Source organism: Cellulomonas citrea (assembly GCF_009829685.1).
Taxonomy (GTDB): Bacteria; Actinomycetota; Actinomycetes; order Actinomycetales; family Cellulomonadaceae; genus Cellulomonas; species Cellulomonas citrea.
In genome coordinates this window covers 1-46,392 of record NZ_VWSD01000008.1, presented here as the reverse complement: position 1 = coordinate 46,392, position 46,392 = coordinate 1, and the positions used below count along the sequence as shown (strand labels likewise).

The 46,392-nt window shown below is 70.5% G+C and carries 42 protein-coding genes and 1 tRNA gene; 25 read left to right on the top strand and 18 right to left on the bottom strand.

The features are described from left to right. From F2B26_RS02315 to F2B26_RS02305, 3 genes are all read right to left on the bottom strand, one after another. Positions 1 to 513, bottom strand: a 513-nt coding sequence (locus tag F2B26_RS02315) for a TetR/AcrR family transcriptional regulator (RefSeq protein ID WP_159805993.1), incomplete at its 3' end; no start/stop codon positions are given. Between the two features lie 58 nt (positions 514 to 571). Continuing rightward, positions 572 to 1,501: an ATP-grasp domain-containing protein gene (locus F2B26_RS02310; protein WP_159805991.1), complete on the bottom strand. Its 930-nt coding sequence runs from the start codon at positions 1,499 to 1,501 to the stop codon at positions 572 to 574. A gap of 48 nt (positions 1,502 to 1,549) precedes the next feature. Then, the gene (locus F2B26_RS02305; RefSeq protein WP_159805989.1) at positions 1,550 to 1,984 is read right to left on the bottom strand and encodes a MarR family winged helix-turn-helix transcriptional regulator; all 435 of its coding nucleotides are present in this window, start codon (positions 1,982 to 1,984) and stop codon (positions 1,550 to 1,552) included. A gap of 126 nt (positions 1,985 to 2,110) precedes the next feature. Here F2B26_RS02305 and F2B26_RS02300 point away from each other — a divergent pair, with 126 nt between their 5' ends. Next, a complete protein-coding gene (locus F2B26_RS02300; protein WP_201292572.1) occupies positions 2,111 to 3,973 on the top strand; it encodes an ABC transporter ATP-binding protein in 1,863 nt (620 codons plus the stop codon). A gap of 1,929 nt (positions 3,974 to 5,902) precedes the next feature. Here F2B26_RS02300 and F2B26_RS02295 read toward each other — a convergent pair. The 7 genes from F2B26_RS02295 to F2B26_RS02265 all read right to left on the bottom strand — a co-directional run bounded on the left by F2B26_RS02295 (position 5,903) and on the right by F2B26_RS02265 (position 12,316). Next, positions 5,903 to 6,340, bottom strand: coding sequence for an HNH endonuclease signature motif containing protein (locus F2B26_RS02295; RefSeq protein ID WP_201292569.1), 438 nt, complete (start codon positions 6,338 to 6,340; stop codon positions 5,903 to 5,905). Between the two features lie 538 nt (positions 6,341 to 6,878). Continuing rightward, positions 6,879 to 7,292 carry a hypothetical protein gene (locus F2B26_RS02290; protein WP_159805983.1) on the bottom strand — a complete coding sequence of 138 codons (414 nt, stop codon included), beginning with the start codon at positions 7,290 to 7,292 and terminating at the stop codon, positions 6,879 to 6,881. 310 nt (positions 7,293 to 7,602) lie between these two features. Next, positions 7,603 to 8,754, bottom strand: a complete 1,152-nt coding sequence (locus F2B26_RS02285; protein WP_159805981.1) for a hypothetical protein — start codon at positions 8,752 to 8,754, stop codon at positions 7,603 to 7,605. Beyond that, positions 8,754 to 9,329: a dCTP deaminase gene (dcd, locus tag F2B26_RS02280; RefSeq protein ID WP_159805979.1), complete on the bottom strand. Its 576-nt coding sequence runs from the start codon at positions 9,327 to 9,329 to the stop codon at positions 8,754 to 8,756. The genes F2B26_RS02285 and dcd overlap by 1 nt, the downstream gene beginning before the upstream one ends. Before the next feature lie 103 nt (positions 9,330 to 9,432). Continuing rightward, a complete protein-coding gene (locus F2B26_RS02275; protein WP_235929453.1) occupies positions 9,433 to 10,188 on the bottom strand; it encodes a glucosamine-6-phosphate deaminase in 756 nt (251 codons plus the stop codon). After that, positions 10,185 to 11,555, bottom strand: a complete 1,371-nt coding sequence (locus F2B26_RS02270; RefSeq protein ID WP_159805977.1) for a 6-phospho-beta-glucosidase — start codon at positions 11,553 to 11,555, stop codon at positions 10,185 to 10,187. The genes F2B26_RS02275 and F2B26_RS02270 overlap by 4 nt, the downstream gene beginning before the upstream one ends. Further along, positions 11,552 to 12,316, bottom strand: a complete 765-nt coding sequence (locus tag F2B26_RS02265) for a DeoR/GlpR family DNA-binding transcription regulator (RefSeq protein WP_159805975.1) — start codon at positions 12,314 to 12,316, stop codon at positions 11,552 to 11,554. The genes F2B26_RS02270 and F2B26_RS02265 overlap by 4 nt, the downstream gene beginning before the upstream one ends. A 138-nt stretch (positions 12,317 to 12,454) precedes the next feature. Between F2B26_RS02265 and F2B26_RS02260 the strand changes: the two genes are divergently transcribed. The 9 genes from F2B26_RS02260 (at position 12,455) to F2B26_RS02220 (ending at position 24,260) form a co-directional block, all read left to right on the top strand. Then, the gene (locus F2B26_RS02260) at positions 12,455 to 13,459 is read left to right on the top strand and encodes a carbohydrate kinase family protein (RefSeq protein ID WP_159805973.1); all 1,005 of its coding nucleotides are present in this window, start codon (positions 12,455 to 12,457) and stop codon (positions 13,457 to 13,459) included. Next, the gene (locus F2B26_RS02255; protein WP_159805971.1) at positions 13,456 to 14,808 is read left to right on the top strand and encodes an ABC transporter substrate-binding protein; all 1,353 of its coding nucleotides are present in this window, start codon (positions 13,456 to 13,458) and stop codon (positions 14,806 to 14,808) included. Before F2B26_RS02260 ends, F2B26_RS02255 begins: the two co-directional genes overlap by 4 nt. 11 nt (positions 14,809 to 14,819) lie before the next feature. Beyond that, positions 14,820 to 15,725, top strand: coding sequence for a carbohydrate ABC transporter permease (locus F2B26_RS02250; protein WP_159805969.1), 906 nt, complete (start codon positions 14,820 to 14,822; stop codon positions 15,723 to 15,725). Beyond that, on the top strand, positions 15,722 to 16,543 hold the full coding sequence (locus F2B26_RS02245) for a carbohydrate ABC transporter permease (RefSeq protein ID WP_159805967.1): 822 nt from the start codon (positions 15,722 to 15,724) through the stop codon (positions 16,541 to 16,543). The genes F2B26_RS02250 and F2B26_RS02245 overlap by 4 nt, the downstream gene beginning before the upstream one ends. A gap of 137 nt (positions 16,544 to 16,680) precedes the next feature. Then, positions 16,681 to 16,754, top strand: a tRNA-Gly gene (locus F2B26_RS02240). Positions 16,755 to 17,001: 247 nt separating this feature from the next. Then, positions 17,002 to 18,975, top strand: a complete 1,974-nt coding sequence (locus F2B26_RS02235; protein WP_159805965.1) for a type I restriction-modification system subunit M — start codon at positions 17,002 to 17,004, stop codon at positions 18,973 to 18,975. Continuing rightward, complete coding sequence (locus F2B26_RS02230) at positions 18,975 to 20,282, top strand: restriction endonuclease subunit S (protein WP_159805963.1); 1,308 nt, start codon at positions 18,975 to 18,977, stop codon at positions 20,280 to 20,282. The genes F2B26_RS02235 and F2B26_RS02230 overlap by 1 nt, the downstream gene beginning before the upstream one ends. Continuing rightward, positions 20,279 to 21,322, top strand: coding sequence for a RhuM family protein (rhuM, locus tag F2B26_RS02225; RefSeq protein ID WP_159805961.1), 1,044 nt, complete (start codon positions 20,279 to 20,281; stop codon positions 21,320 to 21,322). Before F2B26_RS02230 ends, rhuM begins: the two co-directional genes overlap by 4 nt. Before the next feature lie 31 nt (positions 21,323 to 21,353). Next, positions 21,354 to 24,260: a type I restriction endonuclease subunit R gene (locus tag F2B26_RS02220; protein WP_235929452.1), complete on the top strand. Its 2,907-nt coding sequence runs from the start codon at positions 21,354 to 21,356 to the stop codon at positions 24,258 to 24,260. A gap of 61 nt (positions 24,261 to 24,321) precedes the next feature. On the opposite strand, the gene F2B26_RS02215 is transcribed toward F2B26_RS02220, so the two are convergent. Then, positions 24,322 to 25,065, bottom strand: a complete 744-nt coding sequence (locus F2B26_RS02215) for a hypothetical protein (RefSeq protein ID WP_159805957.1) — start codon at positions 25,063 to 25,065, stop codon at positions 24,322 to 24,324. 55 nt (positions 25,066 to 25,120) lie between these two features. On the opposite strand from F2B26_RS02215, the gene F2B26_RS02210 reads away from it, so the two are divergent. The 5 genes from F2B26_RS02210 to F2B26_RS02190 all read left to right on the top strand — a co-directional run bounded on the left by F2B26_RS02210 (position 25,121) and on the right by F2B26_RS02190 (position 30,273). Next, a complete protein-coding gene (locus tag F2B26_RS02210; RefSeq protein ID WP_159805955.1) occupies positions 25,121 to 25,624 on the top strand; it encodes a hypothetical protein in 504 nt (167 codons plus the stop codon). Between the two features lie 235 nt (positions 25,625 to 25,859). Next, positions 25,860 to 26,870, top strand: coding sequence for an Abi family protein (locus F2B26_RS02205; RefSeq protein ID WP_159805953.1), 1,011 nt, complete (start codon positions 25,860 to 25,862; stop codon positions 26,868 to 26,870). A gap of 349 nt (positions 26,871 to 27,219) precedes the next feature. Then, positions 27,220 to 28,485, top strand: a complete 1,266-nt coding sequence (locus F2B26_RS02200) for an ATP-binding protein (RefSeq protein WP_159805951.1) — start codon at positions 27,220 to 27,222, stop codon at positions 28,483 to 28,485. A 351-nt stretch (positions 28,486 to 28,836) separates the two neighbouring features. Further along, a complete protein-coding gene (locus F2B26_RS02195) occupies positions 28,837 to 29,118 on the top strand; it encodes a DUF3892 domain-containing protein (protein WP_159805949.1) in 282 nt (93 codons plus the stop codon). A gap of 156 nt (positions 29,119 to 29,274) precedes the next feature. After that, positions 29,275 to 30,273, top strand: a complete 999-nt coding sequence (locus F2B26_RS02190; protein WP_159805947.1) for an HNH endonuclease — start codon at positions 29,275 to 29,277, stop codon at positions 30,271 to 30,273. 194 nt (positions 30,274 to 30,467) lie between these two features. Here F2B26_RS02190 and F2B26_RS02185 read toward each other — a convergent pair whose 3' ends face one another. Beyond that, on the bottom strand, positions 30,468 to 30,653 hold the full coding sequence (locus F2B26_RS02185; RefSeq protein WP_235929451.1) for a hypothetical protein: 186 nt from the start codon (positions 30,651 to 30,653) through the stop codon (positions 30,468 to 30,470). Positions 30,654 to 31,149: 496 nt separating this feature from the next. On the opposite strand from F2B26_RS02185, the gene F2B26_RS02180 reads away from it, so the two are divergent. Next, positions 31,150 to 31,791 carry a hypothetical protein gene (locus tag F2B26_RS02180; protein ID WP_159805945.1) on the top strand — a complete coding sequence of 214 codons (642 nt, stop codon included), beginning with the start codon at positions 31,150 to 31,152 and terminating at the stop codon, positions 31,789 to 31,791. Positions 31,792 to 32,232: 441 nt separating this feature from the next. Here the strand turns inward: F2B26_RS02180 and F2B26_RS02175 are convergent, their stop codons facing one another. Continuing rightward, on the bottom strand, positions 32,233 to 33,192 hold the full coding sequence (locus F2B26_RS02175) for a hypothetical protein (RefSeq protein ID WP_159805943.1): 960 nt from the start codon (positions 33,190 to 33,192) through the stop codon (positions 32,233 to 32,235). Positions 33,193 to 33,420: 228 nt separating this feature from the next. Here F2B26_RS02175 and F2B26_RS02170 point away from each other — a divergent pair, with 228 nt between their 5' ends. Continuing rightward, positions 33,421 to 34,008: a TetR/AcrR family transcriptional regulator gene (locus F2B26_RS02170; RefSeq protein ID WP_159805941.1), complete on the top strand. Its 588-nt coding sequence runs from the start codon at positions 33,421 to 33,423 to the stop codon at positions 34,006 to 34,008. Between the two features lie 266 nt (positions 34,009 to 34,274). Here the strand turns inward: F2B26_RS02170 and F2B26_RS02165 are convergent, their stop codons facing one another. The 3 genes from F2B26_RS02165 to F2B26_RS02155 form a co-directional block, all read right to left on the bottom strand. Beyond that, positions 34,275 to 34,625, bottom strand: coding sequence for a HepT-like ribonuclease domain-containing protein (locus F2B26_RS02165; protein ID WP_159805939.1), 351 nt, complete (start codon positions 34,623 to 34,625; stop codon positions 34,275 to 34,277). Continuing rightward, on the bottom strand, positions 34,622 to 35,131 hold the full coding sequence (locus tag F2B26_RS02160; protein ID WP_201292568.1) for a helix-turn-helix domain-containing protein: 510 nt from the start codon (positions 35,129 to 35,131) through the stop codon (positions 34,622 to 34,624). Before F2B26_RS02160 ends, F2B26_RS02165 begins: the two co-directional genes overlap by 4 nt. A gap of 194 nt (positions 35,132 to 35,325) precedes the next feature. Then, positions 35,326 to 36,438, bottom strand: a complete 1,113-nt coding sequence (locus F2B26_RS02155; protein ID WP_159805937.1) for a YeiH family protein — start codon at positions 36,436 to 36,438, stop codon at positions 35,326 to 35,328. A 146-nt stretch (positions 36,439 to 36,584) separates the two neighbouring features. Here F2B26_RS02155 and F2B26_RS02150 point away from each other — a divergent pair, with 146 nt between their 5' ends. The 3 genes from F2B26_RS02150 to F2B26_RS02140 all read left to right on the top strand — a co-directional run bounded on the left by F2B26_RS02150 (position 36,585) and on the right by F2B26_RS02140 (position 39,759). Next, positions 36,585 to 37,496: a LysR family transcriptional regulator gene (locus F2B26_RS02150; RefSeq protein ID WP_159805999.1), complete on the top strand. Its 912-nt coding sequence runs from the start codon at positions 36,585 to 36,587 to the stop codon at positions 37,494 to 37,496. 139 nt (positions 37,497 to 37,635) lie between these two features. After that, complete coding sequence (locus tag F2B26_RS02145; protein WP_159805935.1) at positions 37,636 to 39,003, top strand: sensor histidine kinase; 1,368 nt, start codon at positions 37,636 to 37,638, stop codon at positions 39,001 to 39,003. 54 nt (positions 39,004 to 39,057) lie between these two features. Further along, a complete protein-coding gene (locus F2B26_RS02140; protein WP_159805933.1) occupies positions 39,058 to 39,759 on the top strand; it encodes a LuxR C-terminal-related transcriptional regulator in 702 nt (233 codons plus the stop codon). 33 nt (positions 39,760 to 39,792) lie between these two features. On the opposite strand, the gene F2B26_RS02135 is transcribed toward F2B26_RS02140, so the two are convergent. Together F2B26_RS02135 and F2B26_RS02130 are read right to left on the bottom strand one after the other, a co-directional pair. Then, entirely contained in the window at positions 39,793 to 40,362 is a 570-nt protein-coding gene (locus tag F2B26_RS02135) for a YdeI/OmpD-associated family protein (RefSeq protein ID WP_159805931.1), read from the bottom strand. A gap of 53 nt (positions 40,363 to 40,415) precedes the next feature. Continuing rightward, a complete protein-coding gene (locus F2B26_RS02130; RefSeq protein WP_159805929.1) occupies positions 40,416 to 40,976 on the bottom strand; it encodes a TetR/AcrR family transcriptional regulator in 561 nt (186 codons plus the stop codon). A gap of 157 nt (positions 40,977 to 41,133) precedes the next feature. On the opposite strand from F2B26_RS02130, the gene F2B26_RS02125 reads away from it, so the two are divergent. The 5 genes from F2B26_RS02125 to F2B26_RS02105 all read left to right on the top strand — a co-directional run bounded on the left by F2B26_RS02125 (position 41,134) and on the right by F2B26_RS02105 (position 46,142). Then, positions 41,134 to 41,979: a patatin-like phospholipase family protein gene (locus F2B26_RS02125; RefSeq protein ID WP_159805927.1), complete on the top strand. Its 846-nt coding sequence runs from the start codon at positions 41,134 to 41,136 to the stop codon at positions 41,977 to 41,979. Further along, on the top strand, positions 41,951 to 42,685 hold the full coding sequence (locus F2B26_RS02120; protein ID WP_159805925.1) for a 1-acyl-sn-glycerol-3-phosphate acyltransferase: 735 nt from the start codon (positions 41,951 to 41,953) through the stop codon (positions 42,683 to 42,685). Before F2B26_RS02125 ends, F2B26_RS02120 begins: the two co-directional genes overlap by 29 nt. Positions 42,686 to 42,855: 170 nt before the next feature. Continuing rightward, entirely contained in the window at positions 42,856 to 44,532 is a 1,677-nt protein-coding gene (locus F2B26_RS02115) for a glycosyltransferase family 2 protein (protein WP_159805923.1), read from the top strand. Then, positions 44,529 to 44,780 carry a hypothetical protein gene (locus F2B26_RS02110; protein ID WP_235929450.1) on the top strand — a complete coding sequence of 84 codons (252 nt, stop codon included), beginning with the start codon at positions 44,529 to 44,531 and terminating at the stop codon, positions 44,778 to 44,780. Before F2B26_RS02115 ends, F2B26_RS02110 begins: the two co-directional genes overlap by 4 nt. A gap of 36 nt (positions 44,781 to 44,816) precedes the next feature. After that, positions 44,817 to 46,142, top strand: a complete 1,326-nt coding sequence (locus tag F2B26_RS02105) for an MATE family efflux transporter (RefSeq protein ID WP_235929449.1) — start codon at positions 44,817 to 44,819, stop codon at positions 46,140 to 46,142. Positions 46,143 to 46,392 lie beyond the last annotated feature (250 nt).

Genomic DNA, 46,392 nt, shown 5'->3' with positions numbered 1-46,392 from the left:
CGCGGTCTCGGCCACGAGCCAGGCCACGGCGACGACCTGCCCGAGGCTGGTCGGCGGCGCCGGCGGCCGCAGCAGCCCGGCCGCGACGAGGCGTTCGAGCTGGGCGGCGAACGCGGCGGTGCGTTGCTGCACGTGCTGGAGGTACCGCTCGGCGAGCTCGGTGTCGACGTGCAGCAGCGGGAACAGCTCGCGCGCGAAGAATGCGTACTCGTCGGTGACCTGGGCCTGGTGCGGTCCCTGGCGCCACAGCGCCTGCAGCACCTGCGCGGGGTCGGCGACCGCATCCAGGTCGACGGCCGAGCGCGCGGCCCACTCCTCGAACAGGGCCTGCACGATCTCGCCCTTGTTGGCGAACCAGTAGTAGAGGTTCCCGGGGCTGATGCCGGCGACCTCGGCGATCCGCCCGGTGGTGACCTGCGCGATCCCCTCGTCGGCGAACAGGGTGCGCGCCGTGCGCAGGATCTGCTCGCGACGGCGGGCGGTGCGCTGCGGGGTACGGCTCGGGGTGGGCATTGCTAGATCATATGCTCTATTAGAGCAATAGATCTATCTAGGGCGCGACGCCCCGGCCTCAGACCGTGTGCAACCCGCGCAGCCGCGCCAGCACCGCGTCGGCGACGACGTCCGTCACCTCGGGCGCGACGTGCAGGTTGAGCGCCGGCTCGAACAGCTCCGCCTCGAGCAGCACCAGCCCGAAGGCCGCGGAGTCGACGAGGTCGACCCGGGCGTACAGCGGCGCGGCGAGCCCGGTGGCCCGCCCGACGGCCGCGAGCACCTCGGCGGCGAACCTCTCCTCGGCGTCGCTCACCGGCACCCGCACCGGGTTCTCCACGTACACCCCGCCGCGCAGCCCGCCGCCGTCGGCCAGCAGCGCACCCTTGGCGATGGCGTGCGTGACCCGTCCGTCGATCACGTAGACCGCCTTCTCGCGCCCGTCCGACAGCTCGGGCACCTCGGGCTGCACCATCACCTCGCCACCCGCAGCGAGGATGGTCGCGGCCAGGGTGAGCGCGGCCGGGTCGTCGGCCCGGAACAGGCCGGTGTCGCGGGCGCCGGCCGAGACGGTCGGCTTGAGCACCACGCGGGCGTCGGGCCCGGCCGCGGCCAGGGCGTCGCGCACCTGCGCCACGGTGCCGCAGTAGGTGGTCGGCACGACGGCGACGCCGAGCCCGGCGAGCTGGTCGAGGTACCGCTTGTCGAGGTTCCAGCGCACCAGGGCCGGGTCGTTGAGCACGGTGGTCGCCGCCCCCGCGGTGGTCAACCAGGCGTCGAGCTCGGCGAGCCGCTCCGGGTAGTCCCACGGGCTGCGCAGCAGCAGCAGCGCGTACGACGCCCAGTCGACGCTGCCGTCGTGCCAGACCACGGCCTGCGCGCGCACCCCGCGCGCGTGCAGCGCGGCCAGCAGCGGACCGGTGTCCTGGTCCGGGTCCTGCTCGGGATAGCTGTCGGTGACGACGATACCGACGGTGAGCTCGTCGAGGGCGGGCGCAGGGGTGGTCACGAGCCAGCGACCTTAGCAACGGCCCGGCTCGCGACCGACGGGCGCGGCCTACCCGTCGGTGGGCTCGTCGACCACGCGGTGCAGCAGCGCGAGCAGCTGGGTCTGCTCCGCCGGGGACAGCCGGGCGAGGCGGGCCGCGGCACCGGCGGCACGGTCCTGCGCGACCCGGTCGAGCAGCTGGCGCCCGGCCGGGGTGAGCTCGACGAGGGTGGCGCGCCGGTCGGTCGGGTCGGGCCGCCGCTCGACGAACCCCTCGGCCGCGGCCAGGTCGACCTTGCTGGTGACCGACCGCGGCGCCATGTCGAGCCGGGTAGCCAGCTCACCGGGGCGCTGCGGGCCGCCGCAGCGCTGCAGCATCCGCAGGAAGCGCAGCTGACCAGGGGTGACGCCGTCGGGCGCACCGGCGGCCAACGTCTCGCGGCGCACCGAGTGCAGCAGCGTGTGGACGAGGTCGAGCAGCTCGGCGGAAGCGTCGTCGGCCATGCAGGGACCCTATCAGTTGTGAGCCTGGCACATGATGAGTTAACCTCAGTACATCGGGACCCCCTCCCACCGGTGGTGCGGAGCCCGGCGGTCCGCCCTCACACTCCGGAAGGCCCCATGTCCCACATGCGTCCGCAGCTCTCCGGGTACACCCGGGACCGCTCGGTCACCGAGCACAAGCTCTCCCGCGCCACGTTGCGCCGGATCCTCGGCTTCGCCCGGCCGTACCGCGGTCAGCTCGCCCTCTTCCTGCTCGTCATCGCGCTCGAGGCCGCGGCCGGTGCGCTCACCCCGCTGCTGTTCCGCGAGCTCATCGACCGCGGCATCACCCCGGGCGACAAGCGCGTCGTCGTGCTGGCCGCGACGGGTGCCGCCGTCCTCGCCCTGGTCGGCGCCGGCCTGTCCGTCGTCGACCGCTGGCTGTCCGCACGGGTCGGCGAAGGCCTCATCCGCGACCTGCGCACCGAGGTGTTCGACCATGTGCAGCGGATGCCGCTCGCCTTCTTCTCCCGCGCCAAGACCGGTGCGCTCGTGCAGCGCCTCAACGGTGACGTGCTCGGTGCGCAGGAGGCGTTCACCTCGACCCTGCAGAACGTCGTCTCGAACGTGCTCACAGTCACCTTCGTGCTCGCCGCGATGGTGTCGATGTCGTGGCGGCTCACGCTGCTCTCGCTCGTCCTGGTCCCGGTGTTCATCGCCCCGGCACGCTGGTTCGGCAGCCGGATGTCGGCGATCACCCGCGAGTCGTACGAGCTCAACGCGACCGCCGCGCAGACCATGACCGAGCGGTTCAACGTCGCCGGTGCGCACCTGGTCAAGGTGTTCGGCACCCCGGCGCGCGAGTCCGCCGCCTACGGCGCCCAGGTCGAGCGGGTCCGGCTCATCGGTGTGCGCCGCGCGCTGTACGCCACCTGGTTCCGGGTCGGGCTCACCACCGTGGCCGCCGTCGCCGTCGCGATCGTCTACGGCGTCGGCGGGCTGTCCGCGATCTCCGGCGCCCTCACGGTCGGCGTCGTCGTGGCGCTCACGGCCTACCTGCAGCGGCTCTACGGACCGCTCACCGCCCTGTCCAACGTGCAGGTCGACGTGATGACGGCCCTCGTCTCGTTCGAGCGCGTCATCGAGGTGCTCGACCTGCGCCCGTCGGTCGCCGACGCCCCGCACGCCCGTGACCTGCGGGGCGAGGTCGCCGCGCACGGGGCGAGCGTCGAGCTGGACCACGTCGGCTTCCGCTACCCCGCGGCCGACGAGGTGTCGCTCGCCTCCCTGGAGTCGGTCGCCACGCTGCCGCACGACGCGAGCGCCGACACCCTCACCGACATCAGCTTCACCGTGCCGGCCGGTGCGATGGTCGCCCTCGTCGGCCCGTCCGGCGCCGGCAAGACGACCATCTCCCAGCTCGTCACCCGGATGTACGACCCCACCCGCGGCGCCGTCCGGATCGCCGGCGCCGACCTGCGCGACGTCACCCAGGCCTCGTTGCACGACGTCATCGGCGTCGTCAGCCAGGAGGCGCACCTGTTCCACGACACCGTCGCCGGCAACCTGCGCTACGCCCGCCCGGAGGCGACCGACGCCGAGCTGGAGACCGTGCTGCGCGCCGCCCGCATCTGGGACCTCGTCGCCGCCATGCCCGACGGGATGGACACCGTGGTGGGCGACCGCGGCTACCGCCTGTCCGGGGGCGAGCGTCAGCGCCTGGCCATCGCCCGGCTGCTGCTCAAGGCCCCCGACGTCGTCGTGCTCGACGAGGCCACCGCGCACCTGGACTCCGAGTCCGAGGCCGCCGTCCAGGCCGCGCTCGACGAGGCGCTCGTCGGCCGCACCAGCCTGGTCATCGCGCACCGGCTGTCGACCGTGCGCCAGGCCGACCTCATCGTCGTGATCGACGGCGGGCAGGTCGTCGAGCAGGGCACCCACGCCCAGCTGCTCGCCACCGGTGGGCTCTACGCCGACCTCTACCGCACCCAGTTCGCCCCGGCGGCCTGAGCGGGGGAGGACGCGGGTCAGTACACCGCCCTCGAAGGGTTCTCGTCCTGACGCGATCAAGAACCTTCCGCACTGAACCTCGGCGGATGGCAGTCATCTTGATCCGCCAAGAACGGGAACTTCGCCACGAGTGGAGGGAACGACGGCGCAACGCACCACGACAGGGCTAGTTGCGCCTTCGACAATCCGCTCTCATCTCTGGGACCAGGGCGACCGATAGCCGGGCCCGCGACATCGATGCAGATGCGCACGCCCGAGACCCCACCAAAGTCGTGCTCCAAGCAACTCCCGGATCGACGACCTCCTCGCTCCCGACAACATTGGCTTCGAAGAAGCGCTCGGGCCGCCGAAACAGCAGACGACGTCACTCGCCAGAAGAACAGCCACAGCACCGGCGCCAGGTGGACGGGACCTTGCACACGTAGATTCCCGAAAACGTACGCATTGCGTCGACCGCGAGAATCGCCGTCGAACGCACCCACGGTCGCCCCATCCCGATGCCACATTTCCTCGGGAATGAGTCGCGGATCGCAGGTGGAACCCTGGAGGAAGTGGAAGACCAAAGACGAAACACACGAAGCCGAGCAGCTCCGGGATGCCGAGAAGCGGCGCGGTCGGCGAACAAGAACCTCTAGTTCGGCGGCGCACTGCAGAATGCTCGGACGAAGGCAACGAGGTGGGATCACCGCGCCCCAATAGAAACTTCCAAAACCAGACTCGAGCGCAGCGCATCGTGCGTCAGTCTCTCCTGGAAAACCAGAGGGCACCAGCCAAAGATCCTAGCGACGAGCACAGTGATTCACATTCCCGGGGTTCCTACAATCAGCCTCCAAGCGATCGTCGAACTGACCTGGTACGTCGCACACGTCCCGCCAGAGTTGCCGCCCCAACAAGACTGATCGCGAGGAGACAGCTTCGCCGATTCCCTGAGCGGACGGCGGGTGCAAATCGCGCAGTTGGAGCAGTTGAAGCAGCCTTGATCGAAGCGGCGCCTTCGAGCGCTCCGCGGATCTCTTCGTGACGTTCACTCTGTGTCAGAGTCTGATCCAGAGCAGCGGCAAAGGTGAGCAGCAGGACCGCCGCCGAAAAGCTCCGCAGACTCGTCGAGGTCAATCCCTCGTCAAGGTCTGACGAAACTGCGAAGTTCCCCGACAGCCCAGCGATTCCCGCCGCCAAAACCGCCAGCGGTCCAATGTGAAGGACGCCTCGGAACCACTTTGAGAGAATTCCCACGAACATGAGGATAGCGAGCACCACAAGGACACTCGCCACAATCTCGAGGGTCCTCCAACTACTAAGCACTGCTCTCGCCTCGGCGAGATGAGACTCGGCATTCTCGCGCAGACTCAGACCTCGAACGTCGCCAGGTCCAGCGACCGGAACTCGAGCGAGGACACGCGCCGAACCATCTACAGACGACTGAGCCAAACTCAGGAGGGTCGGAGCCAGCGCGAGCACGGACCCAACAAGGGAGAGGCAGAGCAAAACCGCAAACGCAGACACCGGGCGACGCCGAAGGCCGTTCAACCAACTCAACCAAGACCGGTCACGCCGCATGTACGACAGCGGTTCCTGTTGCTCCAGTAGATCGCTCTTCCCCATTCCAGCACTCCCAAGGAAACTTGAGTCAAACCGCCGCACCGGACGCATTCATTACACCGGAGTCGAGCTCTGCGGCGGGGCGAAAACTCGCCGGGTGAGACAACGGTCAGACGATTGCGATGGTCCTCTTCACCGATCGGACCCGCGCCTTGCCATCTGGAACACACGACGCGCGGCGCCAGAGTTCACGACAAGCAAGACTTGCGCCCGTCGCCGCGACGCTCAACAGCCAGGCGGGGAGATCCACGCGCCCGACCCTGATCGAGCTCGGAGTGCTCAGCAGCGATCCCCCGACTGGCCAGCCCGCTTGGAAGGGAACTTCGACATTTACGACGCCGAGTCCGCGTTGCGCAACCGATCTACGAGTTCACGCCCTTCCGCAGTCAGCCGCCAAACCGCCGGACCCATGTAGACCTCGGGTTCACCGCCATCCGGCTTGGAAATGGCAACTGCACCCTCGGCCGGCCCGCTCAAGACCAGCATCCCGTCTGCTACCAGATATGTGAGTAGGACTTCGTGACTCCTATCGACAACTATATGTTCCAAGGCCGAGTCTTTGACGAAGCGCTCGAGCACGCGGCGCTCGAGGTCCCCGTAACGCGCCCCTATTATTCCTAGGTTGGCCTTGTACGCCCTAACAGACTTCGAATCGATCTCACCGCGGGTCACCCGCGAATGACAGTTTGCGCACAGCAAGATCAAATTCTCGAAGAGGTGCTCGCCGCCTCGCGCCCAAGGCACGATGTGGTGGATCTCAAGACCCACCGCCTGACGGCACGTCGGAATCGCACATCTGTGACCAGCCTCGACCCGAACCGCTCGTTCAATGGCTGTCGGGATCGCGGGCCTCCTGGACGGCATGTCCAGGAGAGTACGCGAACCCGGCCCCCGCGAGCGGTGAACCCACGCTGATTTCGGCAACGTGCCTGCTCTCCGGGCATCCGCCATGCCGCACCTGCGCCATGGAGCCACCCGCGACACGGAACTCGGAACTTCTCTGCACGGCCTTGCGGTCGCCCGAAGTCAGCGCGAACTATGGCAGATCCCCTCGGGCCCGAGTTGAGTCGAACTCGTTCGACGCCAACGCCCGACAGGACTGGCATCACTTCCGGTCGACTCTTCGCACCACATGGAAAGACTCCACGCCTGTTGCAATTGGAGGCGAACTCTCCCGCACCGGCCGGAACATGACCCCGTTCGGCCATTGCTAGCACGACCGCCGGCGGACTGCCGGGGGCCAGGGGCGGGTGGCGCCGAGGTCAGACCGACCGCGCCCTGGGACTACCCCGTGGTCAGCCGACGATCACTTGTACACCCAGACCATGTAGGCGAGCTTGTATCCATTGCACCCGAGGGGCGAGGGCGCGTCGGTGTTCACGTACATCTTCACTGTGTCACCTACCGCGATGTTGCCATATCCCCCCCACGACTGAGTCCCACCGCTCACGATGAAGATCTTGCTGAAATTGGCGGCGTCAGTCGGGTTGTTCTGCGAATTGGAGGATGAGCGCACGCAGACCTTCGCGCTGCCATTGACCGAATACGAGTACGACTTGTAGACGCCACTCGTCCCTGTTGACCCCAGGTAGCTACGGGCCGTCACGCTCCCATTCAGAGAATAGTCGGCCAACGCCGTGCTCGCCAGGCCCGTGACAGCCGCAGTCGCCAGCGCAACAACTGCCGCGAGTCGTCCGAATCGGCGGAATCCCGTATGCATCGCCCGCACCTCCATTCCCGGCTCGCCCCCTGTGAGCGGACCACAAGGTGGACGCTACAGCCGTAGCGACTGGCGAACTAGGAGCAAATGGGTGGTCTTGTCGAGTTCCACGCCGAGCAGGGCCGCATTGGTTACGCACGCCCAGTCACTCTGCAGGGCCGAGGTCGGTCGGGGTCCGACTCGAAGTGCGATGCCCCAGTTCGCAGATCGGCCCCGCGTCGGAGCTGCTTGCCAGCTTCTGCGCAAGCACCTGCGAGGTGGCACCGAGGCGGCGTCGCCTCGGGTGCAGGGCCGCCCGCGTCAACGCGCCCTACAGCCCCGGCCGCAGGTCGTCGGGGTGGATGAGGAACTCGGACTCGTCGGCGATCTCGCCGCCCAGGTCCTCCCACAGCCGCACCGCGACCGCGTTGACCAGGGGGGTCGCGCGGCCGCGGGCGACCCGGTGCAGGGCCGAGGGCCGTTCGAGCTGCTGCTGCTCGGGGTCCACCGCATGCCAGCGCACCCGCACCGCGACCAGGCCGGCGGTGGCCCACACCGCCTCGCGCAGCACGGTGGGCGGCTCCTCGAGGTACTCGGCGACCACCTCGACGAACCCGTCCAGGTCGAGGTCGGCGAGCACCCCGAACACCGTGGGCCGGCGCCGGCCGGCCATCATCTCGTCGTAGGCGGCGGCCTCGGCGGCGAGGTGCTCACGCAGCTGCTCGTCGGCCACGCCGTGCCGGTCGAGCGCCTCGCGCAGCGCCGCCACCTCGCCCGTGAGCGGCTGCGGGCGCACCCGTGCGTGCCGGCCGGCCGGCGCGCGGTCGATGAGGGGCCCGGACCAGCCACCACCGCCCGGGGGCTTGGCACGCGGCAGCACGCGGCGCACCAGGGCGAGCAGCTCGTCGGGCGTCGGGCGGGCCGTGGTGAACAGGGTGAGGTCGACGGCGGCCTCCGGGTCCGGCACCAGCACGACGCCGTCCCCGGCCGTGCGCAGCGCCCCGCCGACCCGTCGGGCCGACGCGATGAGCCAGCGCACCACGCGCTCCTCCTCGCGCACCGGCAGCCCGTCGCCGAACGCCCGCCGCAACCCGTCCCGGTCGCCGCCCCAGGGCGGGGGCACCTCGCCCCGTTCGTGCGGCGTCTCGACCAGCCAGGCGCGGTCGCAGGCCGCCGGCAGCCCGAGCGTGACACCACCGACCAGCTCGTACGGCCCGATGAGCCCGGACTGGCGGGCCACCCGCAACCGGCTCACCGGTGCCGGGCGGGCGCCGACGGCGCGCACGCCGAACGCCGAGGTCACGGCCGGCAGGATGCCGGTGCGGGGTGCGACCGTCTCGACCTGCTCCCAGGCCACCGCACCGAACCGGGAGACGGCGAGCGCCTCCAGCTCTGCCGGCTCGACGTCGGGCGGCAGCGCCAGGAGGTGGTGGGTCCGGGTGCGCGGGTCCTCGGGCTCGAGCACGGGCAGGGCTGAGGCCATCAGACCGCCGTGCGGTGGAAGCTCTGCCAGGACCGGGAGGCCGTCGGGCCGCGCTGCCCCTGGTAGCGCGAGCCGTACTCGGACGAGCCGTACGGGTGCTCGGCGGGCGAGGACAGCTGGAAGAAGCACAGCTGGCCGACCTTCATCCCGGGCCACAGCAGGATGGGCAAGGTCGCGACGTTGGACAGCTCGAGCGTGACGTGCCCGCTGAAGCCCGGGTCGACGAACCCCGCGGTGGAGTGGGTGAGCAGGCCCAGCCGCCCGAGCGAGCTCTTGCCCTCGAGCCGCGCCGCCACGTCGTCGGGCAGGGTGACCTGCTCGTACGTCGAGCCGAGCACGAACTCCCCGGGGTGCAGCACGAACGGCTCGCCCGCGGGCACCTCGACGAGGTGGGTGAGCTCGGGCTGCTCGACGGCCGGGTCGATCACCTGGTAGCGGTGGTTGTCGAACAGCCGGAAGAACTTGTCGAGCCGCACGTCGATGCTCGACGGCTGGACCATCGCCAGGTCGAGCGGGTCGAGCACGACGCGCCCGGCCGCGAGCTGGGCGCGGATGTCACGGTCGGAGAGCAGCACGGGTGCACGCTAGCGCGCCGACCTGATGACACGCCGGGCGTCCCAGGCTCGCGATCGGCCGGGGGCGAGGGCCGCAGCCGCGCTCCATCGCAGTGTGCAGGGGTTACACCACGAGGAGCGCGACTGCGGCGTCATCGGCGGTCACCTTCGCGCACGGGTGCCGCTGGATCAGGGAGGCGGGGCACGAGGGGTCAACGGGCCCCTCGATCGCACGGTACAACGCCTCGGCCTTCGCCACGCCGAACGCGACGAGCTCGAGTTCCCGAGCCGCCGCGATCGTCCCCAGCCCCTGGGTGAGGGCGTGGGTGGGGGTGCGTTCGCCGCCGACGAAGAACCGGTCGTTGGCGGCCCGGGTGCTCGCGGTCAGCTCGGTGACGTGGGTGCGCTGCTCGAACGGCGTACCGGGCTCGTTGAACGCCAGGTGCCCGTTCGCCCCGATCCCGAGCAGCTGCAGGTCGACCCCGCCGGCCTCCTCGATCGCCCGCTCGTAGGCGAGCGCCGCTACGGCCGGGTCACCGCTCGGGTCGGGCACGTGCAGCGCCGCCGGGTCGAGGCCCAGCGGTTCGACGAGCTGGCGGGTGAGCACCTGCCGGTAGCCCTCGCGGTGCCCGGCGGGCAGCCCCAGGTACTCGTCGAGCGCGAACCAGCGCACGGCCCGCAGGTCGAGGCCGTCGCGCCGGACCAGGGCGGCCAGCGCGGTGTAGACCGGTTCGGCCGACGACCCGGTGGCCACCCCGATGACAGCGTCGGGGCGCGCGGCCACCAGCTCGCCGATCCGCCCGGCGACCGCACGTCCTGCGGCCGCCGGGTCGGTGACGACGTCGAGCGTGAGGCGCCGACGCAGGGCCAGGGTGCTCACCGGCGGCCGAGCACCGCGTCGACCTGCGGGATCGCGGCGCGGTAGCCGTCGACGAGCCCACCGGCGACCCGGATGGACCCGACGAGCGGGTGCTGGCCGAAGGCCTGGAACGCCCGCTGCGGGTCACCCTTCGTGGCGGCCTCGATGACGAGGCGCTCGACCGACTTCACACTGGCCATGAGACCCAGCTGGTGCAGCGTCGGCTGGGTCTCCAGGGCGAGCGGGTGCACGCCGTTGGCGTCCACCATCGTGGGGACCTCGACGACGGCGTCGTCGGGCAGGGCGTGCACGGTGCCGCGGTTGCGCACGTTGAGGATCATGGTGGCGCGCTCGTTGCGGCTGATCGCCTTCATCACCTTGAGCGCGACGCCCGCGTAGCCCTCGTCGGCCGGGTCGGAGTCGTGCACCTCGTCCTGCTGGTGCGGGTTCGGGTCACCCTGCTGGCGGCCCTTGGCCTCGGCCATGTAGCTCGCACCGCGCTCGTCGACCGCGGCCCGCCAGTAGGCACCGGCGTCGGGCTGGTCGAGCACGGTGTCGTAGAAGCGGGTCTGGGTGACCTTGAGGAAGTCGCCGCGGGTCTGCTTGGCGGCCCGGATCGCAGCGACCGCGTCCTTGTTGTCGTAGTAGTAGTAGAGGTACTCGTTCGGGATGACGCCGAGGGTGCGCAGCCACGGCAGACCGAAGACCTCGGCCTCCTCCATGGTGGACAGCGCGGCGTCGTCGGCCAGCAGCTGGGGCAGCAGGTCGGCGCCGTCGACGAGCACGCGCCGCATCCAGCCCAGGTGGTTGAGGCCCACGTAGTCCATCTGGACGCGCGAGGCGTCCTTGCCGAGCGCGAGCGCGACGCGCCGGCCCAGGCCCGAGGGCGTGTCGCAGATGCCGAGCACGCGGTCGCCGAGGACCTCCTGCACGGCCTCGGTGATGATGCCGGCCGGGTTGGTGAAGTTGAGCAGGTAGGCGCGCGGGGACGAGACCTCCTGCATGACCTCGGCGACGTGCCGCATCACCGGGATGGTGCGCAGCGCATAGGCGAGACCGCCGGGGCCGGTGGTCTCCTGGCCGAGCACGCCGAGGTCGAGCGCGACGTGCTCGTCGCAGCAGCGGCCGTCGAGCCCGCCGACGCGGATCGCCGCGAACACGAAGTCGGCACCGGTGAGCGCCTCGCGCAGATCGGTGGTGCTGGTGAGCGCGGGGGCGTCGAAGCCCACCGCCAACGAGTCGAGCACGGCCTTCATCGCCGCGAGCCGGTGCGCGTCGGTGTCCATGAGGACGACGTCGGTGACGCGGGGGGTGGCGGTGTCCCGGATCAGGGCCTCCCACACGTGGGGGGTGCGGAAACCGCCTCCGCCGAGGATTGCGAGCTTCATGCGACGATCACCTCTCCGCCGGCGTTCCGGCACAGGTCCAGGGTCTCGGCCGGGGCTCCTGCGGTGGTGACCACCACGTCGACGTCTGCGAGCGTGGTGAGCCGCTGGGCGCCGGTCCCGGGGAACTTCATCTCGGGGGCGAGGAGCGCCACCCGGTCCGCGGCCTCGATGAGGCCGAGCTTGATGGGTGCCTCCACCTGCATGTCGTCGACGACGACACCGCCGGGGCGCACCCCGGTGCAGGACAGCAGCAGCAGGTCGGCGCTCACCTGGCGCATGGCGGCCTCGGTGAGCGAGCCGACGAGCGTGCGGTAGTTGCGCCGCAGGATGCCGCCGAGCAGCACGAGCCGCACCTGCGGGTCGTCGCGCAGCTCGTCGAGCACGGCCAGGCTGCTGGTGATGACCGTGACCGGGCGCCCACGCAGCAGGTGGGCGACCTGGGCGGTGATGGAGCCGATGTCGAGCAGGACGACGGAGTTGTCCTCGACCAGCTGTGCGGCCGCGGCGGCCACGGCCTGCCGCTGGTCGGCGAACGGCCCCATGCCGAAGGGGGGCTCGGTGTCGCCGTTGTCGGTGCGCGGCCCGGAGGCGAGCACCGCCCCGCCGTAGGTGCGCACGAGGTCGCCGTTGCGGTCGAGGCGTTCGAGGTCGCGCCGGATGGTGGCTTCGCTCACCTGCAGCGAACCCGCGAGGTCGCGCACGGTACGGCCCCCGCCACGCAGGGCCTCCACGATCTGGCGATGGCGCTCGTCCGGAAGCATGTGCTCACCCTAGCGCGACTCTGCTCATCTTTGATCATCTCTGATTGATAACGATGCTAGACGCTGATCATCTGTGCGCGTAGGGTCACCCCCCACGAGGCCGCCGGTGAGCGGCCGCCGACACGAACGGAGCGGTCCGTGGGCACAGAGCACGCCGTGGTCGACTTCATGGTCACCGGCGAGGTGTTCTGCGACCTCGTGTTCACCGGGGTGCACATCCCGGACCCCGGCACCGAGACCTTCGCCGACCGGTACGCGTTCTCCCCCGGCGGCGCGGTCAACCGCGCGGTCGCCAGCGCCCGGCTCGGCCGGCACGCCGGTCTGCTGTCCGCCGTCGGCGACGACCCGCTCGGCCGCGCCGTGCTCGACGTCATGGCCGACGAACCGAACCTCGACCTCACCTGGCTCGCGCACCGGCCCGGGTGGCAGACCCCGGTGAGCGTCGCGATCAGCGGGGCCGACGACCGCAGCTTCATCACCTACTACGAGCCGACCACCCCGGTCGGCATCGACGGCGACCTGCCGACGGTCGGTGTGCTCGACATCGGCATCGACGCCCCGCTGCCCGCCTGGGCCGACGCGCTGCGCTCGGCCGGCACCCTGCTCTACGCCGGCGCCGGCTGGGACGCCACCGGCGAGTGGCGCACCGACAAGCTCGACCGGCTCGTCGACCTCGACGCCTTCGTCCTCAACAGCGTCGAGGCCTGCAGCTTCGCCCGGGTCGACGACCCCGCGCAGGCCGCGCGCCTCCTCGGCCGGTACGTGCCGATGGTCGTCGTCACCTGCGGCCCCGACGGTGTCGTGGCCTACGAGCGGTCGACCGACGAGGTCGCGCACGTGCCCGGGGTCACCGTCGCCGCCGCCGACCCGACCGGCGCCGGCGACACCTTCGTCGCCGGCTTCGCCGCCAGCTACGACCTGGGCTGGCCGCTCGCCGACCGGCTGCGGCTGGCGAACCTCGCCGCCGCCCTCTCGGTGCGCGGCCTCGGCGGTGCGGCGAGCGCCCCCACGACCGCCGAGCTCGCCGCCCACCTCACCGACCACACCGGTTCGCTCCCCGAACCGGATGCCGCGGGCTGGGCCCGCATCCACGACTGGTTGACCCCTCGCAGTTCCGCACCCGCATCGGAGGACCCCCAGTGAAAGCCGTTCATCTGTCCCGTGTGCTCGCCGTCGGAGTCGTCGGCGCACTCGGCCTGACCGCCTGCGCCCCCGGCAGCGGCTCGAGCAAGCCCGCCGCGAGCAGCTCGTCGGCGGTCTCCAAGGACGTGGCCGGTGCCGGCGACGTCACCCTCACCGTGTGGGACGTCAACGTCGAGGGCTCGGGGAACGACACCCAGGAAGCGCTCAACAAGGCGTTCACCGACAAGTACCCGAACGTCACCATCAAGCGCGTCGCCCGCACCTTCGCCGACATCAAGACGACCCTCGGCCTGGCGCTCGACTCCGCCGACGCGCCCGACGTGGTCCAGGCCAACCAGGGCTACCCGGACATGGGCACGTTCGTCTCGGGCAACCTGCTGCGCCCGCTCAACGACTACTCGACGCTCTACGGCTGGGACACCACGTTCCCCGCCGGCCAGCTCGCCATCAACACGTTCTCCTCGGACGGCAAGACGTGGCAGAAGGGCAACCTCTACGGCGTCTCGCAGACCGGTGAGATCGTCGGCGTCTACTACAACAAGAAGCTGCTCGACCAGGCCGGCGCCACCGTGCCGACCACGCTGCCCGAGCTCGAGGCCGCGATGGCCAAGGTGAAGGCCGCCGGCATCCTGCCGCTGTCCTTCGGCAACTCCGAGGGCTGGCCCGGCATCCACGAGTTCGGCGTCGTGCAGTCCGCGACGGCCGGTGCCGACGCGGTCAAGGGCCTGGTCACCGGCTCCGGCGGCAAGTGGACCGACGACGCGACCGTCGCCGCCGCGACCACGCTGCAGAGCTGGGCGTCCAACGGCTACCTCACCCCCGACTCCGGCGGTGTGGCCCCCGACGCGGCCCGTGACGCGTTCACCAAGGGCCAGGCGGCCTTCTACATCTCCGGCACCTGGAACGCGGCGCCCGTCGCCGAGGCGCTGGGCACCGACGCCGGCTTCACCGTGCTGTCCCCGAAGGGCACCACGACCCCGACCAGCACCGGCGGCATCGGCCTGGCCTGGGCGATGAGCACCGCGTCGAAGCACCCGGACGTCGCCGCCGCCTACATCGACTGGGTCACCAACGCCGACGCCGAGCTCGCGATGCTCAAGTCCGGCAACCTGGCCGCCGTCGTGCCCTCCGGCTACACCCCGACCCCGGGTGTGCAGGCCGATGTCGTCGACTACTGGAACAAGGTCAACGCCGCCGACTCGCTGACGCCGTACCTCGACTACACGACGACGACGTTCTACGACACCATCACGTCGAACGTGCAGGAGCTGGTCGCCCAGCGGATCACCCCGCAGGCGTTCACCCAGGCCCTGCAGGCCGACGCCGACAAGTTCGCCGCCGGCAAGTGACGACGGCTCCCATGGTGACGTCGGGTCCGGGGGCACGCCCCCGGGCCCGGCGCCGCCGGTCCTGGCTCGGGCTGGCGTTCGTCGCGCCGGCGCTGCTCGTCTTCATCGTGTTCCTCGGCGTCCCGCTGGCGCAGAGCCTGTGGTACTCGCTGTGGCACTGGGACGGGTTCTCCACCGCGACCTGGGCCGGTCTGTCGAACTACACCGCCCTGCTGCACGACGACGGCCTGCGCACCTCCTTCGGGCACGCCGGGGTGCTCGTGATCTTCTACGCGGTGCTGCCCGTGACGATCGCGCTCGGCCTCACCGCCATCCTGTCGCGCAGCATCCGGCTGCGCGGCGTCGGGGTGTTCCGCACCCTGCTGTTCCTGCCGCAGGTCATCGCCTCGGTGGTCGTCGCGTCCACCTGGGTCGCGATCTACTCCCCGAACGGCCTGGTCAACCAGCTGCTGCGGGCCGTCGGGCTCGGCTCGTTCGCCCGCGCCTGGTTGGGCGACTTCACCTTCGCACTGCCCGCCATCGGGTTCATCGGGACCTGGCTGGGCATCGGGCTGTGCCTCGTGCTGTTCCTGTCCGGCGTCTCCAGCATCGACACCGAGGTGTTCGAGGCCGCCCGGCTCGACGGTGCGGGGATCTTCACCGAGTTCCGCGCGATCACGCTGCCGGCGCTGCGCGGGCAGATCGTCGTGGCGCTCACGCTCACCGTGATCGGCGCCATCAAGACCTTCGACCTGGTGTACGTCACCACCCGCGGCGGACCGGGCGGGTCGACCACCGTCCCCGCCTACGAGGCCTACTCCAAGGCGTTCCAGCAGCGTGAGGTCGGCCAGGCCGCCGCCATCGCCGTGGTGCTCACCGCGCTCATCCTGCTGGTGTCCGTCGTGATCAACCGCTTCAACCCCAAGGACGACGGATGAAGATCTCCCGGCTCGAGGCAGGGTTCAACTACGCGGTCCTGTCGCTGTTCACGATCAGCGCGCTGCTGCCCCTGGTCGGCGTCGTGCTCTCGGCGCTCACCCCGCGGGCCGAGGCCACCGGTGGGCTCGCCATCCCGTCGTCCCTGGCCTGGAGCAACTTCAAGGCCGCCTGGGCGGAGGGCCACTTCACCGTCTACATGCGCTCGTCGGTGATCGTGACGGTCGCGGTCGTGGCCCTCACCGTCGCGCTCGCGTCCGCCGCGGGCTACGGGTTCGCCCGGCTGGACTTCCCGGGGTCCACCCCGCTGTTCTTCCTGCTGCTCATCGGCCTCATGCTGCCGGCCGAGGCGTTCATCATCCCGCTGTACTACAACCTGCGCGGGATGGGCCTGACGAACACCTACTGGGGCCTCATCGCCCCGCAGGTGGCGCAGTCGCTGGCCTTCGGCACGTTCTGGATGCGCAACAACTTCAAGCAGTTCCCGACGTCCATCATCGAGGCTGCCCGGCTCGACGGGGCGTCGGAGTGGCGGCTCATGTGGCAGGTCGCGCTGCCGGCCCTGCGGCCCGCGGTGCTCACCATGTGCCTGCTGCTGGGCATGTGGACCTGGAACGAGTTCCTCATCCCCCTCGTCATGGTGACCGACGAGTCGCTGCGCACCGCACCGCTCGGGATGGCGTTCTTCCAGGGCCGCCGGTCCACCGACTACGCGCTGCTCGCCGCGGGCGGCATGATCGTCGCCGCGCCCGTCGTGATCGCCTACGCGTTCGCGCAGAAGCACTTCGTGCGCGGGATGCTCGGGGGGGCCTCGCGCTGAGGTGATCCCGGCGGTCGTCGTCGGAACGGGGTGGTCCGGGCCGTCGTCGGAACGGGGTGGGGAGCAGGGCCCCGGAGTCGGTATGCTGTCGGCGCTGTCCTGAACCCCGCACCGTTCGCGGGTCAAGGGATCGCCACGCGGGTGTAGTTCAATGGTAGAACTTCAGCTTCCCAAGCTGAGAGCGCGGGTTCGATTCCCGTCACCCGCTCCATCGTTTGTGCAGGTCAGAGATCCGGGGCGGCCGCTTCGGCGCCTGGAGCGGCCAACGATCCCGTCTGCCAGGTCCAGCCCGTTTCCCTGACCCGCTCGCCGAGACACTCGACGCGGCCCCTCTCACTCGTATCCGAGGTCAGTCGAGCGCATCGGACGGCGCGATCTGCTCCACCGCGAGCAACTGGCTAGGCTTCCCCGAGACGCGCGTCTCACGAGCCGCGCACCACCGCAAGGAGCAATGCCCAGTGAACAGCAGCACCCACAGCAAGATCATCTCGTTCATCTGGGGCATCGCCGACGACGTGCTGCGCGACCTGTACGTACGCGGCAAGTACCGCGACGTCATCCTTCCCTTCACGGTGCTGCGGCGCCTGGACAGCGTTCTGGAGCCGACCAAGAAGGCCGTCCTGACGATGAAGTCTGCGCTGGACAACAGCGGGATCGATAACCAGGACGCCGCTCTGCGCCAGGCGGCCGAGCAGGACTTCTACAACACCTCGCCATTCACTCTGCGCGACCTGCGGGCCGCCCGATCCCAGGCCCAGCTCCGGGCCGACTTCGAGGCCTACCTGGACGGCTTCTCTCCGAACGTCCAGGAGATCCTCGACAACTTCGAGTTCCGCAACCAGATCCCACGTCTGACCAAGGCCGACGCGTTGGGTGCGCTCATCGAGAAGTTCCTCGACCCCTCCCTGGACGTCTCCCCCCGCACCGCAGCCAACCCTGGCGGCCTGGACAACCACGGCATGGGCTCGGTGTTCGAGGAGCTGGTGCGCCGCTTCAACGAGGAGAACAACGAGGAGGCCGGCGAGCACTGGACCCCGCGTGACGCTGTGCGGCTGATGACGCGGCTGATGTTTGAGCCGATCGCCGACCAGATCCCCTCGGGCACGTACCTGCTCTACGACGGCGCGATGGGTACTGGCGGCATGCTCACGGTCGCCGAGGAGACCCTCGAAGGACTCACCGCGGCGCGAGGCATCCAGGTCTCGACGCACCTGTACGGCCAGGAGATCAACGCCGAGACCTACGCCATCGCCAAGGCCGATCTCATCCTCAAGGGCAAGGGCCAGGCCGCCGACGACGTCGTCGGCGGGCCCGAGTGGTCGACCCTGTCCAACGACGCCTACCCGAGCATGGAGTTCGACTTCATGCTCTCCAACCCCCCATACGGCAAGTCCTGGAAGACCGACCTCGACCGCATGGGCGGCAAGACCGGCATCCGCGACCCACGCTTCGTCGTCACCCACGACGGCGACCCCGAGTACTCGCTAATCACACGGTCTAGCGACGGCCAGCTGCTCTTCCTGGCCAACCTGGTCTCGAAGATGAAGCACAAGACCCCGCTCGGCAGCCGCATCGCCGAGGTCCACAACGGCTCGTCGCTGTTCACCGGCGACGCCGGCCAGGGCGAGTCCAACATCCGCCGCTGGATCATCGAGAACGACTGGCTCGAGGCCATCGTCGCCCTGCCGCTGAACATGTTCTACAACACCGGCATCGCCACCTACGTGTGGGTGCTGAGCAACCGCAAGCCCGCCCACCGCAAGGGCAAGGTCCAGCTCATCGACGCAAGCGCCTGGTCCACCCCGCTGCGCAAGAACCTCGGCAAGAAGAACTGCGAGCTGTCCGCAGCCGACATCGACCATGTGGTCGCAACGTTCCTCGCGTTCGACGGTGCCAACGACGAGCGCTCCAAGGTGTTCGAAAACGCCGACTTCGGGTACTCCAAGGTCGTGGTGGAGCGGCCGCTGCGGCTCGCCGGCGTCGAGGCCGGACGGGTCTACACCGCCGCCGAGATCCGCAAGCTCAAGGAGTCCGCCGAGCGCGACGAGACCGCCGCGCCGGTCATCAAGAAGGTGCACCGGGCCGGCACCCCGGCTGACCCGGTGCTCGGCCGGTTCGAGGCAACGATCGACGGGCACACCCGAGTGGTCGAGTACGAGCCCGACACCGATCTGCGCGACACCGAGCAGATCCCGCTCACCGAGCCCGCAGGGCAGTGGCGCGACGGCATCGAGGCGTTCATCCGACGCGAAGTGCTGCCCTACGCGTCCGACGCCTGGGTGGACGAGACCAAGACGAAGATCGGCTACGAGATCAGCTTCACCAAGCACTTCTACAAGCCGACACCGCTCCGCACGCTGGACGAGATCCGAGCCGACATCCGCGCCCTCGAAGCCAAGACCGACACCCTGCTCAGCGAGATCGTTGGCTGATGTTCAGCGAGCTCAAGCCGCACGAGTCCTATCGGGGCTCTGGCACGCCATGGCTGCCACGATTGCCCAGTCACTGGGCATCTCCGCGACTCAAGACTGTTCTGACCGAGAAGAACGTACGCGGGTTCCCAGACGAGCCGCTTCTCGCCGCGACCCAGTCCCGCGGGGTGATCCGCAAGGCCGACTACGGGTCGAGGACCGTCACGGCACAGAAGGACCTCGACCTGCTCAAGTTGGTCGAGGTCGGCGACTTCGTCATCAGCCTCCGCTCGTTTCAAGGCGGAATCGAGCGCGCCCACGCCCGGGGCATCATCAGCCCTGCCTACACAGTCCTCGAATCCCGCGAGCCAGCTGATGCGGACTACCTGACGCTACTCTTCAAGTCGCGGCCTTTCGTTGACGCGCTGACCCTGACCGTGACGGGGATCCGGGAGGGCCAGAACATCGAGTACCCGCGTCTTGCGCGCGACCCAGTTCCGCTTCCGTCACGCGACGAGCAGGCGGCGATCGTCAAGTACCTCGCCCACGCCCACCGCCGCATCGACCGCGCCATCGCCGCCAAGCGGCGCCTTAGCGGTCTGATCGATGAGCAACATCAGGCCTTGACCAGGCGCCTCCTGACGTCCACATCAGATGGAGACTCCACGGGCTGGCGACGTGTCTCCGCCGGGCGTCTATGCAAGATTTCAACGGGCGTCGAGGACTCGGGGAACGCTGATCCCGAGGGTGAGTACCCGTTTTTCGTGCGTGGTCGCGAGATTCTCCGTGCGCGCGGCTTCTTGATGGACACCGAGGCCGTGATGACGCCGGGCGACGGCCAGGGTGGGGTGGGCAAGGTCTTCCACTACTTCAATGGCAAGTTCCAGGCCCATCAGCGCGTCTACATCTTCTCAGACTTCGACGGTGTCGATGGGCGCTTCTTCTACTGGTATCTGTCAACACATTTTCGCCGCTTTGCATTATCCCAGAGCAACACCGTCACCATGGAGTCTTTGCGACTGCCCGTGCTTTCGTCGTTCCCCATCGAACTCCCTTCGCTCAGCGAGCAGCGCGACATCGTCAATCGGATTGAAGCGGAAGCCGTGCGTGCCGATGCGGCAAGATCAGCCGTCCTACGCGAGATCGGCCTGCTGCGCGAGTTCCGGACCCGCCTGACGTCCGATGTCGTCACCGGTCAGGTCGACGTGCGGCACATCTCGGCGACGCTCCCTGACCTGGCTCCGGACGAGGTCACCGCCGATGTCGGTGGCATGGACGATGATCTTGTCGACGAGGCTGCAGAGCTCTTGGAGGACGTCGACGCGTGAGTGAACTCGCCGGTGAGCTGATCCTGTACCGGGCCGATGACGGTGGCTCGGTGGTTCAGCTGCGCGCGGTCGGCGGGACGGTATGGCTCACTCAGGCCCAGATGGCCGATCTCTACGGGACCTCGGCTCAGAACGTCCAGCAGACCATCGCCCGGGTACTCGCCGACGGGGAGGTCGACGAGTCAACCGTCAACTCTGAGTTGATGGTTCGCACCGAGGGCACGCGCCAGGTCCGTCGCGAGCTGAAGATCTACAACCTCGACATGGTCCTGGCCGTCGGGTACCGGGTCACGACCGCGAGGGCCGTCCAGTTCCGCCAGTGGGCCACCACCGTCCTGACGGAGTACCTCGTAAAGGGCTTCGCGCTACAGGACGAGCGACTCAAGGACCCGGGCGCTGACTACTTCGACGAGCTGCTCGAACGCATCCGCGACATCCGGGCCTCGGAGAAGCGGTTCTACCTCAAGGTCCGCGACCTCTTCGCGACCACGAGTGCGGACTACGACGGCACCAGCGACCTCGCCAGGACGTTCTTCGCGACCATCCAGAACAAGCTCCTGCACGCCGTCACGGGCCGCACTGCCGGGGAGCTGATCCGTGAACGATGCGACCCGGCATCGGGCACCTTGGGCCTGACGACCTGGAAGGGCGACCGCCCGCGCAAGACCGACGCCTCGGTCGCGAAGAACTACCTCACCGAAGCGGAGGTGAGTGACCTGAACCTGCTGACGACCCAGTTCCTGGACTTCGCCGAGGGGCGGGCCCGCCGGCGGCAGACGACGTCGATGGCGGACTGGGTCGCGCAGACTGATCGGTTCGTTGAGTTCCAGGAGTACCCGGTGCTGACCGGCGCCGGGTCGGTGGCGCACAGCCACGTCGAGCAGATCGTGGCCGAGCGGTACGCCGAGTGGGACGCCCAGCGCCGCGAGCTGGAGTCCCAGCGTGCAGCGGCCGATGAGATCAGTGACCTTGATGCGCTGCTCGAAGCCGAGCGGCACCTGACACAGGGGGAACCGGGCGATGGTCACCAGCCTGAATGAGGCGAGCCTCGAAGCGCTGATCGTGGCCCAGATGACCGGCGACACCGCGGGCAACGCGGTGCGCTGGGTCGAGGGCGACCCCGGCGACTACGACCGTGCGCACGCGGTGGACCTGGCCCAGCTCACTGCGTTCCTCCAGGCCACCCAACCCGCCACGGCAGACGCGCTCGACCTGGGACACGACTCGACCACTCGACGCTCGTTCCTCGCCCGACTCCAGGGCGAGTTGACCAAGCGCGGTGGGGTGGCCGCCCTGCGCAACGGCGTGCAGCACGGCCCACACACCATCGACCTGTACTACCCCAGCCCTACCCCGGGGAACGAGCGCGCAGCGGGGCGGTTCGCCCTCAACCGGTTCACCGTCACCCGCCAGCTGCGCTACAGCCCCACCGACACCGGCCGCGCCCTGGACCTGGCGGTGTTCGTCAACGGTCTGCCTCTGCTGACGTTCGAGCTGAAGAACTCCATCACCAAGCAGACCGTCGAGGAGGCCGTCGAGCAGTACAAGCGCGACCGGGACCCGCGGGAGCTGCTGTTCGGGTTCGGTCGATGCATGGCCCACCTCGCCGTCGACGATCACAGGGTCCGGTTCTGCACGCGCCTGGCCGGCAAGGCGTCATGGTTCCTGCCGTTCGACCAGGGCTTCAACGACGGCGCCGGCAACCCGCCCAACCCCGACGGGATCGCCACCGACTACCTGTGGCGGCGCATCCTCGCCCCAGCGTCGCTGGCGAACATCATCGAGAGCTACGCCCAGATCGTCACGGTCAAGAACCCTCAGACGGGCAAGAAGACCAGCGCCCAGATCTTCCCTCGCTACCACCAGCTCGACGTCGTGCGGCGCCTGCTCGCCGACGTCGAAGCCAAGGGCGCGGGCCAGCGCTACCTCATCGAGCACTCGGCCGGCAGCGGCAAGTCCAACTCCATCGCGTGGCTCGCGCACCAACTCACCACCGCTCGCTACGAGGGAGCGCCAGCGTTCGACTCGGTCATCGTCGTCACCGACCGCAAGATCCTCGACCGTCAGATCGAGGCCACCATCAAGGGGTTCACCCAGGTGGGTTCCACGGTCGTGCACGCCGACCGGTCCGCCGACCTGCGCACCGCGATCGAGGCAGGCAAGAAGGTCATCGTCACCACGGTGCAGAAGTTCCCCTACATCGTTGCCAACCTCGGCACCGCCCACCGAGACCGCCGGTTCGCGATCATCATCGACGAGGCCCACTCCAGCCAGGGCGGCAAGGCGACCGCGGCACTGGCCACCGCACTGTCCGCGGAAGGGCTCCCGCCGGTGAACGGTGAGGAGGTCGAGGACCAGCTCAACCGGCTCGTGGCGGCCAAGAAGATGCCGGCCAATGCGTCGTACTTCGCATTCACCGCCACCCCGAAGAACAAGACCCTTGAGACCTTCGGAGTGCCGTTCCCCCAGCCGGACGGGACGACCGGGCACCGCCCGTTCCACGCATACACGATGAAGCAGGCCATCGGCGAGGGCTTCATCCTAGACGTTCTGGCCAGCTACGTCCCGGTGGACAGCTACTACAAGCTCGTCAAGACCGTCGAGGACGACCCGGAGTTCGACGCGGGCCGCGCCTCCAAGAAGTTGCGCGCCTATGTCGAGTCCAACCGCCACGCGATCCGGCTCAAGGCCGAGATCATGGTCGACCACTTCCACACCCAGGTCCTGGCCAAGCAGAAGATCAAAGGCCAGGCGCGCGCAATGGTCGTCACCTCAAGCATCGATCGGGCGATCGACTACTACGAGGCGATCAGCGCCTACCTGATCGAGCGCAAGAGCCCCTACCGAGCAATCGTGGCGTTCTCCGACACCGAACGCGGCGGATTCAAGGTCACCGAGTCCGACTACAACGGATTCCCCAGCAAGGACATCCCCGACCGCATCCGTGAAGACCCCTACCGGATCCTGGTCTGCGCGGACAAGTTCCAGACCGGCTACGACGAGCCTCTGCTGCACACCATGTACGTGGACAAGACCCTCTCCGGGGTCAAGGCGGTGCAGACCCTCTCGCGGCTCAACCGCGCCCACCCCGACAAGCGCGACGTGGCGATCCTCGACTTCGCCAACGACGCCGACGCGATCGAGCTGTCGTTCGCGCCCTACTACCGCACCACAGTGCTGGCCGAGGAGACCGACCCCAACAAGCTCCACGACCTGGCGGGCGAACTGCGCGCGTCCGGTGTGTACACGCCGGAGCACGTCGACACCTTCGTCGAGAAGTACTTGGCCGGTGCACCTCGCGACCAGCTCGACCCGCTGCTTGACGCGTGCGCCGCCGAGTACATCGAGCACCTCGACGAGGACGACCAGGTCGCGTTCAAGGGCTCAGCCAAGGCGTTGCTGCGAACCTATGGGTTCCTCTCGGCGATCCTGCCGTACTCCAATGTCGAGTGGGAGAAGCTGTCGATCTTCCTCGACTTCCTCGTGCCCAAGCTCCCCGCTCCCAAGGAGGACGACCTGTCCGCCGGGATCCTGGAGACCATCGACATGGACTCCTACCGAGTGGAGAAGCGCACCGCCATGGCGATCGCGCTGGCCGACGAGGACGGCGAGCTCGACCCCGTCCCGTCCGCCGGCGGCGGGGTGAGGCCTGACCCCGACCTCGAGCGCCTCTCGCTGATCCTGGAGTCCTTCAACGACCAGTTCGGCAACATCGAGTGGGACGACGCCGACCGCGTTCGTAAGCGCATCACCGAGGAGATCCCCGCGAGGGTCGCCGAGGACGTCGCCTACCAGAACGCCCAGAAGAACAACGATCCGGTCAACGCCCGCATCGAGCTCGACAAGGCCCTGGGCAGGGTGGTGCTGTCGATGATGCGAGACGAGACCCAGCTCTTCAAGCAGTTCAGCGACAACGACAGCTTCCGCGCCTGGCTGGCGGATGCCGTGTTCCGGCAGACCTACGGCAAGAGCGCGTAGGGGCCAGCTGGCCTCCCTGCGCGAGGCGGGCGCACGGGGCTGCCGATATGGCGTCTCGGGGTCACGGCGCTGGTCTGCTCACGGCCGAAATCGCGGCGATCTCCCCTTCAATGAAGCGGTGGAGCGCACCATCGCGGGCGACGAAGGTCGGCACGTCCATGTGGGAGTCGGTGCCGTGGGTGTAGAGCGCGAGCACCGCCGTAGACCCGAAGCGGTAGCACGTGAACAGGCCGTCACCCTTGTGCAAGTAGACCTCGACGTTCGGTCCCAGCTTCCGAAACCACTCGACAGCCTGCCGGACACCGTCGGCTGCTTCGGGGTAGTCGAATCGAGCCTGGAGCCGCCCGACCGTCGCCGGGTCGTTCGGGTCGGGCAGGAACACTCGGAGGCGCCCGCGCTTGGCGACAGCCTTCAGCTCAGCCTGATGCTGGTTCCGCCACGCCCGCGCGTAGGCGACGAAGATGTCAACGTCCTTGGCGTCGCGAAACAGGTCGCTCCATGGCGTGTCCTCGTAGAACCGGCGTGGGACCCGCACGATGCCTGCGTCGACCACCTCCTCGTTGAGGCGTACGACGTCGTGGACTTCCTTGACCAGCGCTCGTCGTCCAACAAGCTCCCAGACGACGCTCAGCAGACCGGTTGCGACCAGCAGCCCGCCGAGCTGCCCGGTGAAGGCAGACAACTGGGGCGACACAGCGCCACTTGACCACCACAGGAGCAGAAGACCGACGCCGGCGAAGAACGCGCCGACGAGCATCATCCGGAGGTTCGTCATCGCGCGCCGGACGCTACCGCTGGATCCCATGCCTGAACGCTAGCCGTGTGCAGCAACAAGGCACACGGCCCACTGGGTGAGGCGCATGGAGCAGGAAGACGCGGCCGTTGGCGAGGCGGTCCGCAGCATCTGGTTGACGACCGGCAGACCCGATAGCAGTTTTCGTAGCAAGGACAGGTCGACGCGGAGGGGCCAGATGCCGACAATCGAAGCTGACGATCACACTGCTGCGGCGCTCCAGCTCGCCGCGGACACCGCCGGCATCAGCGAAGCTGAGGTGGTACGCCGCCTCATCAAGCGGCACCGGCCGGAAGCGGCGCCGAAAGGTGACCGAGCCGCGAGTGCGACAGTGGCGGTGTTCGCCCTCTACGAGGGTCACCGGACAACAGCGACGTACGAGCCAGCCACACACAGGGTCACCATCACCGAGGGCCCGCTCGCGGGTGAGTCCTACAAGAGTCCCAGCGGCGCAGCCATCTCCGTCGTCACGCACTACCGGCCAAGCGTCAACCCAAGCCGCAGTGATTTGACCTTCTGGACGGTGTCGTCCAGCGGTGAGCTCCTTCAGACGCTACGGCGCCAACGATGATCGAACCGCGCACGCGACGGACACCCGCATCCCCACGGGCTCACCGCCCGCCGATCGCTCGCCGCGAAGCGGTGGGCACACCCCATCTGGAGTCGTTGTGGTTCCGTGACAGAGTTCACGCTGCCAGTCGAGCGCTGATCGGGTACCGTGATGGCATCAACACCGACCCCTCTGGGTGCCACCGACTTCGCGTCACCGGCACCGATGGGTCGGTTTTCGTGTGCGGGGACGCACCGTGAAATACGCCAAACCGCACCTGAACTACAACGAGCAGGGGGAGCTCCTTCGGAGCAGGGGCCTGGCCATCGATCACGCTCCGGCCGCAGTGCGAGCACTCAAACGGATCGGCTACTACCGGCTCTCGGCGTACACCTACGTGCTGCGGCAGCCGGGCGCGCCTACCGCCGCCGGCCAGCGACCCTCTCGGCTCGACACGTTCGTCGAGGGCGCAACTCTCGAGCAGGCTGTCGCGCTCAGCGACTTCGACGACAAGTTGCGAGGCGTGCTGCTGACGGGCCTGCAGCAGGTCGAGCTTGGTCTTCGAGTCCAAGTCGCCTACCAGCTGGGCAAGACGCACGCCCACGGACACCTCAAGGTGGAGCACCTCGATGCTGCGCGCTGCGCAGAGGTTGTGACGGACGGCTTCGGGGGCGCGCGGACTCGCTACGAGGACTGGCTCAGTCGCTACGAGAAGCTCCTCAGCGAGTCCAAGACCGAGGACTTCGTCAGGCACTTCCTACTCAAGTACGACGGAGACATCCCCATCTGGGCAGCCACCGAGTTCATGACCTTCGGCTGTCTGACGGCGCTCTACGGCCTGCTCAGCTCGCGAGACGCCGGAGTCATCGCGACGAACCTTGGCATCAAGAACCGCGACGTGCTGCATGGATGGCTCAAGGCTCTCAACGTCCTGCGGAACCACTGCGCACACAACGCTCGGATCTGGAACAGGGCGACGGTCTACCCCCCGCGGGTGCCCGCGGCGAACCTGACCGGCGCGCGGTTGCACCACCTGGCGACCGTCGACAACAACCGGCTCTACTTCCTTGCCGCGATCACGGCGTACATCCTCATCTGTCTGGACCCGGCTACTAACTGGCCACGACAGTTCGCCACGGTCATCGGCAAGTTCCCCGGCTCACACGGTATGACGCCGACGAACATGATGGGCTTCCCTGAGGGATGGAAGGACCTTGACCTCTGGCAGCACGTCCCGCCGCCGGCTGGACGACGGGCGGCGCGCTGACCTGCGGCTGTGGGACAGACTCCCCTTCGTTTGTGGAGCGAATCGGCGTGAGCGCGCATCACCCCAGGTCAGACCCTTTCCGGAACCAGCTTCCATCGTTTTCCCAGGTCAGAGCCATATCGAGCCCTCCTTCGTTCCTCCTGGGCCCCTCGCGCCGGTCGGTTCGCGCCGTCAGGTGCCTGGAGCTGGCGGTCCCGGCCATGAGCGCTTCGACCGCCTCGCGCCGCCACCGCCGTGCTCGCCACCTGGCGACCTCCGAGCCGCAAACCGTAAACTCCCACGCCTGCAGATCGTCAACCAGAGGGGCTGCAGAGTGTAAACTCGGCGCTGCCACCTCCTGGGAGTCACGATGGACTACCTGCCACGCATCGCCGATGAGCTGCTCGCCGACCGCCTCGCATCGACCGGCGCGGTCCTCATCGAGGGACCGCGCGCCTGCGGGAAGACCCGTACCGCGGAGCAGGCCACCCGCAGCGCCGTCTACCTCGACCGTGACGAGAGCGCCCTGACGGCCCTCCAGGTGGACCCCTCGCTCGTCCTCGGTGGCGAGCCGCCGCAGCTGGTCGACGAGTGGCAGCTCGACGCGACCCGCGTCTGGAACCAGGTTCGCGCCCAGGTCGACACGCGTCAGGCGGCCGGTCAGTTCGTCCTCACCGGGTCCTCGGTTCCCGACGACGACGCCCGCCGGCACTCCGGCGCCGGCCGGTTCGCGCGCCTGATGATGCGACCGATGAGCCTGTTCGAGTCGCGTGACTCGACGGGGTCGATGTCTCTGCGGGCCTTGCTCGCCGGTGAGCGACCGTCGGCGCCGGCCGCCGACGTCGACATCCACCGCACCGCCGAGCTCATCGTCCGCGGCGGTTGGCCGCTCAACCTCCCGATGACCCCGACGCAGGCCGCCGCAGCGAACCGCGACCACCTGCGCACGATCGCCGAGGTCGACCTCGCACGCGTCGCCGGGTCGCGCCGTGACCCCGTCCGCGTGACCCGGTTCCTCCAGGCGCTCGCGCGCAACACCGCGATGGAGCACGTCGTCGAGCGCCTCGTCGGCGAGACGATCTCCGACACCCCGGACGACGCCGGCTCGCTCACCAGACCGACGGCCTACCGGTACCAGGACGCCCTGGCTCGTCTCATGGTGCTGGAGCTGCAGCCCGCGTGGTCGACGCACCTGCGTTCACGATCGCGGCTGCGGGACAAGCCCCGGACACACCTCGTCGACCCCTCGCTCGCTGCGGCTGCGCTGGATGCGAGCCCGGCCACGCTCGTGCGCGACCTCAACACCCTCGGCCTGCTCTTCGAGTCGCTCGTCGTCCGCGACATGCGCGTCTACGCCGATGCGCTCGACGCCACGGTGAGCCATTACCGAGACTCCGACAACCTCGAGGTCGACATCGTCGTCGAGGCTCGCGACGGCACCTGGGGCGCCTTCGAGGTCAAGCTCGGCGCAGGCCAGATCGACACGGCCGCAACGTCGTTGCTGAAGTTCGCCGCCAAGGTCGACACCGACAAGGTCGGCCCACCCGCCGTGCTCGGCGTGATCACCTCGAACGGCTACGGCCTCACCCGGCCCGACGGAGTCGTCACCATCCCGATCGGGGCGCTCGGGCCCTGAACCATCGGCACCTGCGCCCTTGAGGTGCACGCCTCTTCGCGCCGACCTGCTCCACCGGCCGCGAGGCCCCAGCGGGGCCTTGCCACCACGCATGCCGAGCTGTCCGAGATTGCCGGCCCCGCGCCGTCAAGACCGGTGCCCACGTCGTCCGCATCCGCCGCATCAACCTCGAGGACCTGCTCCACCCGCTCGTCTGGTGCCCCGGATCGGGGACGCCCGGCACGTCGCTGACGAAATCGACGCCCCGCCCCGGCCTGGTGAGGTCACTTGACTCGACAGAGCGCGGCGATGTCGGAGGCGCCTGCGACTCTGATCTTGGCGAACGGTTCGCCAACTGAGAGGAGCAGTGCCATGGCAGTCAGGGTCGTAGCTGTACACCTGTCGCAGGGCGGGTACCTCAACGAGCACATCACGGACGTGAAGTGGACCTCCTACGGCGACGGCAGCACGGGGCAGAGCACGAAGGCCGACATGGTGAGGTTCATCGACGTGGAGGACGGGAAGGTCTACGTCGAGACGTCCACGAGCAAGGTCGAGGTCGGGGTGGTGAAGCCACAAGGTGGGACGCCGTACCTCCGAACATTCGCCAACGGCACGTGGACGGACAACCTCCTGTCTCTTCCGAGGTTCTAGGTCGGCGATCCAGCAAGGAGCGGGCCACGGAGGCTGTTGCCAACGGGTCGTCTGGTGTTCTGGAACGACCTTCTGCAAGTCACCTAGCATTCAGTCGACGGGCGCGGCGGCCTACCCCTAGCCTGTGAGCACCAGCCGGATTCGGAGGCAGCGCCCATGCCCGTACCGATCTTCATTCTGATGCTTCTCGCTGCGGTCATCGTCGTGCCAGTGGCAACTGGGAACTTCGGGCTGACGGTGGCCGCAATCATCGCGGTCCTCATCGCCAACCCGATCGTCCGCACCGTCCGCAAGAACCGCTACTTCGCTTCTGAGCACTTCCAGACGCTCAAGTCTGAGATCGCCGCGGTGGTCGCCGAACACAACGACGTCGTCGACTACGTGGACGAGATTCGTGCCCAGGGGGCCTTTGAACTCGGGTCATCGTCCAGCGGCCAGTATGCCCACCTCGCCTCGTTCGACAACACCTCGGCGTGGAACTATCGGCGCGACCGCAACGTGGCCGAGTACGCCCCGCACGTGCATAACGCATCGCTCCAGGTCGTGCGGAACGCCAGCGCGGACCCAATCAAGTACCTGATGAAGTACTTCTCTATCCGGCCGGACCAGGACACCCTCGCTGATGTGCAGCGCGTCGCCGATGACATCGCCCGACTCGAGGAGGCGGTCGCCAACGTGAGGCGGCGCGAGGCCGACATCACGGCAAAGATTGATCCACCTGCCTTCATCCTCAAGCACTACCGCGCGGAGTACTGGAACCAGATTGGCGCGCACCTGTCGCCGGTCGAGGTGCCTTATCCCCAGTACAGGTTCCAGTACGTCTCTGCCGGGGGAAACAGCAGCCAGCAGGTGAAGATCGCGCTCGACACCCCAACACTCGAGGCAGTGTCGGTGACTCTCGTCGAGAAGATCCGGTGGACCAAGTCTGCTGCCGGGCAGCGCGCCCTGATGACAACGCGACTCCGCAGCCACATCAAGGAACGCGACAACCACACCTGCAGGAACTGTGGCGTCTCGGTGTTCATGGAACCGCACCTGCTGCTTGAAGTGGACCACATCCTCCCCGTGTCCAGGGGCGGGCAGAGCATCCCAGAGAACCTCCAGACCCTCTGCTGGAAGTGCAACCGCTCGAAGGGCGCCAAGATCACGGGATAGGTAGGGCAGCTCCAGGACCGGCCGCGCGGCGCGGGGCTGGCGTGGTTCGGGCACTGCTCACACCGACGACCACGGCTGGCAAACCCTCCAGCGACCTGCCGCAGCCCGACGCTCACGAGGTCTGCGGCTGCGGTTTGAGACAGGCTTCCGGCCTTACTCGCGGTCGAACGCAGACCGCACGCAGCCCCGACCCCTCACCACGTCCCGGCCACCCTCTGCAGCCCGAGACTGGCGAGCGAGACGACGACCCACAGCAGCGCGCCGAGCAGCAGCGGGCGGTGGCCGGCGCGGCGTAGACCGGCCAGGTCGGTGGACAGGCCGATGGCCAACAGCGCCACGGTGATGAGGAACACCGAGACCTGGCTGAGCGCGGGGTGCACCGCCGCGGGGATGAAGGGCGGCCGGTGGCAGGGCGTCTACCTCCCCGGGCTGGCGATCACCCTGAGCAGGAAGCGGGCCGAGGCCCTACTCGGGTACAGCGACATCCCCACCCGCCTTGGCTGCCGCATCGGTGCCTGCGCCAACTAGATTCTGGGTCCGGTCGCGGACCACAGAGGTCTCTACCTGCATGCTCGGCGGCCGAGATGGCAGCACTCATGGACTCGCCGGCGGCGTGGCGCGCCAAGGCAGAGACGGATCGGCTCGTGCGCGCCAAGGAGCCGCGAGAGCTGGTCAGTTCCCGTTGCCGGGCCGCGGACGACCCGGCACTGCAGACGCGAACGTTGCAGAGCCTCGTCGACGGGATCGAGGAGGACCGGTCCGCCGTCGCATAGCCAGACACCCGGCGGTCGCCTCTCGGCTGACACGTCTGGCCAAGTGCAGGTGCCCTGGCGTGGCGCGCCGCGCTCACGAACACCGCCGTGGGACCTTCTAGGCGTGGACTGGCGCGAGTTTGTGGCTACCTTGCTCGGACATGTCCTCTCCTGGCCGGTCGTCGTGCTGGTTCTCTTCCTGCTCTTCCGGAAGCCAGTAGGCGAACTGATCCAGCGGGTGAAGCGCGTAGAAGTCGCCGGGCAGGTGGTGGACTTCGACCAGTCCCTAGGTCGAGCGACCGAGCTCTCGGCGGCATCCGTTGCCCTCGCCGAGGATGAGAAGGGAAAGACCGGCCCTGAGCCCGGCCACAGCGCTCGGCCGGAGATCGAACCGACGGCGTCGGTCCTCATGTCGTGGGAGCGCCTGGCAGCCAACATCCGTCACCTCCACGAGTCGGCTGGGCTAGAGGCGAGGCCGCACTCATCAGTGATCCGACTCGCGGGAAGCCTTGCCGGGGCGGGGATCGTGAACGACACCTTCGTCGCAGCTGTACGCGAGCTCTACTTCCTCCGGAACGCGGTCGCACACGGCGAGCACTTGCCGGACGCTGAGGAGGCCAAGCAGTACGCGAGTGCGGCTGAGGAGTTGGCCCGCGCGGCCGAGCTGTTTGCGGGAAGGCAGGTGCGCCCGGCCCCCCGGCGCGCCGTCCGAACAAAGCGACCTGCCCCACCGCCCGAACCGGCGGAGTCAAGGCCGGACGCGTGACTTAGCACCGGCCACACCTCTGCCGCGCCCGCTCGCCGTCTTGACCTCTCAGCGTAGGACGGCCCAGCTTCCCTACGCGCTCACACCCTCTAGTACCAACGCAAGAACCCACAGAGTCAGCCCCTACAGGCCATGCCACAACGTGCCTGTAGCACGATCAGATCGGCGCCTCTCGGTTCACCTCGGCGCGTGTGCGCAAGCCTCTGACCAGCAATCTTGATCGTCTCAGCAGGACAAGAAGCCCGGCAGGGTCGATTTCCCAAGCTGAGAGCGCGGGTTCGATTCCCGTCACCCGCTCCATCGTTTACGCAGGTCAAGAACCCGCTCCTGGGCCGTGGCAGTCACCCACGACGAGCGCCCCGAAGACCCCGAGCCTCCACGCCGGAGAGCCCGCCGGGCCGGTACGTCCTCAAGCGGTCCGCCGACTGCGGCGAACCCCGGTCAGTCCGCCGCAGCAGCGGTTTGGTGCATCGCGAGCCGGGCAGCCCGCCGGCGCGCCCGGAGCGTCCCTACGCTGAACAGCGCAAGCCCGCCGAGCAGCCATCCGGCCAGCACGAGGATCGGACCGGTGGTCGCGGCGCCGTCGAACAGTGCGAGGTTGCGCAGCAGGGTTCCGGTCGCGCCGGGCGGGAGGAACTGGCCGATGGCACCCCACGGGGCAGGAAGCAGCTCGGGCGCGCTGGTCAGACCAGACAGCGGGCTGCCCAGCAGGATGAGCGCGACGACCGCGAGGCCGAGCCCCACCTTCCCGAACATCCGCTGGAGCCCGAGCACCGCGAAGCAGGCGGCTCCTGCGCCGAGCATGGCGCCCAGCGCCGTGAGCCAGTAGCTGCCGTCGATGGTCCCGAACCCGTACTGCAGGATCGCGACCAGCCCGAGCCCACCGACGACGGCGAACCCCGCCCCGGTGATCAGCCGCTGCCGAGCTCCGCGCACACCGGCCATGATCCCCACGGCGGCGATCCACCCGCCCAGGGCGAGGGGGACGGCCCCCGTGGACAGTCCCACACCCTTCGGGTCATCGGCCGGGAACGGGCGCACATCCTTGACCTGCACCGGGATGGACGCCGCGGCTCCGAGGGACGTCACGGCCTGGGTGAGTGCGGTGGCCACGGCAGGGCTGGCCGCCGACGCGACGTCCAGCGTGAGCCCGGAGCCGCCCATGAGGAGCGCCCCGTAGATCTCACGGCCGAGGATCTGCTCGCGCGCCTGGTCGGCGCTCGTGAGCACTCGCACGTCGAACGCGCCGGGAGCGGCCGCGTCGAGACGTGCGGTGAGTGCGGCGGTCTGCGGGGCGGGTCCCACGACCGCCACGGGGACCTCGTGGAGACCGGACTTGATCCCGGGCAGGGCGAACGCGGTGAGCAGGACCATGATCGCGCCGACCAGCGCGAGAGTCATGACCGCGACGTGGGACCAGCTCGACGGCGCGCTCCGGGTGGGGCTGGCTGCGTCTCGCGTGGGGCTCTGCGCGTCTCGCGTGGGGCTCTGCGCGTCTCGCACGGGGCTGGGTGCCGTCACCATGGGTCTACTCCTCCGCGGCCAAGAGTCGTTAAGATACGGCTCGTATCTCTTGGAGAGTAGCGCGGGCCGTTAAGATACGGCAAGTACTCAATCGGAGGTGCCCTGGTGGACCCGGTCACGCGGCGGCGCGGCGATGCTCTGCGCTCGGAGATCCTCGGTGCGGTGCGGGACGAGCTGCGCGACCACGGCTACGCCGGAGTCACCTACGACGGCGTCGCGCGACGGGCCCAGACCAGCAAACCGGTCCTCTACCGGCGCTGGCGCTCCCGCGCCCACCTCGTCCTCGACGCCCTGAGCGACCAGCTCGACCTGGTGATCCCACCCCCGGACACCGGGGGCCTGCGGGGCGACCTCATCGGGCTGCTCCACCTCATGCGCTCCCGGTTCGAGGTCGCCGGGGCGCAGACGCTTCGGGGCATCGTCGCCGATGCGGACTCCGACCTCCGCAGCGCCCTCCTCGAGCTGACCGATGCGCTCGTCGACGAGATCTCCCGGAGCGTCCTCCAGCGCGCCCGCGAGCGCGGCGAGCTCGGTCCCGTGCCCATCCCCCCGCTGGTCTCCTCCGTGCCCGTCATCCTGTTCCGGCACGATCTCCTGCTCACCGAGGAGCCGAACGACGAGCGGATCGAGGAGATCGTCGACTCGGTGTGCCTGCCGCTCATGCACGCCGTGAGCAGGAGGCCCCTGGCCTAGGGCGACGGTGAGGTAGCCAGAGCTCGCCCCCACCTGCGGGTCGAGCGCACTCAGCAGGTCCGCGGGCACCGCGAGGGCATCGGGTACCGGCACGGCCGGCGTGGTCCGATCGGCAGCGTGCACGGGCCGGTTCGGTGACCTGCCGGTGGCAGCGGCCACGGCCCACGACGGGACCCCGCGAACATCACGAGACGCATGAGCAGCCGCCGCCGATCATCGCGCGCACCAGCGCTGGTCAGGCGTCGCGCCGGTCTCGGCGACGTGCGTCAGGCGAGGTCCTCAGCCAGCATCGCCTCGCACGCGGCGCGGAGCCGTTCAAGAGGCTCGCCGATCGTCGCTCGGACGATGACCGCGTCGAGCTTGTCGTAGTGGTGCCCGATGAGGTCGCGCATCCGCGCGATGTCGGACCACGGCACGTCGGACCGTCGGGCTGTCAGCTCGCTGGGCAGCGCCTTGACGGCCTCGCCGATCGTGAAGACGTGGAACTGGATGGCGGCCAGGACAACCTCGGGCAGCTCGTCATCTTCCGCATGACGCCGCCCGACGGCCTCAGCCCCTTCGATCGCCGCGATCGCTGTCAGGATGTCGGCCAGCCGGCGCCTGCTCGATCGGCTCACAGGGGCACCGCCTCGGCGAGTGCCGAGCCCGCGACACGCGCCGCCAAGGCGCTGGCCGGCGCGACGTCGACACGCTCGCCCAGGAGCGCCGACAGCTCATCCGCGATCGCCCCGAGCGGGAGCAGGCCACGCTTGTGCACATCGAGGTCGACGAGCAGGTCGATGTCGGACCCTGGGCCGTCCTCACCTCGCGCAACCGACCCGAAGACCCGGACGTTCGAGGCTCCGTGCTTGTGCGCGATGCGGCGGACGCGATCTCGGTTCGCGCGCAGCTTCGCCATCCGAGGGGTACGGACGTCGAGGCGGCGCGGCGAGACTGTGGCATTCAGCTCCAGGCGCGCCCCCATCGCCGCGAGCAACCTGTCGAGCGTCTCGACGGAGGGAGAGCTGGCGCCGGACTCGTAGCGCGACACCGCCGGCTGCGACGTCCCGGCGCGCGCCGCCAGAGCGTCCTGGCTCAGGCCCGCCGCCTCGCGCCTCGTGCGGATCAGGGTCGCGACATCCACAGTGCGACTATACCGCTAGAGGTATGGACGCAAGAGAGCCTTGGCAACGGGCTCCACCGAGCTGCGAACTCGTCGAGGCGGGCATCGCGGGCAGGACGCCGGCCGGCTCCGCGTCGCTGTTCTCCCTCAATCGCGGTCACCTCGCCGCAGGTGCGATCAAGGCGCTGGCGTCCCTGCGCGCACACCCGCACCCCTCACCACGTCCCGGTCACCCTCTGCAGCCCGAGGCTCGCGAGCGAGACGACGACCCACAGCAGGGCGCCGAGCAGCAGCGGGCGGTGGCCGGCGCGGCGCAGACCGGCCAGGTCGGTGGACAGGCCGATGGCCGACAGCGCCACCGTGATGAGGAACACCGAGACCTGGCTGAGCGCGGGGTGCACGGCCGCGGGGATGAGGCCGGCGGTGTTGGCCGCGGCCACGAGGAGGAACCCGATGAGGAACGTCGGGACGAGGCGCCACACGTCGACCCGTGGCGGGCGGATGGCCGCGACGTCGGCCGGGACGAGGACGTCCGCCGCCGCGCGCCGGTCGCGGCGGGCGGTCATCGCGGCCAGGGCGAGCACGATCGGGATGATGAGCAGGGTCCTGGTGAGCTTGACGACGACCGCGAAGTTCGCGGCCTCCGGCCCGTACGTGGTGGCGGTGGCGACGACCGACGACATGTCGTTGACGGCGGTCCCGGCGAACAGCCCGAACGCGTGCTGGCTCATGCCGAGCAGGTGCCCGACGACGGGGAACGCGAGCACGGCCGCGACGTTGAACAGGAAGATCGTCGAGACCGCGTAGGTGACCTCCGCGCCGACGGCGCCGATGACGGGCGTGACGGCCGCGATGGCCGACGCACCGCAGATGCCGGTGCCGACCCCGATGAGCGTGCGCAGGTTGCCGACCACGCCCAGCCACCGGCCGAGCAGGTACGCGGCGCCCAGCGCGACCACGAGCGTGCCGAGCATCACCGGCAGAGACCCGACGCCGACCCGCACGATCTGCATGAGCGACAGCTGCGACCCGAGCACGACGACGGAGGTCTGCAGCACGGCCTTGCTGGAGAAGGTGATCCCGGGGCGCAGCCGGGCACCGGGCCTGATCGTGGCGGCGAGCACGACCCCGAGCACGATGCCGGTGACCGGTCCGCCGACGAGCGGGAACCGCCGTCCCACGACGGTCGCGACCACGGCGACGGCGACGGCCAGCCCGAGCCCGGGCAGCAACGCCGTCAGCCGCGCCCAGCGACCGGCCGCGGGCGCGGCCGGCTCACCGGTGAGTGCGGGCGAGGGCTGCTCCTGGTTTCGGGGGGTGAGGTCCACGTCCGACGACTCTCGTCCGGCGCAGGCCGGGCGAGTAGCCCCCGAAGGCCGATGGCTCCATAGCCTTCGGCTATACCTATGCAGGTGTGCGATGGTGAGGGCGCACCTCGTGGCACCCGTGCACCGGAAGGAGCCCCGCCGTGGCCATGCACCGGCCGGACCTCGACCTCGACGCGCTGCGCGTCCTCACCCTCGTGGCCGACCTCGGCAGCATCTCCGCCGCGGCCCGCGCCGAGCAGATCAGCCAGCCCTCGGCCAGCAAGCGCATCCAGAGCCTCGAACGCCAGCTCGGCCTCGAGCTGCTCGACCGGCGCACCCGCGGGGCGACCCTCACCGACCACGGGCGCGTCGTCACCGGCTGGTGCCGCGCCGTGCTCGACGCCACCGACACCCTCGTCACCGGCAGCCAGGCGCTGGCCGCCCGCGACCTCGCCCAGCTGAGCATCGGCGCCAGCCAGACCATCGCCGAGTACCTGGCCCCGTCCTGGCTCGGCGAGTTCCACCGGCGCGGCGGCCAGCCCCCCGTCCACCTGCGGGTGGCCAACTCCCAGGGCGTCATCGGGGCGCTGCGGTCGCACGAGATCGAGCTCGGCTTCGTCGAGACGCCGACCATCCCCAGCGACCTGGTGAGCCGGCAGGTGGCGCGCGACCGGCTCGTGCTCGTCGTGTCCCCCAGCCACCGGCTCGCCCGCCGCCGCACCCCGGTCACCCGCGACGAGCTCGCCGCGATGCCCCTGGCCACGCGGGAGGACGGGTCGGGCACCCGGGACACGCTCGAGGTCGCCGTCGGCCGGCCCATGGTGGCGCCCGCCGTCGAGCTCGACTCCAACGCGGCCGTCAAGGTGCTCGTCGGCTCGGGCGCCTACCCCGCCGTCATCAGCGAGCTCGCGGTCGCCGGTGAGCTGCGCGACGGGCGGCTCGTCGAGGTCCCGCTCGGCGACCTCGACCTCAGCCGGTCGCTCGACGCGGTGTGGCGGCGCGGCACCCGGCTGCGGGCCGCGGCCCAGCACCTGCTCGCCACCGCACGTCCGGTCACGGCCCCGACCAGGACGCGATGACCCGGCACTGGTCAGCCAGGCCCGCGCCCTCCGGTCCGGACCGGGGGACATCCCCCGCAGGTCACGGTGGGCTGCCTGCTGTCGGCGGGCCGAGCCCGGCCGACACGATGGGGACCTCAGCCACCAGAAGGGGTCACCGATGAGCACGCCGGTCGCGGACCTGCCGGGCACCACCCGGCCCGTCGTCGCACAGAACATCTCCCGAGGGGTCGCGCTGCTGCTCGGGCCGGTCGCGGGCCGCACCTGGCGCGAGCTCGGCTACCTGAACGTCGTGCTGCTGCTCGCGCCGGTCGGGTTCGCCTGGGGGGTGCTCGCCGTGACGTTCAGCGTGTCCGTCGCGATCACCGCGTTCGGGTTGTACGCGGCGGGCTGGATCGTGGTCGGCGCCCGCGTCCTGGGCGGCGCCTACCGCGGGCTGGCCCGCACGCTGCTCGACACCGATGTGCCCACCCCGCCCCCGCACCGTCGGGGCAGGGGGTTCTGGGGCCAGATCGGGGCCATGCTCGGGGACGCCGCCGGCTGGCGCGCCCTGGCGTTCGGGGCGGTGAGCCTGCCGTTGTCGATCCTGTCCGTGACGCTGTCCTGGCTGTTCCTCGCCCTCGGCCTCGGCGGGCTCACCTACTGGTTCTGGTACCGGTTCCTGCCCTGGCAGCAGGCGCTCGACGGAAGCTGGCACCGGGGCGCGAGCATCAACAACGACTACTTCGTCGACACCCCCGGCCGGCTGTGGGCGATGGTGGCGCTCGGCGTGGTGTTCCTCCTGCTGTGGCCGCAGGTCACCCACGGCCTGGCGCACGGGTTCCGGCTGCTGAGCCGGCTGCTGCTCGGCCCCACGGCGGCGAGCCTGCGGGTGGCCCACCTCGAGCAGACCCGCAGCCACGCCGTCCAGGACGCCGACGCCCGGCTCCGGCGGATCGAGCGCGACCTGCACGACGGCACCCAGGCCCGCCTGGTGACCCTGGCCATGCAGGTCGACGACGTCCGCGACCGGCTGGCCGGCGGTGACGAGGCCGATCGCGCCGCGGCCCTGCTGCTGCTCGACGAGACGCACCGCGAGATGAAGGACACCCTCGTCGAGCTGCGCGAGATCGCCCGCGGCATCCACCCGCCGGCCCTGGACAACGGCCTCACGCTCGCCCTGGAGACCCTGGTCACCCGCAGCGCCGTCCCCGTCACGCTGGACGTCGACCTGCCGACGGAGCCCGCGCCCGAGCTCGCCGCCATCGCCTACTTCGGGGTCGCCGAGCTGCTCACCAACGTGCAGCGGCACGCCGGTGCCACGGGCGCCTACGTGCGGGTGGACACCCTCGACGACACGGTGCGGGTGCGGGTGCGCGACGACGGGCACGGCGGCGCCCGGCCGGCCTTGCCCGGGGCCTCCGGCGGGACGGGCCTGCAGGGGCTCGTCGAGCGGGTGTCCACGGTGGACGGCACCGTCGAGATCGACAGCCCCGCCGGGGGACCTACCGTGGTCACCATGTCCCTGCCGATGCGCGCTGCTCGATGACCCGTCGGCCACCGTCGTCCACGAACCGCCGGTGAGGGCGGCGAGGCCGCACCGATGCGGGTGATGATCGCCGAGGACTCCGCCATCCTGCGGGACGGGCTGGCGGCGTTGCTCACCCGCCGCGGGCATGAGGTGGTCGGGGCCGTCGGCGACGCGACCGCCCTGGTGGCGGCCGTCACCGCGCTCGCGGAGGGCACCGGGGAGACCAAGGGATCCGAGACGGCCAAGGGCACCGGCCTGCCGGACGTCGCAGTGGTCGACGTGCGGATGCCGCCGACGTTCCGGGACGAGGGCCTGCGCGCCGCGCTCGAGCTGCGCGCCCGGTTCCCCGAGCTCGGGGTGCTGCTGTTCTCCCAGTACGTCGAGACCCGGTTCGCCGCCCAGCTGCTGGCCGGCGGGGCGCGCGGGGTGGGCTACCTGCTCAAGGACCGCGTCGCCGACGTGGGCGACTTCCTCGCAGCCCTGGAACGGATCGCCGACGGGCAGACCGTGCTCGACCCCGAGGTGGTCACCCAGCTGCTGGGGGCCTCCCGGTCCGACGGCGGGCTGGGTCGGCTGTCCGCCCGCGAGCGTGAGGTGCTCGAGCTCATGGCGCAGGGCAGGTCCAACGGAGCGATCGCCGAGCACCTGGTGCTGACCTACGGTGCGGTCGAGAAGCACGTGACGTCGATCTTCACCAAGCTCGACCTGGCACCCGACGCCGGCGACCACCGCCGGGTGCTCGCGGTGCTGCGGTACCTGGAGCTGGACCGCTGAGCGACCCCGTGGCGACCGGCCGCTCGGACGTCGTCACTGCTCGTCACGCAGCCGCGCGAGCGTCCGTTCGAGCCGGGCCTGGCGTGCGGCCGGGGTGGGTGCCGTCATGAGCGGGTGCAGCACCGAGTAGCGCTGGGCGCGGGTGAGGGCCTCGAACCGGTCCCGGGCCGCAGGGTCGAGCGCAGCGAGCAGATCGGCGGGGACCTCGGCCTCCGCCGACCCGGGGTAGGCGCGGTCCCAGCGCCCGTCAGCCCGGGCACGGTCGACCTCCGCCTGCCCGCGCGGTCGCAGCCGCCCGTCGTCCACGAGCCGGGCGATGTGCTCGACGTTGCGCGCGGACCACAGCGACCGGGCGCGCCGCGGGGTGAACCGCTGGCGGAACGTGAGGTCGTCACCGCCGCGCTTCTGCCCGTCGATCCAGCCGCTGCACAGCGCCTCGTCGAGCGCCTGCGCGTAGGTGAGCGACGTGGGGTGCGTCGTGCCCTTCTTGGCCAGGACGAGCCAGACGCCGTCGGAGGCGTCCTCGTGGACGTCGAGCCAGGCGCGCCAGGCGGTGACATCGGGCACCGTGAGGGCGGGCGGGGGCTCGTCGGCGGCGGCCATGGCCCGATTCTGCGGCCTGCCGCCGGCAGCGGCCAGGGGGCGGGCGACCACCTCTAGCCGAGCTGCGGGCGCAGACCGTCGAGCAGCAGGTGCAGGTAGCGGCGACGACCGGCCTCGTCGGCGTCGAGCACCAGACCGGCGGCGGCGAGCATCGCGAGCAGCTGCGGCACATCGGCCCCGGTGAGCTCGGGACGCAGCGTGCCGGCCGCCTGCCCGCGCGCGACGAACGCCTCGAACCCCGCGATGTGCGGGCGCAGCAGCTCGGCCGTCGTCCCGCCCAGGTCGCCGAGGGAGGCGATGAGCGCGCGTTCGCGGCGGCTCACCGTGACGACCCGCTCGGCCAGGGCGAGCAGCTCGGCGTGCGAGCCGTCACCCGCCTCGACCTGGAGCAGGTACGGCTCGATCTCCTGGTCGAACAGGCGCTGGTACACACCGGCCGCGAGCGACTGCCGGTTGGGGAAGTGCCGGTAGAGCGTGGCGATCCCGACCCCGGCCTCCTGGGCGACCTTGTCGAGGGTCCCGGTGCCGTCACCGGACTGGAAGACCCGGCGGGCCGCGTCGAGGATCCGGGTCACGCTCGCGACGGCGTCGGCGCGCATCGTCCTGACGTCCACCCGGTCCCCCTCCTCCCCGCAGGAGGCGACAGCAGGTCTGGCCTCGGTCCAGCGAGGCTACCAACTGCACACGGCCGCGATGCGTCTGCCCTGGTCAGCGCACCGAGGGGCGAGGGGGGTACGATCTAATAGTTGACTATCGGTTCGAAGGAGTGGCATGGGACGCAGCACCGCCGCAACGACGGCCGAGCACCGACCGAACCGTCGCGCGCAGCTCGGGCTCGTGCTGTCCAGCGGCGCCGCCCGCGGCACGGCCCACGCCGGCGCCCTGCTCGCCCTGCAGGAGCGCGGCATCGCGCCGCAGGTGATCGTCGGGACCAGCGCGGGGGCCCTCGTCGGCGGCCTGTACGCCGCAGGGATGTCGCCCGAGCTCATCGTCGAACGCCTCGCGTCCCTCACCTGGTCCGACATCGGCCGGCCGCGTCCCACCCGCGCGCTCGCGCTCATCGAGACCACGGCGCTGCACAGCACCCTCGACTGGATGCTCGGCCGCAAGGCCATCGAGGACCTGCCCCGGCGGTTCGGCGCCGTCGCCACCGATGTGCGCACCCGCAGCGCCGTCCTGCTGGACCACGGCGACGCGACCACCGCCATCCTGGCGTCCATCGCCGTCCCCGGCGTCTTCCCCGCAGTGCGCACCGACGGCCGCACGCTCGTCGACGGGGTGCTCACCTCGCCCGTGCCGGTGTGGGCCGCCCACCACCTCGGCGCCACGCGGACCATCGCCGTGCGGCTGCGCCCCCAGGCACCGGCCGGTGCGCGCGCCACCGTGCAGCGCAAGGTGCTCACCCCCGCCGAGGAGGTCACCCCCGACCTCGACGTGGTCATCGACACCGAGGGCTACGCGTCCTGGTCGGCCCGCGACGCCGACCGCCTCATCGCCCTCGGCTACGAGACCACCCTCGAGGCGCTCGACCGGGTCGACGTCGACGAGCTGCTCACCGAACCCCCGCTGACCTGCGGCTGCGCGACCGATGACGGCGCAGCACGTGTCGCGAGCTGAACCGGAGCGCTCCGCCGCACCGGCGACCCCCACCCGGCTCGACCCGATCGACACGCTGCCCGCCCGGGCCCTGCGCCGGTTCGCCGGGGCAGCCCTCGCCGCCGTGGTGCACAGCTGCGCCCGGCTCGACACCTCGTCGCTGCCCGGCGGCCGACTGCCCGCTGACCTCGGCCCGCGCCCGCTGCTCGTCACCAACCACCGCAGCCCGCTCGACTACTGCGTCGTGGTCACGGTGTGCCGCGCCGACGGACGCTGGCCGGCGATGTTCGCCCGGGAGGACTTCTTCGCCCCGGCACCGCTGCGCCTGCTGCTGAGGTCGCTCGCGCTCATCCCCGCCGCGACCGGACGCGGCGCCCCCGACGGGCTGCGCCGTGCGGGCGACCTGCTCGACGAGGGCCGGGTCGTCGCGATCGCCGCCGAGGGCCGGCTCGTGCACGCCGCCGAGCGGGCCGACGGCGTCGGACGCTTCCGTGCCGGCACCGGACGGCTCGCGGCCGACGGGGCGGACGTCACCGTCCTGGCCATCACGGGGGCCGACGACGCCTGGCCGCCGGGACGGAGCGCACCACGGCTCCGCCTGCGCCGGCGTCCGACCATCACCGTCCGCGCCCTGCGGGTGCCGTCCGACCCGGAGCAGACCGCGACCCAGGCCGGCGCGAGCGTGCGGGCCGCGATGGTGACGCTGGTCGGGAGCGACCTGGCGTAGCGCGGCGAGCAGCCGCCGAGCCGGTCCGGCTGCGGCGCCGCCGCCCGATTCCTCCGTTTCACCCGACCTCGTGCGCCCCACGGCCTCATCCGACCGGCACGACGTGTCGATGCCACAGCGTGACCGGTGCTGCGCCGGCCACGGGGCGAGGGACCCCGGAGGTGAGCACGATGACTGAGCACCACGTCGACGGCGACAGCGGTCGCCCCCTCACGGGGCGGTCCTCGGCAACGGCCGCGGACCGGCGCACGCTCGCGGGACCACCGCGGACCGGTGCCGTGCCCACACCCCGCGGCGACCCGGACGGCGGGGCCCCGACGCCACCGACGACCACGTCCGACGGGCGCGGTGCCGGGGCCGGGTTCCCGCGACTCATCGGCCTGGTGATCCTCGGCCTCGCGGCCGGTGCAGCCGTGCTCCTGCTGCTGGCCGCGCGCGCCGCGGGGGGCAGCGCCGACGTCGCCCCCACCCGCGGCTTCCTCTTCGGGGTCTGGGACGTGCTGTACGCGACCCAGGCACCCACCCCCCGGGTGGCGCTGTCGGCGATCGCGCTGGCCGTGCTGCTCGCCGCCGGGGTGGCGCTCGCCGAGCTGCGGATCAGCACCCACGCCCGACGGTCCGCCGACGCCGGCGCCAACCCGCTGGCGCCCAAGGTGGTGATGGCCCGCACCCGCGGCGTGTTCGCCGGACCGGTCACCGTGACGGTGCTCATCCCGGCGCACAACGAGGAGGCGTCGCTGCCGCACACCATCGCCTCGCTCGTCGGCCAGTCGCACCCGCCGGAGCGGATCCTCGTCGTCGCGGACAACTGCACCGACTCGACCGTGGACGTGGCCCGGCGGGCCGGCGCCGACGTCGTGGCCTCCGTCGACAACACCCACAAGAAGGCCGGCGCGCTCAACCAGGTGCTGCGCGACCTGCTGCCCACGCTGGGCGACAACGACGCCGTCATGATCATGGACGCGGACACGACGCTGGACGACGGGTTCCTCGAGGCCGCCGTGGCCAGGCTGACGGCGGACCGCGGCCTCATGGCGATCGGCGGGCTGTTCTACGGCGAGGAGGGCGCCGGGCTGCTCGGCCAGTTCCAGCGCAACGAGTACACCCGGTACAGCCGGGACATCCGACGTCGACGCGGCCGGGTGTTCGTGCTCACCGGGACCGCCTCCCTGTTCCGGCCGACGGCGCTGCGGACCGTCGCGGCCAGCCGTGGCGCGGCGCTCCCCGGGACCCCGGGCGACGTCTACGACACGTCCGCCCTCACCGAGGACAACGAGCTCACCATCGCCCTCAAGTCCCTGGGCGCGCTCATGATCTCCCCCGACCGGTGCACGGTCATCACCGAGGTGATGCCGACCTGGCGCGCCCTGTGGAACCAGCGGCTGCGCTGGCAGCGCGGCGCCCTGGAGAACCTCGGCGCGTACGGCCTCACCCCGCGCACCTTCCGGTACTGGGCGCAGCAGCTGGGCATCGGGTACGGCGTCATCGCCCTGGCCTCCTACTTCCTGCTGTTCACCGTGATGGCGCTGGCGATCGACACCTGGATCTGGTTCCCGTTCTGGCTCGGGCTCGGCGGGGTCTTCGCCGTCGAACGGGTGGTGAGCGTGTGGGCCGGCGGCTGGCGGGCCCGGCTGCTCGGTGCGGCGCTGCTGCCCGAGCTGGTGTTCGCCACGTTCCTCGACGTCGTCTACGTCAAGGGTGTGCTGGACATCTCCTTCGGCCGCACGGCGCGTTGGACGCACGTCGTGCGGACCGCGGCACCCGGTGCGGGGGACGACGGCCCGGCAGACGGCGGCCGCGCCGATGACCGCCCAGCCGATGACGACCCGGAGGCGGTGGCCCGATGACGACGACCCTGGTCATGGCGCTGCACGCGGCAGCCGCGCGCACCGGGCTGCTGCTGCCCGAGCAGGTGCTCTGGTCCCCGGCGTTCCAGGTGCTGGCGACGTTCGTCGCGCTCAACACCCTCATGTACGTGGCGCTCGCGGTGCTCAAGGTGCTGCCGAGGATCTACCCCGGGTCGTGGTTCGGCGGCCGGAACCGGCGGGCCGAGGACCGCAGCATCTACCCCGCACCCGACGACCGCGAGCACTGAGCACCGACCACGCCGGGTCCGGCTACCGTCCCTGGCGTGAGCGTCCTGCGCAGCCGGTACGACGGGCCGATCCTGCGCCTCGCCCTGCCGTCGCTCGGGGCGCTCGTCGCCGAACCTCTGTTCCTGGCGACCGACACCGCGCTCGTCGGGCACCTGGGGGCGCCGCCGCTGGCCGCGCTCGGGGTCGCGTCGACCGTGCTGCAGACCGCCCTCGGGCTGCTCATCTTCCTGGCCTACGCCACGACGCCCCTCGTCGCGCGGCGGCTGGGTGCCGGCGACCGGCGCGGGGCGCTGCACGCCGGGATCGACGGCATGTGGCTGGCCGCCGGGCTCGGGGTGGTGCTCGCCGTCGCGGGCTGGGCGACCGGGCCGTGGCTCACCGGGCTGTTCGGCGCGGAGCCCGACGTGGCCGCCGCCGCGGCACGCTACCTGCGGATCTCCTGCCTCGGCCTGCCGGCCATGCTCGTCGTGGTAGCCGCGACCGGGCTGTTCCGCGGGCTGCTGGACACCCGCACCCCGCTCGTGGTGGCCGGGGTGGGGTTCGCGGCCAACGCCGGTCTCAACGCCCTGCTCATCTACCCCGCGGGGCTCGGGCTGGACGGGTCGGCGGTCGGCACCGTGCTCGCGCAGACCGGGATGGCCACGGCGTGCGTGCTCATCGCGGTGCGCCACGCCCGGCGGGGGAAGGTGAGCCTGCGACCCGGCCGCGTCGGGCTCGCGGCGACGGCACGGTCGGGCGGCTGGCTGTTCCTGCGGAACCTGTCGATGCGCGTCGTGCTCGTGGCCACGGTGGTCGCCGCGACCGCGCACGGCACCGTCGCCCTGGCCGCGACCCAGGCCGTCTTCACGGTGTTCAGCACCGCTGCGCTGGGTCTGGACGCGCTCGCGATCGCCGGGCAGGCGATGGTGGGGCACGCGCTCGGCGCCGGGGACGGCACACAGGCCCGGGCCGTGCTGCGCCGGCTGCTGGAGCTGGCCGGGGTGGGCGGGCTGCTGCTCGGCCTCCTGCTCGCAGCCTGCGCCCCGCCGCTCGCGGCGGTGTTCACCTCGGACGGCGCCGTGGCTGCCGCGATCGCCGCCGGGCTCGTCGTCGTGGCGGTGGGGCTGCCGGTCGGCGGGGTGGTGTGGGCGCTGGACGGGGTGCTCATGGGCGCCGGTGACAACCGGTACCTGGCGCTGGCCGGTGCGATCAACGTCGCGGTGACGCTGCCCGCCCTGCTGTGGGTGGGGCAGGCGTCGATGCCGGTGACCAGCGCGGTCACGGCCATCTGGTGGGTGTTCGGGGTGGGCTACATGCTGGTGCGGCTCGTCACGCTGGGCGTCCGGGCGCGCGGGTCACGCTGGCTGGTGCTCGGGGTCTGACCGGGCCGGCGGGTCGGGTGCCAGTGGCGCCCCAGCCCCGCGGCGACCCGCGGTCCGCGCGTGCCCACGCCGCCCAGCCGCGCCCCTCAGCCCAGCGGCGCCCAGTCCTGCTGGGTGCGGACACACGTCGCGGCGACCCCGGTGCGCTCGACCGCCTCGGGGTGCAGCCACCATGTCTCGTCGGGCGACCAGCCGGCCAGGACGGTCGCGGCGCCGTCGGGCACGCCCGGCCCGGCGGGCACCGGGACGG

Excerpts from the sequence above, each read along its gene's own strand:
- F2B26_RS02305 (WP_159805989.1), bottom strand. The coding sequence starts at position 1,984 with ATGGCCGACGACGCTTCCGCCGAGCTGCTCGACCTCGTCCACACGCTG.
- F2B26_RS02300 (WP_201292572.1), top strand. The coding sequence starts at position 2,111 with ATGCGTCCGCAGCTCTCCGGGTACACCCGGGACCGCTCGGTCACCGAG.
- F2B26_RS02290 (WP_159805983.1), bottom strand. The coding sequence starts at position 7,292 with ATGCATACGGGATTCCGCCGATTCGGACGACTCGCGGCAGTTGTTGCG.
- F2B26_RS02285 (WP_159805981.1), bottom strand. The coding sequence starts at position 8,754 with ATGGCCTCAGCCCTGCCCGTGCTCGAGCCCGAGGACCCGCGCACCCGG.
- F2B26_RS02270 (WP_159805977.1), bottom strand. The coding sequence starts at position 11,555 with ATGAAGCTCGCAATCCTCGGCGGAGGCGGTTTCCGCACCCCCCACGTG.
- F2B26_RS02265 (WP_159805975.1), bottom strand. The coding sequence starts at position 12,316 with ATGCTTCCGGACGAGCGCCATCGCCAGATCGTGGAGGCCCTGCGTGGC.
- F2B26_RS02250 (WP_159805969.1), top strand. The coding sequence starts at position 14,820 with ATGGTGACGTCGGGTCCGGGGGCACGCCCCCGGGCCCGGCGCCGCCGG.
- F2B26_RS02245 (WP_159805967.1), top strand. The coding sequence starts at position 15,722 with ATGAAGATCTCCCGGCTCGAGGCAGGGTTCAACTACGCGGTCCTGTCG.
- F2B26_RS02230 (WP_159805963.1), top strand. The coding sequence starts at position 18,975 with ATGTTCAGCGAGCTCAAGCCGCACGAGTCCTATCGGGGCTCTGGCACG.
- F2B26_RS02220 (WP_235929452.1), top strand. The coding sequence starts at position 21,354 with ATGACCGGCGACACCGCGGGCAACGCGGTGCGCTGGGTCGAGGGCGAC.
- F2B26_RS02215 (WP_159805957.1), bottom strand. The coding sequence starts at position 25,065 with ATGGGATCCAGCGGTAGCGTCCGGCGCGCGATGACGAACCTCCGGATG.
- F2B26_RS02210 (WP_159805955.1), top strand. The coding sequence starts at position 25,121 with ATGGAGCAGGAAGACGCGGCCGTTGGCGAGGCGGTCCGCAGCATCTGG.
- F2B26_RS02200 (WP_159805951.1), top strand. The coding sequence starts at position 27,220 with ATGGACTACCTGCCACGCATCGCCGATGAGCTGCTCGCCGACCGCCTC.
- F2B26_RS02195 (WP_159805949.1), top strand. The coding sequence starts at position 28,837 with ATGGCAGTCAGGGTCGTAGCTGTACACCTGTCGCAGGGCGGGTACCTC.
- F2B26_RS02190 (WP_159805947.1), top strand. The coding sequence starts at position 29,275 with ATGCCCGTACCGATCTTCATTCTGATGCTTCTCGCTGCGGTCATCGTC.
- F2B26_RS02175 (WP_159805943.1), bottom strand. The coding sequence starts at position 33,192 with ATGACTCTCGCGCTGGTCGGCGCGATCATGGTCCTGCTCACCGCGTTC.
- F2B26_RS02150 (WP_159805999.1), top strand. The coding sequence starts at position 36,585 with ATGCACCGGCCGGACCTCGACCTCGACGCGCTGCGCGTCCTCACCCTC.
- F2B26_RS02145 (WP_159805935.1), top strand. The coding sequence starts at position 37,636 with ATGAGCACGCCGGTCGCGGACCTGCCGGGCACCACCCGGCCCGTCGTC.
- F2B26_RS02140 (WP_159805933.1), top strand. The coding sequence starts at position 39,058 with ATGCGGGTGATGATCGCCGAGGACTCCGCCATCCTGCGGGACGGGCTG.
- F2B26_RS02135 (WP_159805931.1), bottom strand. The coding sequence starts at position 40,362 with ATGGCCGCCGCCGACGAGCCCCCGCCCGCCCTCACGGTGCCCGATGTC.
- F2B26_RS02125 (WP_159805927.1), top strand. The coding sequence starts at position 41,134 with ATGGGACGCAGCACCGCCGCAACGACGGCCGAGCACCGACCGAACCGT.
- F2B26_RS02120 (WP_159805925.1), top strand. The coding sequence starts at position 41,951 with ATGACGGCGCAGCACGTGTCGCGAGCTGAACCGGAGCGCTCCGCCGCA.
- F2B26_RS02115 (WP_159805923.1), top strand. The coding sequence starts at position 42,856 with ATGACTGAGCACCACGTCGACGGCGACAGCGGTCGCCCCCTCACGGGG.
- F2B26_RS02110 (WP_235929450.1), top strand. The coding sequence starts at position 44,529 with ATGACGACGACCCTGGTCATGGCGCTGCACGCGGCAGCCGCGCGCACC.